74 protein-coding genes (2 of these 74 running past the window's edge) are annotated in these 53976 nt (G+C 63.5%); 73 read left to right on the forward strand and 1 reads right to left on the reverse strand.

Annotation, left to right across the window (positions count from 1 at the left end):
- From OIL77_08920 to rsfS, 66 genes are all read left to right on the forward strand, one after another.
- On the forward strand, positions 1-420 hold the 3' portion of the coding sequence (locus OIL77_08920) for a hypothetical protein (GenBank protein HJI45519.1). Its footprint begins 33 nt before the window's first position; 420 of the gene's 453 nt are visible here — the last part of the coding sequence; its start codon lies off the left edge, out of view; the stop codon is at positions 418-420.
- Positions 417-827: a hypothetical protein gene (locus tag OIL77_08925; GenBank protein ID HJI45520.1), complete on the forward strand. Its 411-nt coding sequence runs from the start codon at positions 417-419 to the stop codon at positions 825-827. The genes OIL77_08920 and OIL77_08925 overlap by 4 nt, the downstream gene beginning before the upstream one ends.
- Before the next feature lie 37 nt (positions 828-864).
- Positions 865-1275 (forward strand): YkgJ family cysteine cluster protein, encoded by a 411-nt coding sequence (locus OIL77_08930; GenBank protein HJI45521.1) that lies wholly within the window; start codon positions 865-867, stop codon positions 1273-1275.
- The gene (locus OIL77_08935) at positions 1268-1492 is read left to right on the forward strand and encodes a hypothetical protein (protein ID HJI45522.1); all 225 of its coding nucleotides are present in this window, start codon (positions 1268-1270) and stop codon (positions 1490-1492) included. Before OIL77_08930 ends, OIL77_08935 begins: the two co-directional genes overlap by 8 nt.
- On the forward strand, positions 1489-1686 hold the full coding sequence (locus OIL77_08940; GenBank protein HJI45523.1) for a hypothetical protein: 198 nt from the start codon (positions 1489-1491) through the stop codon (positions 1684-1686). Before OIL77_08935 ends, OIL77_08940 begins: the two co-directional genes overlap by 4 nt.
- A gap of 222 nt (positions 1687-1908) precedes the next feature.
- Complete coding sequence (locus OIL77_08945) at positions 1909-2436, forward strand: hypothetical protein (GenBank protein HJI45524.1); 528 nt, start codon at positions 1909-1911, stop codon at positions 2434-2436.
- A gap of 19 nt (positions 2437-2455) precedes the next feature.
- Positions 2456-2845, forward strand: coding sequence for a hypothetical protein (locus tag OIL77_08950; protein ID HJI45525.1), 390 nt, complete (start codon positions 2456-2458; stop codon positions 2843-2845).
- On the forward strand, positions 2845-3114 hold the full coding sequence (locus OIL77_08955) for a DUF3850 domain-containing protein (GenBank protein ID HJI45526.1): 270 nt from the start codon (positions 2845-2847) through the stop codon (positions 3112-3114). Before OIL77_08950 ends, OIL77_08955 begins: the two co-directional genes overlap by 1 nt.
- Positions 3115-3160: 46 nt before the next feature.
- Positions 3161-3670, forward strand: coding sequence for a hypothetical protein (locus tag OIL77_08960; protein ID HJI45527.1), 510 nt, complete (start codon positions 3161-3163; stop codon positions 3668-3670).
- Positions 3657-3857: a hypothetical protein gene (locus OIL77_08965; GenBank protein ID HJI45528.1), complete on the forward strand. Its 201-nt coding sequence runs from the start codon at positions 3657-3659 to the stop codon at positions 3855-3857. Before OIL77_08960 ends, OIL77_08965 begins: the two co-directional genes overlap by 14 nt.
- Positions 3850-4218, forward strand: a complete 369-nt coding sequence (locus OIL77_08970) for a hypothetical protein (protein HJI45529.1) — start codon at positions 3850-3852, stop codon at positions 4216-4218. The genes OIL77_08965 and OIL77_08970 overlap by 8 nt, the downstream gene beginning before the upstream one ends.
- Positions 4205-4480: a hypothetical protein gene (locus OIL77_08975; protein HJI45530.1), complete on the forward strand. Its 276-nt coding sequence runs from the start codon at positions 4205-4207 to the stop codon at positions 4478-4480. Before OIL77_08970 ends, OIL77_08975 begins: the two co-directional genes overlap by 14 nt.
- Positions 4473-4817, forward strand: a complete 345-nt coding sequence (locus OIL77_08980) for a hypothetical protein (protein HJI45531.1) — start codon at positions 4473-4475, stop codon at positions 4815-4817. The genes OIL77_08975 and OIL77_08980 overlap by 8 nt, the downstream gene beginning before the upstream one ends.
- On the forward strand, positions 4810-5076 hold the full coding sequence (locus tag OIL77_08985; GenBank protein HJI45532.1) for a hypothetical protein: 267 nt from the start codon (positions 4810-4812) through the stop codon (positions 5074-5076). Before OIL77_08980 ends, OIL77_08985 begins: the two co-directional genes overlap by 8 nt.
- Positions 5076-5297, forward strand: coding sequence for a helix-turn-helix domain-containing protein (locus OIL77_08990; GenBank protein ID HJI45533.1), 222 nt, complete (start codon positions 5076-5078; stop codon positions 5295-5297). The genes OIL77_08985 and OIL77_08990 overlap by 1 nt, the downstream gene beginning before the upstream one ends.
- Entirely contained in the window at positions 5294-5482 is a 189-nt protein-coding gene (locus OIL77_08995; protein HJI45534.1) for a hypothetical protein, read from the forward strand. Before OIL77_08990 ends, OIL77_08995 begins: the two co-directional genes overlap by 4 nt.
- Positions 5466-5750 carry a hypothetical protein gene (locus OIL77_09000; protein ID HJI45535.1) on the forward strand — a complete coding sequence of 95 codons (285 nt, stop codon included), beginning with the start codon at positions 5466-5468 and terminating at the stop codon, positions 5748-5750. Before OIL77_08995 ends, OIL77_09000 begins: the two co-directional genes overlap by 17 nt.
- 75 nt (positions 5751-5825) lie before the next feature.
- A complete protein-coding gene (locus tag OIL77_09005) occupies positions 5826-5948 on the forward strand; it encodes a hypothetical protein (protein ID HJI45536.1) in 123 nt (40 codons plus the stop codon).
- Positions 5945-6145 carry a hypothetical protein gene (locus tag OIL77_09010; protein ID HJI45537.1) on the forward strand — a complete coding sequence of 67 codons (201 nt, stop codon included), beginning with the start codon at positions 5945-5947 and terminating at the stop codon, positions 6143-6145. The genes OIL77_09005 and OIL77_09010 overlap by 4 nt, the downstream gene beginning before the upstream one ends.
- Positions 6142-6423, forward strand: coding sequence for an HNH endonuclease (locus OIL77_09015; protein ID HJI45538.1), 282 nt, complete (start codon positions 6142-6144; stop codon positions 6421-6423). Before OIL77_09010 ends, OIL77_09015 begins: the two co-directional genes overlap by 4 nt.
- A gap of 245 nt (positions 6424-6668) precedes the next feature.
- A complete protein-coding gene (locus OIL77_09020) occupies positions 6669-7100 on the forward strand; it encodes a P27 family phage terminase small subunit (GenBank protein HJI45539.1) in 432 nt (143 codons plus the stop codon).
- 65 nt (positions 7101-7165) lie between these two features.
- The gene (locus tag OIL77_09025; GenBank protein ID HJI45540.1) at positions 7166-8521 is read left to right on the forward strand and encodes a phage terminase family protein; all 1356 of its coding nucleotides are present in this window, start codon (positions 7166-7168) and stop codon (positions 8519-8521) included.
- Positions 8521-9939: a phage portal protein gene (locus OIL77_09030; GenBank protein HJI45541.1), complete on the forward strand. Its 1419-nt coding sequence runs from the start codon at positions 8521-8523 to the stop codon at positions 9937-9939. The genes OIL77_09025 and OIL77_09030 overlap by 1 nt, the downstream gene beginning before the upstream one ends.
- Positions 9920-11191 (forward strand): hypothetical protein, encoded by a 1272-nt coding sequence (locus tag OIL77_09035; protein ID HJI45542.1) that lies wholly within the window; start codon positions 9920-9922, stop codon positions 11189-11191. The genes OIL77_09030 and OIL77_09035 overlap by 20 nt, the downstream gene beginning before the upstream one ends.
- A 230-nt stretch (positions 11192-11421) precedes the next feature.
- Positions 11422-11880 (forward strand): hypothetical protein, encoded by a 459-nt coding sequence (locus OIL77_09040; protein HJI45543.1) that lies wholly within the window; start codon positions 11422-11424, stop codon positions 11878-11880.
- A 25-nt stretch (positions 11881-11905) separates the two neighbouring features.
- Positions 11906-12793, forward strand: a complete 888-nt coding sequence (locus OIL77_09045) for a phage major capsid protein (GenBank protein HJI45544.1) — start codon at positions 11906-11908, stop codon at positions 12791-12793.
- An 11-nt stretch (positions 12794-12804) separates the two neighbouring features.
- The gene (locus OIL77_09050; GenBank protein ID HJI45545.1) at positions 12805-13002 is read left to right on the forward strand and encodes a hypothetical protein; all 198 of its coding nucleotides are present in this window, start codon (positions 12805-12807) and stop codon (positions 13000-13002) included.
- Positions 13003-13004: 2 nt separating this feature from the next.
- Positions 13005-13400: a phage Gp19/Gp15/Gp42 family protein gene (locus OIL77_09055; GenBank protein ID HJI45546.1), complete on the forward strand. Its 396-nt coding sequence runs from the start codon at positions 13005-13007 to the stop codon at positions 13398-13400.
- Positions 13397-13738, forward strand: a complete 342-nt coding sequence (locus OIL77_09060; protein ID HJI45547.1) for a hypothetical protein — start codon at positions 13397-13399, stop codon at positions 13736-13738. Before OIL77_09055 ends, OIL77_09060 begins: the two co-directional genes overlap by 4 nt.
- Complete coding sequence (locus OIL77_09065; protein ID HJI45548.1) at positions 13731-14021, forward strand: hypothetical protein; 291 nt, start codon at positions 13731-13733, stop codon at positions 14019-14021. The genes OIL77_09060 and OIL77_09065 overlap by 8 nt, the downstream gene beginning before the upstream one ends.
- Entirely contained in the window at positions 14021-14362 is a 342-nt protein-coding gene (locus OIL77_09070; protein ID HJI45549.1) for a hypothetical protein, read from the forward strand. The genes OIL77_09065 and OIL77_09070 overlap by 1 nt, the downstream gene beginning before the upstream one ends.
- 9 nt (positions 14363-14371) lie before the next feature.
- Positions 14372-14974 carry a hypothetical protein gene (locus OIL77_09075; GenBank protein ID HJI45550.1) on the forward strand — a complete coding sequence of 201 codons (603 nt, stop codon included), beginning with the start codon at positions 14372-14374 and terminating at the stop codon, positions 14972-14974.
- The gene (locus tag OIL77_09080) at positions 14974-15267 is read left to right on the forward strand and encodes a hypothetical protein (GenBank protein ID HJI45551.1); all 294 of its coding nucleotides are present in this window, start codon (positions 14974-14976) and stop codon (positions 15265-15267) included. Before OIL77_09075 ends, OIL77_09080 begins: the two co-directional genes overlap by 1 nt.
- A gap of 116 nt (positions 15268-15383) precedes the next feature.
- On the forward strand, positions 15384-15617 hold the full coding sequence (locus OIL77_09085) for a hypothetical protein (protein ID HJI45552.1): 234 nt from the start codon (positions 15384-15386) through the stop codon (positions 15615-15617).
- Positions 15607-18078, forward strand: coding sequence for a hypothetical protein (locus tag OIL77_09090; GenBank protein ID HJI45553.1), 2472 nt, complete (start codon positions 15607-15609; stop codon positions 18076-18078). Before OIL77_09085 ends, OIL77_09090 begins: the two co-directional genes overlap by 11 nt.
- A complete protein-coding gene (locus OIL77_09095) occupies positions 18075-18773 on the forward strand; it encodes a phage tail family protein (GenBank protein ID HJI45554.1) in 699 nt (232 codons plus the stop codon). The genes OIL77_09090 and OIL77_09095 overlap by 4 nt, the downstream gene beginning before the upstream one ends.
- Entirely contained in the window at positions 18774-20630 is a 1857-nt protein-coding gene (locus OIL77_09100) for a phage tail protein (protein HJI45555.1), read from the forward strand.
- Between the two features lie 180 nt (positions 20631-20810).
- Positions 20811-22046, forward strand: coding sequence for a hypothetical protein (locus OIL77_09105; protein HJI45556.1), 1236 nt, complete (start codon positions 20811-20813; stop codon positions 22044-22046).
- 3 nt (positions 22047-22049) lie between these two features.
- Positions 22050-22466, forward strand: a complete 417-nt coding sequence (locus tag OIL77_09110; GenBank protein HJI45557.1) for a hypothetical protein — start codon at positions 22050-22052, stop codon at positions 22464-22466.
- Positions 22463-23200: a BppU family phage baseplate upper protein gene (locus OIL77_09115; protein HJI45558.1), complete on the forward strand. Its 738-nt coding sequence runs from the start codon at positions 22463-22465 to the stop codon at positions 23198-23200. Before OIL77_09110 ends, OIL77_09115 begins: the two co-directional genes overlap by 4 nt.
- Before the next feature lie 9 nt (positions 23201-23209).
- Complete coding sequence (locus OIL77_09120) at positions 23210-24118, forward strand: DUF6273 domain-containing protein (GenBank protein HJI45559.1); 909 nt, start codon at positions 23210-23212, stop codon at positions 24116-24118.
- 104 nt (positions 24119-24222) lie between these two features.
- Complete coding sequence (locus OIL77_09125; protein ID HJI45560.1) at positions 24223-24693, forward strand: hypothetical protein; 471 nt, start codon at positions 24223-24225, stop codon at positions 24691-24693.
- A gap of 364 nt (positions 24694-25057) precedes the next feature.
- Complete coding sequence (locus OIL77_09130) at positions 25058-26293, forward strand: RNA-directed DNA polymerase (GenBank protein ID HJI45561.1); 1236 nt, start codon at positions 25058-25060, stop codon at positions 26291-26293.
- A gap of 118 nt (positions 26294-26411) precedes the next feature.
- A complete protein-coding gene (locus OIL77_09135; GenBank protein HJI45562.1) occupies positions 26412-26738 on the forward strand; it encodes a hypothetical protein in 327 nt (108 codons plus the stop codon).
- Complete coding sequence (locus tag OIL77_09140) at positions 26738-26905, forward strand: XkdX family protein (GenBank protein ID HJI45563.1); 168 nt, start codon at positions 26738-26740, stop codon at positions 26903-26905. Before OIL77_09135 ends, OIL77_09140 begins: the two co-directional genes overlap by 1 nt.
- Positions 26906-26925: 20 nt before the next feature.
- Positions 26926-27255, forward strand: coding sequence for a hypothetical protein (locus OIL77_09145; GenBank protein HJI45564.1), 330 nt, complete (start codon positions 26926-26928; stop codon positions 27253-27255).
- A gap of 94 nt (positions 27256-27349) precedes the next feature.
- Positions 27350-27655, forward strand: a complete 306-nt coding sequence (locus tag OIL77_09150; protein HJI45565.1) for a hypothetical protein — start codon at positions 27350-27352, stop codon at positions 27653-27655.
- The gene (locus OIL77_09155; protein ID HJI45566.1) at positions 27655-28719 is read left to right on the forward strand and encodes an N-acetylmuramoyl-L-alanine amidase; all 1065 of its coding nucleotides are present in this window, start codon (positions 27655-27657) and stop codon (positions 28717-28719) included. Before OIL77_09150 ends, OIL77_09155 begins: the two co-directional genes overlap by 1 nt.
- 305 nt (positions 28720-29024) lie before the next feature.
- On the forward strand, positions 29025-31748 hold the full coding sequence (locus OIL77_09160) for an HAD-IC family P-type ATPase (GenBank protein ID HJI45567.1): 2724 nt from the start codon (positions 29025-29027) through the stop codon (positions 31746-31748).
- A gap of 103 nt (positions 31749-31851) precedes the next feature.
- Positions 31852-33000, forward strand: coding sequence for a zinc ribbon domain-containing protein (locus OIL77_09165; protein HJI45568.1), 1149 nt, complete (start codon positions 31852-31854; stop codon positions 32998-33000).
- A gap of 101 nt (positions 33001-33101) precedes the next feature.
- Positions 33102-33644: a peptidylprolyl isomerase gene (locus OIL77_09170; protein ID HJI45569.1), complete on the forward strand. Its 543-nt coding sequence runs from the start codon at positions 33102-33104 to the stop codon at positions 33642-33644.
- A gap of 11 nt (positions 33645-33655) precedes the next feature.
- Positions 33656-34963 carry a tetratricopeptide repeat protein gene (locus tag OIL77_09175; protein ID HJI45570.1) on the forward strand — a complete coding sequence of 436 codons (1308 nt, stop codon included), beginning with the start codon at positions 33656-33658 and terminating at the stop codon, positions 34961-34963.
- A 124-nt stretch (positions 34964-35087) separates the two neighbouring features.
- On the forward strand, positions 35088-36119 hold the full coding sequence (locus OIL77_09180; GenBank protein HJI45571.1) for a rod shape-determining protein: 1032 nt from the start codon (positions 35088-35090) through the stop codon (positions 36117-36119).
- Positions 36120-36197: 78 nt separating this feature from the next.
- Entirely contained in the window at positions 36198-37139 is a 942-nt protein-coding gene (gene mreC / locus OIL77_09185; GenBank protein ID HJI45572.1) for a rod shape-determining protein MreC, read from the forward strand.
- Positions 37140-37150: 11 nt separating this feature from the next.
- Positions 37151-37717 (forward strand): hypothetical protein, encoded by a 567-nt coding sequence (locus tag OIL77_09190; protein HJI45573.1) that lies wholly within the window; start codon positions 37151-37153, stop codon positions 37715-37717.
- A 13-nt stretch (positions 37718-37730) separates the two neighbouring features.
- Complete coding sequence (gene mrdA / locus OIL77_09195) at positions 37731-39800, forward strand: penicillin-binding protein 2 (GenBank protein ID HJI45574.1); 2070 nt, start codon at positions 37731-37733, stop codon at positions 39798-39800.
- A gap of 9 nt (positions 39801-39809) precedes the next feature.
- The gene (locus OIL77_09200; GenBank protein ID HJI45575.1) at positions 39810-41036 is read left to right on the forward strand and encodes a rod shape-determining protein RodA; all 1227 of its coding nucleotides are present in this window, start codon (positions 39810-39812) and stop codon (positions 41034-41036) included.
- A gap of 18 nt (positions 41037-41054) precedes the next feature.
- Entirely contained in the window at positions 41055-41984 is a 930-nt protein-coding gene (locus OIL77_09205; GenBank protein ID HJI45576.1) for a hypothetical protein, read from the forward strand.
- A gap of 10 nt (positions 41985-41994) precedes the next feature.
- Entirely contained in the window at positions 41995-43872 is a 1878-nt protein-coding gene (locus tag OIL77_09210; protein ID HJI45577.1) for a TIGR03960 family B12-binding radical SAM protein, read from the forward strand.
- Positions 43869-44681, forward strand: a complete 813-nt coding sequence (locus tag OIL77_09215) for a TIGR03936 family radical SAM-associated protein (GenBank protein HJI45578.1) — start codon at positions 43869-43871, stop codon at positions 44679-44681. Before OIL77_09210 ends, OIL77_09215 begins: the two co-directional genes overlap by 4 nt.
- Positions 44682-44748: 67 nt before the next feature.
- Positions 44749-45123: a 50S ribosomal protein L21 gene (gene rplU, locus OIL77_09220; GenBank protein ID HJI45579.1), complete on the forward strand. Its 375-nt coding sequence runs from the start codon at positions 44749-44751 to the stop codon at positions 45121-45123.
- 33 nt (positions 45124-45156) lie between these two features.
- Positions 45157-45414, forward strand: coding sequence for a 50S ribosomal protein L27 (gene rpmA / locus OIL77_09225; GenBank protein ID HJI45580.1), 258 nt, complete (start codon positions 45157-45159; stop codon positions 45412-45414).
- 85 nt (positions 45415-45499) lie between these two features.
- Positions 45500-46966, forward strand: coding sequence for a GTPase ObgE (gene obgE, locus OIL77_09230; GenBank protein ID HJI45581.1), 1467 nt, complete (start codon positions 45500-45502; stop codon positions 46964-46966).
- Between the two features lie 3 nt (positions 46967-46969).
- Entirely contained in the window at positions 46970-47647 is a 678-nt protein-coding gene (gene nadD / locus OIL77_09235) for a nicotinate-nucleotide adenylyltransferase (protein HJI45582.1), read from the forward strand.
- Positions 47648-47734: 87 nt separating this feature from the next.
- Positions 47735-48268, forward strand: a complete 534-nt coding sequence (gene yqeK, locus OIL77_09240) for a bis(5'-nucleosyl)-tetraphosphatase (symmetrical) YqeK (GenBank protein HJI45583.1) — start codon at positions 47735-47737, stop codon at positions 48266-48268.
- Between the two features lie 27 nt (positions 48269-48295).
- Positions 48296-48751, forward strand: a complete 456-nt coding sequence (gene rsfS / locus OIL77_09245; GenBank protein HJI45584.1) for a ribosome silencing factor — start codon at positions 48296-48298, stop codon at positions 48749-48751.
- Positions 48752-48845: 94 nt separating this feature from the next.
- On the opposite strand, the gene dinB is transcribed toward rsfS, so the two are convergent.
- Positions 48846-50099 carry a DNA polymerase IV gene (gene dinB, locus OIL77_09250; protein ID HJI45585.1) on the reverse strand — a complete coding sequence of 418 codons (1254 nt, stop codon included), beginning with the start codon at positions 50097-50099 and terminating at the stop codon, positions 48846-48848.
- Between the two features lie 201 nt (positions 50100-50300).
- Here dinB and rpsP point away from each other — a divergent pair, with 201 nt between their 5' ends.
- The 7 genes in view from rpsP to glyS are tightly spaced (at most 59 nt apart) and all read left to right on the forward strand, a layout consistent with a single transcriptional unit that may run on beyond the window.
- Entirely contained in the window at positions 50301-50642 is a 342-nt protein-coding gene (gene rpsP, locus OIL77_09255) for a 30S ribosomal protein S16 (GenBank protein HJI45586.1), read from the forward strand.
- 42 nt (positions 50643-50684) lie between these two features.
- A complete protein-coding gene (locus OIL77_09260; protein ID HJI45587.1) occupies positions 50685-50930 on the forward strand; it encodes a KH domain-containing protein in 246 nt (81 codons plus the stop codon).
- 34 nt (positions 50931-50964) lie between these two features.
- Positions 50965-51456, forward strand: coding sequence for a ribosome maturation factor RimM (rimM, locus tag OIL77_09265; protein ID HJI45588.1), 492 nt, complete (start codon positions 50965-50967; stop codon positions 51454-51456).
- 10 nt (positions 51457-51466) lie between these two features.
- On the forward strand, positions 51467-52225 hold the full coding sequence (gene trmD, locus OIL77_09270) for a tRNA (guanosine(37)-N1)-methyltransferase TrmD (protein HJI45589.1): 759 nt from the start codon (positions 51467-51469) through the stop codon (positions 52223-52225).
- Positions 52226-52227: 2 nt separating this feature from the next.
- Complete coding sequence (gene lepB / locus OIL77_09275; protein ID HJI45590.1) at positions 52228-52791, forward strand: signal peptidase I; 564 nt, start codon at positions 52228-52230, stop codon at positions 52789-52791.
- A gap of 59 nt (positions 52792-52850) precedes the next feature.
- Complete coding sequence (locus OIL77_09280; protein ID HJI45591.1) at positions 52851-53762, forward strand: glycine--tRNA ligase subunit alpha; 912 nt, start codon at positions 52851-52853, stop codon at positions 53760-53762.
- 3 nt (positions 53763-53765) lie between these two features.
- Positions 53766-53976, forward strand: the start of a protein-coding gene (glyS, locus tag OIL77_09285; protein HJI45592.1) for a glycine--tRNA ligase subunit beta. The gene runs 1886 nt beyond the window's last position; the window shows 211 of its 2097 coding nt (coding positions 1-211); it begins with the start codon at positions 53766-53768; the stop codon falls past the right edge of the window.

The following is a 53976-nucleotide window of genomic DNA, read 5'->3' on the forward strand; positions in this document are numbered from 1 at the left end:
CCGAAGGAGCGCGCCGAGCTGTACGGCAAGCCCCACCTCGGGGCGAGGTACACGCACGACATGGCATACGAGCCGACGCAGGCCCGGTGCGCGGTGTGCGGCAGGCGAGTCTGCAACTGCCACCACGTCGCCCGCAGGTCGTGGGGGAAGACGTTCAGGCTCGTCACGCCCAACGGGGTGTGGGAGCTGCGCAGCCCGCTGTTCGCCCTGTGCGGCTCCGGCACGACCGGGTGCCACGGGAAGTTCCATGACGGCGGACTGCACGCCGAGTGGGTGTGGCGCACCGGGGCGGCCGAGGAGGCGTGGTGGTCCGGCACGCTGCTCAGGGAGTACCCGCCGCACAGCCCCGACCTCTACGAGTTCGGCTACTGGGCCATCACCGACCGATACGGAAACGAGATCATCCGAGAGGTGAAATGACAATGGAGATCACCAACTGCGAGCAGTACGTGCTCGCCGAGCTCGACTGCGAGCAGCGCCGCAACGAGCGCCTCGTGGCCGAGAACAACATGCTGGCCAAGCGGCTCGACGCCATGACAAAGAGGGCGAACGGCTACAGCCGGATCATCAACCGCCCCAAGACGCCCATCGAGGCGCTGGCCGACAGGGTCATGCGCGAGGAGATGCTGACCCGCTTCACCTACGCCGAGGTCACGGACGTCAAGAGCGCGTTCAGCGGAAGGCTGCTCGACTTCGACGAATGGTGCCACGATGCGATGCGATATATGGCGCTGGCGGACGGCGTCGGCGAGGAGGAGTTCACCCGGTTCATGCGCCGGGACCTCAAGAAGATCTACGACGAGAAGGTGGCCGGATGTTCCAAGTAGGGGCCGCCGCCCACGGCAGGGGCGAAGGGGCGGGCCGATGAATGACGAGAAGGCCGTCGCCGCGGCCATCCACGCCGGGCTCCAGAGCGTCGAGGTGACCGACCTGTACACGGGTGACTGCAGGGGCTGCGGCGAGTGCTGCTCGCGGTTCCTGCCCGTGAGTCCGTTCGACCGGGTGCGCCTCGAGACCTACGTGCGCCGGAACGGAATCGAGCCCGCCGAGCCCAGGGCTGAGTACGACCTGCTGTGCCCGTACCTCACGGACGGGCGCGAGTGCGCGGTCTACGCCGCGCGGCCCGAGGTCTGCCGCGCCTACCGGTGCGACAGGCACAAGAGGGGCGAGCTGGGCATGTTCTTCGGCGCGGAGTGCGCCGAGGTGACCGACATGCGCGAGATCGCGGAATCAATGGCCGGCGATGTCTACAGGATGGAGCGGGGGAATGGCTAGGAACGTCTACGGCGGCTACTGCCGCGAGTGCGGCAGGTGGACGCCTCCCGGGTTCGGGCACTTCGAGCGCTACCGCGGCGGATGGCGCGTCCACTGCGTCGAGTGCGCGAGCGGGCGGAAGCTGCCGCCCGAGGGAGACCAGGCGGCGCAGGACATGCGGCGCCACGTCAGGAACATGGTGAACGACGGAAGGTACGGGAAGAGGGGATGCAGATGACGGGAGACGAGAGGCCGGACATCTACGCGGACGGGCTCCGGGAGGAGCGCTGCGAGAACTGCCTGCACTGCTGCGCGACGGTGCTGCGCACCGTTCACGGTGTGGAGCGCACCGAGTACGAGTGCGGGCGGCGCCCGGAGTTCGTGCACCGCACGCAGGGGCTCGCCAGGTGCAACTACTGGGAGGCGCGATGAGCGGATGGGATGAGCTCGGCCGCGAGCAAGACATGGCCGCGGCGAGGGCCGTCGGCTACCTCGAGGGCATGTACGACGTGGCCGTCGTCAGGAAGAGGGTGGCGTAGATGCGAGTTCTTATCGCCTGCGAGGAGTCGCAGCGCGTGGCGCTTGAGTTCCGGAAGATGGGGCACGAGGCTTACAGCTGCGACCTTGAGGAAGCGGGGGGGGGGTCACGACCTCATGCACCTCAACGTCGACGCTCTCCAGATGCTCAAGTTCAGGTGGGACCTGGTGATCGCGCACCCGCCATGCACGTATCTCACCGTCACCGGCAACCGCTGGTTCGACGAGGGGAAGTACGGCGACAGAGCGCGCGAGCGCAAGGCTAACCGTGAGGCCGCCGTCGAGTTCTTCATGGCGTTCGCCAAGTGCGATGCGCCGCACGTCGCAATCGAGAACCCCGTCGGCTGTATGAGCACAAGATGGCGCAAACCGGACCAAATCGTGCAGCCGTACATGTTCGGCGACCCGTTCGAAAAGAAGACGTGCCTGTGGCTGAAGGGGCTCGAGCCGCTCAAGCCGACTGATGAGGTCGAGCCTGAGCCGCGCAAGGTCTTCAAGTCAGGCAACTCCATGCCGGCATGGTACGCGGACGCCTGGCATCTGCCGCCACACGAACGCGCCAAGGTTCGCAGCCGCACGTTCCCGGGCATCGCAAAGGCGATGGCCAACCAGTGGTGCGAGCAGATCGGGATGGAGGGCGTATAACGCCAGATAAGGAGGAATGATGATTCAACTGCCAAAGGATGCCGACGGTCGAGAGATTCCGCTAGATACCAAGGTGCTGTACGGCAGCGGCGGCACGGCCCGAAACATCGTGTACTGGGTGTACACGGTCGATTCCGACCTCGAGAAAGAGTGGGGGAACTGCTGGCGCGCGGTCACGGACGCGGGCAGGAAACTCGACGCCGAGCTCATGTACCTCACCGAATCCGACAGCTGGGAGAAGCTGGAAGAGGACTTGGACAAATGCGTCGCAGAAGGCACCGCTTGCACGTACTTCAGCAAGGATGGAACCTGTCAAAGTTGTTCTCTCAGCAATATAACAACTGGTTGCTCTCCGAAAGTGATTGAGGACATCGTATCCCGCATCCGCAAGCTGAGGGGTGAGGCCTGATGGCGACGCACAGGCTCAAGATTCAAGAGCAATACGCCGACGCCGTCCTGAACGGCACCAAGACGTTCGAGATTCGCAAGAACGACCGGGGTTACAAGGTCGGCGATGAGATCGTATTCGACGTTGTCACGAACGAAGGCTACGCCGTCGGGGAAGCAGCCAGGCATCCGCTCAACGGTGAAGTCTACCGAATCGACTACATCCTCGACGACTTCGAGGGCCTTGCCCAGAAATACGTGGCGCTGGCCATATCCAAGGTGGACGAATGATTACCGATGAAAAGCGCCGCGAGGCGGCGGCGAAGGAGGTATAGCCATGGCATACAGCGACTACGGCGCGTTCGTGTACCTCAACGGCGAGCGCAGAACCGACAAGGAGGACGTAGGCGTATACGACACCGACGAGGGTTCCCTGCCTACTGGACTCCGCGTGCACGCGAACATCATGAAGCACCATGACGGATTCGAGTGGTTCGAGTTCTCGCACCATGGAGTCATGGGCGACGGCAATGTCCGCGTCGGGTGCTACAAGCAGGGTTGGCCGGAGGTCTACGAGTGGGAGGACGGCGAGGACAAGCCGACCATATACACGTTCGATGACCTTTCCCGCAAGTTCGGGTGGGACGGTTACAAGGAGTACGGCGACACGAGGTACGCCGCAGACGAGTACGACGAGGAGTTCGACTTCCTTGGATGGCACTTCCACTTCTGGGGCGACGATACCGGCGACACTCCGAGGTACGGGGCGACCATGAGCCGCGACGGAGAGACCTGGGAGTGCGACTACGACTATATGTTTGGAGCTGGTTTCGATGACATTCACTAGCGAAGAGCGACGCGAGATGGCTGAGAACCTGCGACACCTGACTATCGGCCACTCCATCCAGTACAAGGAGCAGTTCTTCGACGAGCTTGCCGAGGTGGTGGTCGGCTTCGAGGACTACCATGACTTCGATGTTGTCCTCGATAAGCTCGCTGATCTCATTGACCCGGAAGGGGGAGACGATGATTAACGACGAGGAGCGCAAGCGAGCGGTGGCTGAGTTGCGCGAAGCATCGACCGGGGCATACCGCCACGTTGATTCACTCGACGTGATTGCAAACTCAATCGGCGTCGAGGTGGACGGCAAGTTCATTCACGAGGTTGAGAACGAGACGTACGCGGCCCTTGCAGACCTAATCGATCGTCCGACATGTCACAACGTCGCCGACTACACCAAGGAATCATTCAAGTGCTCAGAGTGTGGGTGCCGCGTGCTGGTGCCCGGCGACAGGCCGGACGGTGTGCTCGTCGTGACCTCCGAGGCGTTCCCAGTCGACTGGTACTCATGCCCGGTCTGCGGGGCGGTGGTGGTGGAAGATGAAGCGTATTAAGTTCGCAAGGCCGGTCGATTGCCCGACGTGCGGTGCGACCCCGTCGCACCAGAAGTGGAAGCCGCGCAAGCTGGTCTACACCAACGAGATGGTCGCGATAGGGGACGTCGACCCAGTCGACGCCGTCCACTGCCCTAGGTGCGACCTCGTCTTCGGCGTCGTGCATTACGAGCATGACGACACGTACATCACGAGCTGGACCGAGTTCGAGACTGTCCCACGGTATTGCCCGTGGTGTGGGGAGGATTTGACTGATGATTAGCGACGAGCAGCGCCGCGAGGCGGCGGCGAGCCTGCGCGGGTCGAGGGGCTTCTTCAACAGCCTGCCGAGGACGGTCCTCGAGCCGTTCATATTCGACATCTTCGAGCGCGTGCTCGAGTGCGTCGGCTATACGGAGGGCAACGTATTCGACTATCTCGCCGACCTCGTCGACCGCGGCGAGTGCGAGAACGTCTACGACGGGAGCGTCCAGGACTCGTGCGACAACGGCTTCCTGTGCTCGGTCTGCGGCTGCAAGGTCGAGGACGAGGAGCACTACCGCGTGAGCGGCGTCTGGAACTATTGCCCGCAGTGCGGGAGGAAGGTGCGGCATGGCTGACGAGATGAGGCCGGCGCCGTCGCCGTCCGTCGACCTGTGGAGACCGGATGGCCCCGCCGCGAGGGCCGCGGCCGCCATCATGGCCAACGCGGTGGCGAGCTTCAACGAGGCCTTCGTGCCCGTGCTGCGCGGCGTGAGGCGCGAGGCGAGGGCGCTCTGCAAGAGGCTCGACCCGAAATGGAGGCGCGCCCGGATTCGCGCGCTCAAGAGGTCCCGCCGCAACGTGGAGACGCTCAAGCGCGAGGGGAGGTGCAGGTGATGGCGACCGAGTACGTTCTGGACGCCGACAAGATCGCCCATTGGCGCATCGACAACCACGTCCCGCTGAAGCAGCTGGCGCGCGCCGCCGGGGTGAACCTCAGCAGCCTGAGCCATGCCATCAGCAACGGCAGGGAAGTGAAGATGAACCTGCTGCTCAATCTGGCGGAGGCGATGGGCGAAGACCCGCGCGACATCGTGAGGAAGAAGGTGGAGAGATGAGATTCGAGATAATCGAGCGCCACATCATCGACGTGCCTGACAGCGAGCTCACGGACGGCGAGCGCCCCTTGGGCAAGATGGCGCTCGTTGAGGTTCTCGACGTCATCGCGGAGAACCCGCACAGGTTCATCGAACGGTACGAGATGTACCGCGAGGAGGTGATCCGCCTTGGGGGCAAGCTGTGATCCGGGCTACAACCTCCCGGACGGATGCACCGGCGCGGCAATCGACAGGCACTTCGGCGAGGGCAAGCCCACTTGCGCCGAGTGCATCAAGATGTACGAGTGCTGCTGCGACTACGGCATCTGCGAGGTGGAGTTCGACGACGCCTTCCGGGAGAAGTTCGACGGGGCGGGCGCGGAGCCGGGCGACGTCGCCCACTGGGCGCTCCCGTGGATAGCGAACCACATGAGGGACATGCAGGAGGCGGCGTGCGGCATGTTCTGCGGCTGATGCCGCTGGCTGCGCTCGCCGTGGTTCTGACCGTTCTCGTGCGCATGGCGTGCGGGTGAGATAGGAGGGAATGGAATGGAAGAGATCGGCAAGCTCATCGGCAAGCTCATCGGGTGCCTCATCATGGCCGCGCTCGTGCTGCTGTGCGTCGCCGCCGTCGTGTGGTGCTGGCGGGTGCTCGCGGGGATGGTCGCATGAGCGCCGGCGAGAGGGTTGCGCAACAGCTCCGCGACGCCGCGGCCCTGCTGGAGTCCATGGCGGAAGACGTGGCGGGGGACATCGACGAAAGGTTTGTGCTGCTGCCCATAACGCTCACCATCAAGATAGGAAGCACCGACGAGACCCCGACCCTGTCGGTGAAGAAGGACTACCTCGCGAGGAAGCGCCTGGCATGACGTGGAGCTCCAACGGCAACGCCGAGCGCAAGCTCAAGGCGAGGCTCCGCGCCGAGGGCAGGCCGTGCCACATATGCGGACAGCCCATAGACTACAGCCTGCCGCCCGGCACGCCGTGGAGCTTCGAGGCCGACCACGTGGTGCCGAGGGCGAGGGGCGGCGCGGTGCTGGACTACGCGAACCTCGACGCGGCGCACCGCATCTGCAACCAGAGGAAGGGCAAGCACATGCCGGGCGACGCGAGGCCCGTCGAGATAAGGCGCACGAGGCTGTTCTGAAGGCTCGAGACAACTGAATAGGCGGGGCTGAAAAGCCAAACTGGAGGCGCGGTCGTTTGCTCGGCTGCGCCCCACTGCTTTTTGGGGCGCTGAGCCGCCGATGGCGGGGGCATTGCCCCTCCCCGGGGGTGCACGGACACCCATCGCTGCCAGTGCCGATTTCCCCCCGCCCCATGACCCCAGGGCGGGGTAGGCCGCGAATCTCACACGCATCGCACAATGCGGGCACGAGAAAGGAGGCCGTGATGCCGGAGATGCCGGAATCGGTCGCATCCGACGACTATCAATCGCAGATCTGGGCGAGCGTCACCGCATCGGGGCGCTTCTCCGACGAGGACGCGCCGAACCTCGCGCTGCTGTGCTACTGGCACGCCGTGGCTAAGGCCGCGGAGGATGCCATGAGCAGGGGCAAGTCCGTGAAGGTGCTCGACCCCGTCGGCTACAAGCCCATCAAGGCGAAGAACGGGCGGCACGCCATCATGGAGCGCCCGCACCCCGCCGTGTCCGTGCTCAAGCAGGCGACAGCCGAGATACGCGCGCTCAACGAGCTGCTCGGGCTGTCGCGCAAGGCGGTGCCCATCCAGGTGCAGCAGGCGCGTCCGCAGAGCGACGGCGCTAGGGTGCTGAGCCTCATGTTCGCCGACCGCGAGCGCAAGGCCAAGGCGGCGGGCGCCTGATGGAGCCCAGGCAGACGCCGACATACGAGGCCAACGTCCCGGAGGACCTCAGCGGGGACGGCGGGATGGCGTGCGAGCTCGCGACCGCGTACTTCGGCGACCCGCTCCCGTGGCAGCCGCACCTGCTCGACGCGATGCTGGCCCGCGATGCGCGCGACAAGTACCTGCTGCGCACGCTGGGCATCTCCATCCCGCGCCAGAACGGAAAGAGCTGGGTCGTGCGAGCAAGGTGCTTCTACGGCGCGCTCAACGGCGAGAAGATCCTGTACACCTGCCAGCACGGCGACACATCCGACCAGATGTTCAAGGAGCTGTCCCAGCCATTCGAGGACGAGGACGAGACCGAGCTGCACGACCTCCTGCTCGCCGTGCGCAAGACGAACGGGCAGCAGGCCATCAGCCTCAAGAACGGCGGACTCATCCGCTTCACCACCCGCACCAACTCGCTGGCGCGAGGCAAGACCTACGACGTGCTCATCTACGACGAGGCGCAGGAGCTCACGGACACGCAGCAGGCGGCGTCCCTGCCTGCAATCTCGGCGAGCGCGATGCACAACCCGCAGACCATCTACCTCGGAACGCCGCCAGGCCCCGACAACGTGGGCACCGTGTTCCGCGACCTCCACGACGACGTGCACGACGGCGAGTCCGAGATGGCGTGGATCGAGTGGGGCGCGGACGAGATAGGCGACGTCCACGACGAGTCGAGATGGTACGAGTTCAACCCGTCCATGGGCACCGTGCTCAACTACGAGGCGGTCAAGGGCGAGTCCGAGCAGATGCAGCCGGACGTGTTCGCGCGCGAGCGCCTCGGGTGGTGGGCGAAGACGGGAGGCTCGCTCCTCTACGCCCTTTCCTCCAAGAAGTGGGACGGGTGCCGGTGCGACTCAGCGCCCACCGGCGGAAAGCTCGCCTTCGGCGTGAAGTTCTCCGTGGACGGCTCCCGCGCCGCGGTGTCCTGGGCGCTCGCCGACAGGGACGGACCGTCCTACGTCGAGCTATACGACGTGATGGGCGCTTCGGGCGGAACGGTCGCGATCTCGGACATGCTCCTGCGCAACCGAGACGAGATCGCGTGCGTCTGCATCGACGGCAAGTCCGGAGCGGACGCGCTCAAGCGGCGGATGCTCGACGGCGGCTTCAGCAAGTGCGCACTCGAGATGGGAACCCCGGCAATCGTGCAGGCTGCGGCGTCGATGCTCAAGGACGAGGTCGACTCGGGCACGCTGTCTCACATCGAGTCGCCGGCGCTCGACGACTCGGCGCGCAAGTCGCTCAAGCGCGACATCGGCAGGGACGGGTGGGGCTTCGCGGACGGTCCCGACTCCATCGCAGCCCCCCTCGAGTCCGCATCGCTCGCCCTCTGGGCGGCGAGAACCACGAAACGAGACCCGCGAAGGGAACAGGAGGCCAGCTTCTGATGGCAGCAGTGAACATGGAACTGGCGGGGCAGGTAGCATCCGCCGCAGGCTTGGAGCCGGGGGACGCGGCGCTCGTCCGCGAGCTCATGACCGTCTGGCGCGAGCACCGCGCCAGCAATCTCGAGCGCGAGGACTACTACCTCGGTCACGTGTCGGTGAAGGACCTCGGCATCGCCATGCCGGCGAGCCTCGCCAAGAAGATCAACCCGCGCGTGGACTGGCCCCGCAAGGCCGTGCATGCACTCGCCGACCGCTCCATCTTCAACGGTTACACGTGCGCGGACGAGCAGACGAGCAAGACGCTCCGAGCCATCTGCGAGGCGAACCAGCTGGAGCGCCTCTACCGCAAGAACCTCATCGGCGAGCTGAAGCACTGCTGCGGCTTCTGGACCGTGACGGATGGCGGCGGCTACCCGGTCATCTCGGCGTACCCCGCCACCGCGGCGGCGGCACTCTGGGACGACGCGCGCAAGGCCATCAGGGCGGGCATCGTCGTGGCGGAGTCCAAGAAGATGCCCGGCGACGCCGAGCGTGTGCCGACCGTGGTGCACCTGCTCACCGACGACAGCCTCGTTGTGCTCACGCGCGACGGCGGCTCGTGGGTCGCCGAGTACCGCGAGCACTCGATGGGGCGCTGCCTGATGGAGCCGATGGCCCACGGCGCGACGCTCGAGCGCCCCTTCGGCACCTCGCGCATCAGCCGCTCCGTGATGAGCATCACCGATGACGCCATCCGGCAGCGCGCCCGCATGGAGGTCGCCGCCGAGGCCGCGACCCTGCCGCAGACGTGGCTTCTTGGAACCTACAAGAAGATGCTCAACGACGGCAACAAGTACGACGCCTCGATGGGCACGGTCAACGAGATCACGAAAGACCCGGACGGCGACAAGCCCACGGTCTGGCAGTCCGCGCAGCTCCAGATGGCACCGCTCACGGAGTACCTGCGCCAGCTCGCCTGCCAGATGTCGGCCGTGACCAACGTGCCGGTGAGCTTCTTCGGCGTGTCCAACGACAACCCGTCCTCCTCGGACGCTATCGCCGCGTCCCTGGAGCCTTTGGTCATCGACGCCAAGAATCTCAACCGCGACAACGGCACGGCGCTGCGCAACGTGGCCTACATGGCGCTCGCCGTGGCGAACGGCACCGATTTCGCCACCGAGCGCGACGCGGGGCATGAGATCAACCCGCGATTCCTGTCCCCGGCGTACCCGTCCACGGTGAGCCTGTCCGACGCGATGCTCAAGCAGGTGCAGGCGCTCCCGAAGCTCGCCAACTCCACGGTGGCCTACGAGATGCTCGACTACACGGACGAGCAGATCCAGCGCATCGAGTCGGATGCCAAGAAGGCGCAGGCGGGCGCGGCTATCGCATCGCTGTTCGAGCCGAAGGAGGGCGAGAATGGCGGCGGTACCGACTAGCCTGCTGGACGAGCTGACCGATGAGGTGAACGCGCTGTCGGCAGACGCCCAGGCGAAGGTGAGGCCGGCGCTCGAGTCCCTGCTGTCGAGCTGGGAGCGCGGAGGTGCCGGCGATGTCGCCTCTCTCCGCGAGAGGGCCTACGAGACGATCGAGACGGTGCTCGGGTACTACGCCGACACGTGCGCCGCCGCGAGGGCCGCAGAATACTACGACGCGGTCAGGGCGTCGCAGGGCTTCCCCGGGAAGTATCGGGCGGTCGCCGAGTCCATGCGAGACCCGGACGCCACGCTCGGCGCGGTTAGATATTTCATCGGCAAGGTCGTCGAGGGCGCCCCCGAGGTCTTTGTCTCGCGGTGCGTCACGAGGGTCGACGAGGAGATCAGGCGCGCCGCCAACAGGTGCGTCGCCCACAACGCGCGCAAAGACCCGGCAAAGCCGTGGTACGCCCGCGTTCCCCGTGGCGAGACGTGCGGGTTCTGCCTCATGCTCGCGTCGTTCGGCTTCTACGCCAAGACCGAGGAGGCGGCCGAACACTCGCACGCGCACTGCGACTGCCGAATCGTTCCCGGCTTCGACGGGGTGACCACAGTCAAGGGATACGACCCTGACGGGATGTACGAGAGGTATAACGACTGCCTGGCCGCGCTCGGAGGCCGCGACGGCATCGCCTCCGACTGGTACGCAATGCCGGAGGACGAACGCAAAGCGCTCGTGAGGCGCCACGGCAACAAGGAGGGGAAGGCGTACACCGCCTACCTCAACAACCGCGTCGCATCCGAGATAGAGCTACGCGACCCGTCCTGGTACGCGGGCGGCGAGCATAAGGGCATAACGTTCACGGACGATGCGGTGAGGCGCGACAAGGTAAAGAGGTGGAGGGTAGACCCCGGAGAGAGGAGAACCGCAGAGAAGCTGGCGGCACTGGGCTACAAGACCGAGTTCTGGGAAGACGAGGTGCACCTGAAGAGCGAGAACGCGCAGGGAAAAACGACCGTAAGCCGCGCCGACCTGTCCACGGGCATCGAAATCAAGACCGTGTACACGTCGAAATCGGAGAACACGTTCAAGTCGCACATGAAGTCCGTGGCCAACAAGAGCGGGGTGCGGTTCGCCGTCTTCGACGTCAGCGAGAACAAGTCGGTCACCGACAGCCAAGCCGAAGCGTGGATACGCAAGTACATGAAGAGGTACGGAATCTCTGAGGTGCGGATGCTGGGGCACGACGGGTCGCTCCAAACGATAAAAAAATAGGCGGGAGCTGCATGTCTCAATAGGTGAGTCAAACAGCTTCCGCCTAGCCCCATCATACCGCATGGCCGCCCACGGGCGGCTTTTTTCATGCCGAAAAACGCCAAACAGGCCAAATCTCACGCCCGTAGGACACTGCCGCGCGACAGGGCCGCACGGCCCGAAACGCACATCTAAGGGGCTCGGCCGCACGGCTGGCCCGACGGGCCGCACGGTCCGGGAAAGGACGCGACATGGCAGCAGAGACCAACACGGAGCCCACGGGCGGTACGGAGCCGACCGGGGGCGAGGAGCCCGACTACAAGGCGCTCTACGAGGCCGAGAAGGCGCACTCCCGCAAGTGGGAGAAGCAGGCCAAGGCCAACAAGAGCGCGGCAAGCGCACTCGACGAGGCCAACCAGGCGAAGAAGACCGCCGACGAGAAGGTCGCGGAGCTCGAGAAGCGACTCGACGCCAAGGAGAAGGCCGAGGCGCGAGCCAAGACCGCCGCCAAGGTCGCGCAGGAGAAGGGAGTCCCCGCCGAGCTCATCGTCGGCGAGGACGAGGAGAGCATGGCCGCATGGTGCGACAAGATGCTCGCCGCATTCAAGACAAAGCCCGCACCGCGAGTGGAGAAGCCCGGCAGCTTCGACAAGGGCGGCAAGGGCGGGGACGAGGCGCTGCGAGACTTCGCCAAGCGCCTCCTGAAGTAAGCCAAACCCGAAGAAAGGCACAGAAATGGCTGCAAACGACACCCAGAAAATCAAGCTGCCGTCCAGCGTGGTCTCCACCATCATCGGCAAGGTGAAGGACACCTCCACCATCGCCACGCTGAGCCCCAGCACGCCGCAGAAGTTCGCCGACACGACCTATCTCGTGTTCAACCCGACCGCAGAGGCCGAGGTCGTCGCCGAGGGCGGCAAGAAGTCTGGCTCCGAGATCTCCACCGACCCCGTGGTCGCAAAGCGCGCCAAGATCGTCACGACCACGCGCGTCTCCGACGAGCTGAAGTGGGCCGACGAGGACAACCAGCTGGAGATCATCTCCAACATCATCGCCGACCAGACCGCCGCCGCGGGCCGCGCGCTCGACTACATCGTCTACCACGCCATCAACCCCAAGACCGGCCTCGGCCTCACGGGCTACACCGCCCTGACCGCTGACAAGGACGTCCACAGCGTCGCCAAGACCGACTCCCCGGTCGACGACATCGACTCCCTCTCCGACGCCCTGCTCGACTACGGCATCAACGGCATCGCCATGAGCCGCCAGTTCGCCTCCGAGCTGCGCAAGCTGCGCGTGCCCGCCACCGGGCAGCGCCTGTACCCCGAGGTGCCGCTTTCCCTCAACGTGGGCAACCTCGACGGCATCCCCGCCTCCGTGTCCGGCACCGTGAACGGCCGTCTCGCCAAGACCCCGACCAATGTCTCCGCGATCATGGGCGACTTCTCCGCCATCAAGTGGGGCATGGTCCGCGACATCACCGCCGAGGTCATCGAGTACGGCGACCCCGACAACACCGGTCAGGACCTGAAGGGCTACAACCAGATCGCCTACCGCACCGAGGCCGTGCTGGCCTACGCGGTACTCGACCCCAAGGCCTTCGCCGTCCTCAAGAGCGCCTAGGAGGTCCCGAGATGGCTCATCTAGTCCAGAAGTTCATCGTGGAGGACGCGGGCAAGGCGTCCAGCATCCTCCCGCAGCACGTTGCGCTCGTCTCGCCCGACGGCAAGCCGCTCGTGCTGCCCAAGAAGGTCGCCAACCCCGGCGCCAGCCCGACCGTCGCGAAGGTCGTGCAGGCCCTCGTCGACGCCGGGATCATGGAGGCCCAGTAGCCATGGCCGCGCTCGCCAGCGTGGACGACTACAAGGCCCGCTACGGCGAGCCCGCGGACGAGGCCCGCACCGGTGTGCTGCTTCAGGACGCATCCGACCTGATGCTCTCGGCGTATGAGGACCGAATCGGCGAGTACATCGAGGGGGCGTGCCCGGCATTCGACCGCGCCGCCCCCGCCGTGTGCTGCCTGCTGGTCAACCGCGTGCTCTCGGCACCGTCCGCGATGGCCGGCGCCACGCAGTACAGCCAGGGGGCGGGCGGCTACACGGCATCGGTGACCTACGGCTCGGCACTCGGCGAGATGTACCTCGGGAAGAGCGACCTCAGGCGCCTCGGGCTCACGGGCCAGGCGCTCGGGGCGCTCACCCCGTTCGAGAGGGGTGGGGTGACCGAATGACGTGCCTCATCTCCGGCGAGACCGTGACCGTGCGCAATGCGGCCCACTCGCTCGACGAGCTGGGCGAGCCGGCCGGCGAGGCGGTGACCGAGACGGCGGTCGACAACGTGGTCGTCTGCCCCGGCGCGACCGCCGACCTCGACTCGACGCGCCCGAACGGCGTGACGGTGGCCTTCACGCTGTGCTTCCCGAAGGGCGCCGACGTGTCCCTGAAGGACGCGACGGTCACGGTGCGCGGCACCGACTACAAGGTGGTCGGCGACCCCAAGCGATACACCGCGGCCAACACGCCCGGCCCCTGGGACCTCACCTGCGAGGTGACCCGAACCGATGGCTAGGGCGAAGTGCGAGGTCAAGATCAAGTGGAAGGGCTGGAACCGCGGCGGATACGCCGAGGTCATGAACGGCGGGGGCGTGCAGGCCATGCTCACCGAGAAGGCCAACGCCGCCGCGGCCGCATGCAACTCCACGTTCACGCCGAAGTACGGCGAGAACGGCTACAGCACCGCGGTCGCAGGCGGTTCGCTTGCGAGGGGCCGCGTCGTCTACACGGATAGCAAGCACGCCAACGTGAGCGAGCGCAAGCACAACCGCCTGCAATCCGTCTTCGGGGGTGACTGATGGATATCGAGAGGGTAGTGGCCCAGCGCCTTATGCACGCGACCGGCATCAAGTGCGTGCCGGACGTTCCGCGCGAGAGACCCGATGAGTTCGTCCAGGTCACCCTCGCAGCCACGAGCGCGACGCGGTTCATCCAGTCGCCGCGCGTGCTCGCCACGTCGTGGGCGAAGACCCGCAGGCGCGCACACGAGATCGCCGAGGCCGTCGAGCGGGCGTGCTCCGCCATCGAGGACGAGCCGAACGTGTTCTCCGCCGTGCCCGACGGCACCTACCGATGGGACGACCCCGACACGGGGACTCCCAGATACCAGACGAACATCAACCTGACCATCTGCGAATAAGGAGCAATCATGGCAGAAAGCAACAAAAACAACGTCGCCAACGTCTCCAGCGCCAAGGGAGTCAAGGGCGGCTACATCTTCACCGCTCCCGTCGGAACGGCGCTGCCGACCGACTACACGACCGCGCTGCCCGAGGCGTGGAAGTGCCTCGGCTACATCAGCGAGGACGGCTACGTCGAGACGCTCGACACCGACTCCGAGGACATCAAGGACATGAACGGCGACCTCATGGCGTCGCCGCAGACCTCTCGCGTCGAGAGCGCGCAGCTCACGCTCGCCGAGATCAAGGCCGCGACCCTCAAGGTCATGTACGGCTCCGGCAACGTCAAGGACGAGGCCGGCATGATCACCGTCAAGCACAACGGCGACTCCACCGAGACGTGGCCCGCCGTGCTAGAGCTCGTGCTCAAGAACGGCTGCCGCTGGCGCAAGGTCGTGCCGCTCCCCCAGTCCTCCGAGCTGGACGACCTCACCCTCGCCGTGGACGAGCTCGCCGCGCGCGCCCTCACGGTCAAGTACCTCACCGACGATGCCGGCAACACCTGCTACGACTACATCCAGTCCACCGAGACCGCGACCGCCAAGGCCGCTGAGACCGCGGAGGGCAAGTAATGACCGAGCTCACATTCATCATCCCCGGCATCGACGGCGAGTTCACCGCCGACCTCGACGAGCTGCTCAGCTACAAGACGAACAAGCAGTTCGCCAAGAGCGAGACCGAGCCCGCCGGCATGTTCGAGGCCTTCGAGCGCGTCTTCGCCGGCCGCGACGAGGAGTACATGGAGCGCCTCGGCGGCTCCGTCGAGTCCACGGGCGTGCTCATGCAGGCCGCATTCGAGGCGGCGAAGGCAAAAAACTCCCAGGATTCGTCATCGAGCTCGAAGGGCACCGCGCAGAAGTCGTAGCGGACTTCAGACAGTACTACGGCATCGACCTCCCGCTCGAGGGCGGACCGGACGACCTCCGGCGCGCCGCCCTCCTGTGGGAGCAGCTGCCGAAGGAGTCGAGGTGCGCGCGCCGCATGTACCCGGAGCTCAAGTGGAGCGAGGAGACGTACATGCTCTGGCGTATCGAGCACCAGCTCAGGAGCCTCGCGTGGGGGCTGAGCGACAAGAAGCACCGGCCGCCGCAGGAGCCGCAGCCGCTCAAGACGCCCGGTCAGCTCGCGGAGCTCAAGAGGCACCAGCGCAACGCCCTCGCGAACAGGGCGGAAATCGACGAGATTCTAGGATTAGGAGGACGGGATGGCGACTAGCGTAGGCTCGGCATGCATCACGCTCATGCCGTCCATGAAGGGCTTCGCCGGCAGCATCTGCTCGGAGTTCGGCGACACGGGCTCCAAGGCCGGAAAGTCATTTGGCGACACGATGACCTCCGGCGTGGACGGCGGGGTCAAGCGCTCCAGCGGGCTGCTGAGCGGGCTCGGCACCGTCGCAAGGGGCGTGGGCACCGTCGCCGCGGCTGGCATGGGCGCGCTCACCACGGCGGTGACCGCAATCGGCGGCGCCGCGGTATCCGCATACGCCGACTACGAGCAGCTGGTCGGCGGCGTCGATACGCTCTTCGGTTCCGCGTCCGGCAAACTGCAGGGATACGCCGCGGATGCGTACAAGACGTGCGGCATGAGCGCAAACCAATACATGACCCAGGCGACCAGCTTCGCCGCATCGCTCGTGAGCTCGTGCGGCGGCGACGTGGCGAAGGCCGCCGAGTCCGCCAACACGGCGATGGGCGACATGGCGGACAACGTCAACAAGATGGGCTCGGACATGGCCGACGTCCAGAACGCCTACCAAGGTTTTGCCAAGCAAAACTACACGATGCTGGACAACCTGAAGCTGGGTTACGGCGGCACGAAGTCCGAGATGGAGCGACTCATCGCGGACGCCAACAAGCTGCGCGCGACGCAGGGCAAGACCGCCGACCTCACCATCGACAGCTACGCCGACGTGGTCGAGGCGATCCACACCGTGCAGTCCGAGATGGGCATCACCGGCACGACCTCCAAGGAAGCCGCGACGACCATCTCCGGCTCCATCGGCATGGCCAAGGCATCGTGGGAGAACTTCCTCACCGGTCTGGGCCGAGACGACGTGGACTTCTCGCAGCTCACCGGGCAGCTGCTCACGTCCGTCGGCGCGGTCGCCAAGAACATCGCGCCGCGCGTCGCGCAGATCGGGCAGGGCATCATCAAGGCGCTCCCCGCGGCGCTCTCCGGCATCGCGTCGGTGCTCACGCCCATCGTGTCCGAGGCGCTCGCCACGGCGTGGAACATCGCCGTCGGGGCGCTCGCCGGCATCGGTATCAAGCTGCCGAAGCTGGACTCCTCGCAGATCTGCTCGGCGCTTCAGGCCATCCTTGGCGTGGCCACGTCCGTCGGTAACGGCATCAAGGCGGCAATCGGGTTCATCGCGCCGCTCATCGCGCCAATCGGCACGGCGCTGCTCAACATCGCGCAGGCCGTGCTGCCGGTGCTCTCCACCGGCATACAGGTGGTGCTCGGCATCGTGCAGGCGCTGTCGCCGGTCATCGGCTTCCTGGTCGGTGTCATCGCGGACGTGATGACGACCGTCTCGCAGCTCGTCGCCATCGCCATGCCCGCCGTGCAGTCCGTGCTGTCCGCCGTGCTGGCGGCGATGCCGCTCATCCAGGGCGCCATCCAGGTGGCGATGGGCATCATCTCCGCCGTCTGGAATGCCGTCTGGCCCGTGATCTCCGCTGTCCTGACTGGCGTGATGGATGCAATCTCCACTGCCGTCCAGGTCGCGATGGCCGTGGTGCAGACGGTTATCTCCACGGTCACCGCCGCGATAAGCGGAGACTGGGATACGGTCTGGAATACCATCAAGTCGGTAGCCGAGCTCGTCTGGTCTCAGATAGAGTTCGCCGTGCGGGCGGCCATCGGGGTCGTCGAGTCCGTGATAACGTCCACGCTCGATGGAATCAGCTCGGTTTGGTCGAGCGTGTGGGACACCGTCCGCGATTTCGCCGAGGTGGTCTGGGGACGCATCAAGTTCGCCGTCAACTCGGCGATAAATCAGGTCAGCGGCGTGATCAGCTCCGTGCTCAACAGCATCAGCTCCACGTGGTCGAGCATGTGGGGGAGCATCAAGAGCGCCTGCTCGTCCATCTGGGAGGGCATCAAGAGCGCGGCGTCCAACGGAATCAACTCCGTCTACAGGACCGTCACGAGCATCAAGGGCAAGATCACCGGATTCTTCTCGGGCGCGCGCAACTGGCTCTTCAACTCCGGCAAGTCGATACTCAACGGCCTGAAGGACGGCATCATGTCCGCTATCGGCTCGGTGACCTCGGCGGTCTCCGGTGCAGTCTCCAGAATCCGCTCCTTCTTCCCGTTCTCGCCGGCAAAGGTCGGCCCCTTCTCCGGGCACGGCTACACGACCTTCTCGGGCAAGGCCCTCATGCAGGGCTGGGCGCAGGGCATCGGCTCCGGCACCGGCACCGTGGTCTCCGCCATCAGCGGCGCCATGGACACCGCGCAGGGGATGCTCTCGACGGGCCTGACCGTCGCGCCGTCCGCTGTCTACACTCCGGCGCGTCCCGAGGAGGATTCCGACGACGCCCTCGCCGGCATCCTGTCCGTCCTCGAGCAGATCAGGGACAAGGACGGAAACCTGTACATCGACTCGGAGCGCGTCTCCTCCGCCATCGCGATGCGCGGCAGGCACACGCTCGCCGCAAGGGGGTTCGCATGATATTCGGAGGAATCGACCTCACGCCGTACCTGCTGGTGACCAAGGTCACGAGACCGGTTGTCCCCAAGGTGCGGCTCGATGAGACCGAGGTCCCCGGCATGGACGGCACGCACGTCCGCGCCACGGGCCTCGAGCCCGTCGAGATAGCGGTCGACTGCAACATCGTCGGCGGCTCCCTCGACGAGGTCGCCGAGGCAAGGGCCGTGCTCGCCTCGGCGCTGTCCGGCGGCGAGAAGGCCCTCGTGCTCGACGACGCTCCCGAGCGCTACATGCTCGCGCGCTACAGGGGAGGGGCGGAGCAGGGGCGCAACGCGCACATGCCGAATCTCACGCTCGGGTTCTACTGTGCAGACCCCGCCGCCTACGGGCAGCGGCGCTCCGAGCAGGTGTCGGCATCCCAGCGCGCCGTCGCCGCCGGGGGCAACTACAGGGCCTACCCTACGGTCACGTGTAGGCCCCCGGCAGGCTCGAGCTGGACAATCACCAACGTCTCGACCGGGCGGTTCGTCCGCGTCGAGGCGTCGTTCACGGGCGCACAGACCGTCGTGCTGGACATGCGCGCCGAGCGCTGCACCGTCAACGGCGCGGACTGGCCCGTGACCGTCGCGAGCGACTTCTTCTCGCTCGACGGCGTGCAGCAGATCAAGACGAGCGGCGGCACCGCGACGCTCGAATGGGAGGAGAGGTGGCTCTAGGTGCGAATTGACGTATACACGTGGCAGGACGCCTACGTATCGACAATCGGCCCCGAGGAGCTGCTCTCCCTCACCCATACCGACGAGCTCAACGGCGAGGACAGCGTGGACATCGTCACGACCTTCGCGCTCAAGCAGGGCTACCGCCTCGTGTGGGCCGACCGCCTCGGCAAGGTCCACGAGCACGTCTGCCAAGACCCCAAGGGCCTCCACGCCGGAGGCGATACGGTCTACACGGACACGGCGATCAACTCAATCTGCGAGACGTACGGCGACTATATCGAGGACAAGCGCCCCTACGGCTACGGCTTCTTGCAGGCGCTGAATGTCTGCCTTGGGCCGACCCGCTGGACCGCCGGAACGGTCGACCAGACCGGCACCGTCGACCAGACCGGCACCGTCGACAAGAGCCTGACCTTCTACCACACCTCGGCGCGCGAGGCTCTCCAGTCAATCTTGAAATGCGGCGGTGAGCTTGAGACTGAAATCACCGTATCCGGCGGCAGGGTGACCTCTCGCAGGGTGGGCATCCGCTCGCATCGAGGCGCGAAGGGCGGTCACCGCCGGTTCACCTACACCAAGGACCTGGCATCCGTCTCCCGCACCGAGCATTACGGGGCGATAACGGCCTGCTACGGCTACGGCAAGGGAATCGAGACGGATACCGGTGGATACGGCCGCAAGCTGACCTTCGGCGACATCAACAACGGCAAGAACTACGTGGAGGACGCGACCGCGCTCAAGCTCTACGGTCGACCCGACGGCAGGGGCGGGCGCGCGCACGTGTTCGGGCAATATGAAAATCCAAATTGCGAGGACGCGGCGACGCTGCTCGCCGAGACCCGCGCGTACCTCGACTCCCGCAAAGAGCCGGGAGTGACTTACGAGGCCGACGCCGTCGACCTCGTGCAGTTCGGACGCGAGTGGGAGGGCGTCGCCGTGGGCGACGACGTCCAGATCGTCGATACGGCATTCAGCCCGGCGCTGCGCTGCGAGGGCCGCGTGACCAAGCTCGTCACCGATGAGCTCGGCGGCACCGTCCGCGTGACGCTCGGCAACGTGACCGAGACAATTGCGGACATGTTGCTGGCGCAGCAGCAGAAAGTGTCCAGCCTGTCCAAGCGCTCGTCCAGCTGGGACGTGGCGGCATCGACGCCGCCGTCGTACCTCCAGCAGGTCGTGGACGCGATGAACACACAGTTCAACATGTCCGGCAGCAGCTACACCTTCACCAGCTTCGAGCAGGGGACAATCTACGCATCCGTACCCATGGACGCAAACGGCCGCTCGACCACGGGCAAGGGCAGCGCCATGCAGCTGTGCTCGCAGGGCTTCCGCATCGCCTCCGGCTGCAAGGCCGACGGCTCGTGGGACTGGCGCACCTTCGGCACCGGCGCGGGCTTCACCGCCGACCTCATCACGGTCGGCACGCTCATGGGCGACCTGATCAAGGCCGGAACCATCCAAGACAGGAGCGGCAAGAACTACTGGAACCTCGACGAGAGCGAGGTCCATCTAGGCCCCGGCGCGAAGCTCGGCGACAAGGACATCGCCGTCGCCGATGCCGTGATAGCGTCGGTGGACGTCGAGTACGCCCAGGGAACGTCGCGCGTCACCGAGCCGCAGGGCGGATGGCAGACCACGGCGCCGCAATGGGTGTCGGGCAAGTACATCTGGACGCGCACCAAGACCACCATGCAGTCCGGCGACATCGAGTACAGCGAGCCCGTGTGCATCAGCGGCATCGACGGCGCCAAGGGCGACAAGGGCTCGACCGGTACCGGCGTGCGCGGCATCGTCGAGCAGTACTACCTCTCCACGAGCTCCACGGCGCAGTCCGGCGGCAGCTGGTCGTAGGCCCAGCCCGCGTGGGCGAAGGGCAAGTACATCTGGACGAGGAGCAAGATCACGTGGACGGACGGCTCGGTCACGTACACCGCGCCGTGCCTCGCCAAGGCCATCAACGGATCAAACCAGATGGCCGGCAGCGCCATCGCGGCGCGCGTGAAGCTTTACGCGAGGAACCAGTCGGACAGCGTGCCGCCAATTAATGCGCAGAACCCAGAGCTGGGATGGTCCGAGGACCTCCCGCAATGGTCGAACGGATACTTCGTCTGGTCGATGGAGCGCGTCACCTACGGCGACGGCAGCGTCACCCACACGGCGCCGGTGCTGGAAGCCGCGTACAACAAGGCCTATCAGAGCGCGCACGACCTGACGGGCTCGCTCAACGGCCTCGACACGACGGTGCAGGACCTCGCCAAAGACGGTGTGGTGACCGAGGCGGAGAGGGCGGCGGTCAAGAAGGCCAAGCAGGACGTGGACAAAGAGCGCGAGGAGCTCACGAGCCAGTACAACGCGCTGAAGTCGAACAAGGCCCTCAGCGCCCAGTTCCTCTCGTCCGTCCTCGGCCCCCGCTACACCAAGGCCTTCGGCACGACCGACGAGGGCGGCACGTACGGCTCCTATGCCGACAAGGTCGACAAGGTGCTCATATGCAAGACCGCCGAGGAGCTCAAGGCTGCCATGCACGAGTACGACGCCGCATTCGGAGCCTACTCGAGCGCGGTCAAGGACTACGCCGATGCCGCGACCGGGGCGCGCCACGCCATCGAGCAGAAGAACGCGTCGGACTACGCCGACGGCATCCTGAGCGCCTACGACGAGCAGATGGACCAGAAGGCCATCTTCGACCGCCTGACCAACAACGGTGCCGACCAGGGGCTCTACATGAGCAACAACAGGGTCTACGTCAACGCGACATACATCGCAACCGGGACTCTCGCGGACGCAAAGGGGCGCAACTCGTGGAACCTCAAGGAAGGCGTGCTGACGACCAACTACATGACGGCGAAGAACATCACGGCGACCGGAAGCTTCACCGGTGGAAACCGCAGCAGCGGGTACGCCATGGAACTCGACTCGAGCGGGAAGCTGGCTGGGTTCAAGGACGGCACGCAGTACGGATACATCGAATGCTCCTCAACGTCACATGACATCGACAATCCGTCGATTATCTACCACGGACTGCAGCTGCAGGGACAGGGCGTCGTGCGAGTCTCGACCCCGAGGCTCAGTGTGAGCGGCAGCGCCGACACGAGCGTCACGACGTGGTCGGGCCTGACGACCAAGGTCGGAGCGGCATACCATCCGCTTTACACGGAGAACGGCAAGAAATATTTCAACGACCAGTCCCAGACATCGTCGGTGCTCGAGTTCAAGAACGGCCTGCTGATCGGCGTGTCGACCATGCCGTCCGGGTGGAGCGGATAAGAGATGAAAGGACAAGAAGGAATGGAAGCAAGCAAGAAAATCGTCGTGGGCTACGCCGTCCACGACATCATCGGAAACAACGAACAGTGCCTGACGGAGTACGACCCGGACGTGCTCCGGCGCGCCGAGGACGCCGGACTCATATTTGTCGCCCAGTACGACGACGGCTCGCGCGAGGTCGTCAAGGCCGCGGACGTCCGCAAGCCAGACCCCACGGTCAACGGCATCCCGCTGGCGACCGCCGGGTACGTCGACAAGCGCACGGCTGCCACCGTGGCGTGCTTCGATGCGCTCTCGGCCATCGTCGACCCGCAGCCAGCCACGGCCGACGAGACGGGGGAGGGGACTGAGGCCGTCGACCCGGTCGAGGCCTTCAGGTCCGCGCTCGCCGCCCTCAAGGCGCTGGAGGCCACGGAATGATCAACCACGCCATATCACTCGACATGCGCAAGCGCCCGGGCACCGTCCCGCAGCGCGTCACCGTGCGTCGGGGCGAGACCCAGACCCAGCGGGTGACCGCGACACTCACCACGGACGGCGCCGCCTACACGCCGACCTACCAGTCAGCGCGCCTGTGCGTGCTCCATTCCGACGGCACGTGGGCTCGCTGTGCCGCCACCGTCGGCACGGTATCGGTGAGCGCCACGCTGGCGCCGGAGGCCGTCAACGGCACCGGCAGGTGCAGGCTGGCATACTTCGAGTTCTACAGCGCCAACGGGGCCTCCGAGACGACCGAGGACTTCGCGCTCGTCATCCTGGGAAATGTGGACGGGACAACAGGGCCTGCCGTCAGCTACGACCAGGAGCTCGACGAGCTCTATAGGAAGTGGAGCACTGAGCTATCTCGGCTCGGTCAATCCGCGTTCGATGCGGCATCCGCCGCTAGCGGTGCGGCGTCGAGGGCCGATGCGGCGGCAAGCGCGGCATTGCAGATCGCGAACGCGGCGGCGCAGGGCGCCGCCGGCGAGTCCGACATCGCCGAGCTGCGCCGCCAGAACGGCAAGCTCGCGACGATGCTCGCCGACGCGACAGACAAGTTCATCTACATGGACGGCACGGTCTACTGCCCTGCCGGCAAGGCGTCGGTATCCGGGGACACGGTGACGTTCGGCAGCACGTGCTCGGTATCGGGCAGCACGGTAACCCTTTCCTAAGGAGGATAAATGGCAAATGCAAAGACGCTGGTCGTAGGCGGCCAGCCGCTCAACGTCATCGACGATACCGCGCGCAGCAACGCGCAGACGGCGCTCAACAACGCCGAGTACAACCGCCAGGGCCAAATCGGCAAGTACGGCGGGCAGAACATCGCCACCATCCTGGCGGGAGAGATCGGCAGCGGCAGCGTGTACGACGCGCTGCATAAGCGCATCGCCGCCGCGAACTTCGCAGGCCTGCGCGTGGGCGACTACCTGGACGTGCCCCTCGTGAGCGCATCCGCCGTCGCCGCCCAGCAGTCCGTGCGCTTCCTGCTGGCGCACATCGACCCGTACCTTTACTGCGGCGACAACAGCAAAGGCCACCACATCGCCTTCGTGGCCTCCGCGCCCATCGCCGTGGCCAAGACCGTGACCGGCGTTGCCAACGACAGCTTCCTGATGTGGAACACGACCAACACGAACCAGGGCACCGCCGACCAGAAATGCCCCTACCCCAACAGCAACCTCAAGGCGTGGGAGACGGCCTTCGAGGCGTGCCTGCCCGAGGGGCTGACCAAGTACCTGCTGACCCAGCGCGTCCTGCTTGAGGAGCGTTACAGCGCCAGCGGCGCGCTCAACGACTCCAACTCGTGGAGCTGGCAGGATATCGGCAAGGTGTTCTCGCTGTCCGAGATGGAGGTGTACGGCTGCCCCGTGTGGGGGACGAAGGGCTACAGCGTGGGCTTCGACTGCCAGTGGGACCTGTTCCGCGACACCGCGCACCGAATCAACGGAAGTCGGTACAATTGGTGGTTGCGTTCCGTCATGGGTGGCTCCTCGTCCAACGTGTGCTGCGTCAACAACAACGGCAATGCCAGCTACGATTCGGCGACGAACGTCTGGGTTCGCCCCCGCCCCGGCTTCCTCGTCGGCTAGCCAGCCGAGTGCTCTATACTCTGCTTTTAGGCGACCGCCTTGCGCGGTCGCCTCCTGCCCGCGAAGCGGGCCGTTTTTTCCGCCAGTTTCCCCAGGAGGTGCACGTGAGCGGCGTCTACCAGCGCAACCGCGAGGTGTCCGAGTACAAGTTCTTCACACAGGCCATCGCCATCCGCGTGGAGGTCAACAAGCTGATGGCGTCCTCCTCAGTAGTGCCCAAGGCCTACAGGCTGCTGAACGCGGTGCCGACCGTGGAGACGGCGCGCAGCATCGTGTACAACGTCAACCGCGCCGACTGCTTCTACCCCAACACCTCGTTCAACGCGCTGGAGAGGAAACGCTACCTGACGCTGGCCATAGCTGACTGCGAGCAGCTGATGCTGGACATGCAGTGCCTCATGGATATCGGCCTGCCCGTGAACGCCAACCGCTTCGAGGAGCTGGCGGGAATGGTCGAGGAGGAGATCAAGCTGCTGAAGGGCGCACGCAAGAACGTGCGCGTGACGGGCAAGAAGTCCACCGAGGAGCGCATAGCCGAGGCCGAGGCCGAGCTAGAGCGCCTGCGTTCGCTATAATGGGCAGCGGTCGCGCCTTGTTTATCGGTACAATTGGTGGTTGCGTTCCGTCATGGGTGGCTCCTCGTCCAACGTGTGCTGCGTCAACAACAACGGCAATGCCAACTACAATTCGGCGACGAACGTCTGGGTTCGCCCCCGCCCCGGATTCCCTTACTGCCAGACCGAGTAGGCCCCAGGGTCGAAAGCAGAGCGCGGAGAGGAAGGAAGGCGCGACCATCGGGCATGCGCCCGTAAATACGCACCCCGCGAGGGTGGCCGGACGCTGCTTGCATGGCGCGGCGCTCCGTGGCTTCGCCGCGTTTCATGGCCATACCTCAAGCGGCTGTCAGAGCCACATTGCAAGCCGTGCGGGGTGCTCTCTATGAACTCAGAGCAAAGAAGGGCCGCACGCCGCAAGCGCCGCGAGGAGAAGCGGGCCAAGGCAAAGGCCGAGCGCGTCAAGGCGTGCACGCTTGAGACCGTGGCCGACCTTAACAGCCTGTGCAAGGCTTCAAAGCAGGCCGCGCGGGGCGTCATGTGGAAGTCGTCCACGCAGAGGTACATGAGAAGCTACCTGCGCAACGCCGTCCTGTCCCGCCGCGACCTTTTGGAGGGCCGCGACATATGCCGGGGCTTCATACGGTTCGACCTATGGGAGCGCGGCAAGCTGAGGCATATCAGCGCCGTGCACTTCCCCGAGCGCGTGGTGCAGAAGTCGCTGTCGCAGAACGCGCTCGTGCCCGCGATCGTGCCCACCCTCATAGCCGCGAACTCCGCGAACATAAAGGGGCGCGGCACCGACTACGCCCTGAAGCTGCTCAAGCGCCACCTGGCCGACCACTGGAGGCGGCACGGCCGCGAGGGCTACATCCTCCTGGGCGACTTCTCCGACTACTTCGCGCGCATAGCGCACCAACCCGTCAAAGACCAGGTGGCCTCCGCGCTGCTAGATCCGCGCGTGGTCGCCTTGGAGCACCGCCTGATAGACGCGCAGGGCGATGTGGGCCTGGGGCTGGGCAGCGAGCCGAACCAGATATGCGCGGTGGCACACCCCAACCGCATCGACCACTACGTGACCGAGATGCTGCGCCCCGAGGCGTACGGGCGGTACATGGACGACTTCTACCTCATACACGAGAGCAAGGAGTACCTGCAGGTGTGCCTGCTGCTGATAGGGCGCAAGTGCGCCGAGCTGGGCATAGAGCTGAACCCGCGCAAGACCCGCATGGTGAAGCTGTCGCGCGGCTTCACGTGGCTGAAGAAGCGCATCTTCTACACGGAGACGGGCTGCATAGTCGTGAAGCCGTGCCGAGACTCCATAACGCGGGAGCGCCGCAAGCTCAAGAAGATGGCCCGCATGGTCGCCGATGGCGTCATGACCCCCGAGCAGGTGGAGCAGAGCTACCAGAGCTGGCGCGGCGGCATGAAACGGCTGGACGCGCACCGCAGCGTGCGGGCCATGGACGCGCTGTACCGCAGCCTGTTCGGAGATCTCGCGCAGGGGGGGGGTGCTCAATGCAGGCCAACCAGAGGGACGATTCAAGCGGAAGCAAGCCCTCGCAATAGCGGAGAACCGGCAACTCAAAGCAGCGGCCTAAGCGAAGCGGCTGCGAAATAACAGAAGCATCGAAGGCGTGCTGCGGCGCGCCTTCTTCCTTTGCGCCCATCAAAGCAGCTCGGCAATCTCACGGCGCTAATACGATGGCGGCACATTCCCCGACAAGAGAGGAGTCCGCATGGACACTGAGGAAGACACGTCGCGCCCCAACGAGCTTCAAGATGGCACCATGGCCGAGGTCAACGCTCTGCGCGATCTGCTGTCGCAGATCGGCGACCCCGACGCGGCGCACGACGCGGGCGTTATCGACGATGACGAGTACGCTGAACGGAAGGCACGAAAGCTCGCCTACACCGCGGCGCTCGCCGCCTACGACAGCGGCGAGACGCTCGACGTGTCGGCGCCGCTCGACCAGATGCGCGAGCGGGCGTCGCAGCCGACGCAGACCGAGCAGAACACGGCAAACATCGACTACCTGCTCATGACGGTCGGAGGTGACCAGTAATGCCGACGAAGAAGACCGAGGGGCACTCCAAGCACTTCGCGCTCGTCAAGAAGTACTACGACCGACCTCTTTGGAGCAAGGCGCGAGTACACAAGGCCGTCGAGTGCAAGTGGATCACCGCCGACGAGTACAAGGAGATCACCGGCGAGGAGTACACGGCCGAATAGGCGGAAGGAGGGCGCTCAGGATGGAAGTGCTCAAACTTTTTGCGCCTTACGGACCGGCTTGGCTTGGAGGCGTGCTCCTGACGCTCGTTGCGTTCTACTTCGGGAGACAGTTTCTCGAGGAGTACAAACGCCAAAACCAGCGGAAAGGCGAGCTCGACCTGAAGCGCGAGGAGCGCAAGCAGGCCGAAGTCGACGAGAGGGCGCAGCGCGACCGCGAGCGGTCCCAGATGGAGGGGCGCATCGCCGCCCAGATGGAGCGCAGCAACACCCTGATCGAAGGAATGAAAACGCTCATGGAGTCGGTCGTCGCGTCAAATGACGTCCTCCACGCGGATTTGGTCCACAGCTAGGCGAGAAGCCAGGGAATGGCGGAGAAGGTCGACCACATCTGCGACCGCGTCGACCTGATCTACAGCAAGGAATCCGACAGATAGGAGCAATCGAATGACAGAGATCCAGGCGGGCCTCACGGTATGCACGGTGCTGGTCGTGCCGTACATCGTGCAGGCCATCAAGACGAAGGCGATGACGGGCAATGTCGCCCGCTGGACGGCCATCGCCGTCTCGGCAGGATGCGGCGCCCTCACGGCCATGTCGGGCGGCGTACCGACCGAACCCTCGGCATGGGTTACGTCCATCTTCGCCGCGGTAGGCGGCGTGCAGGTGGCCTATGCGGCCTTCAAATCGGTCGGCATCACGGACAAATGGCTGGACGCCCTGCTGGCGCTCGGCGACATCAAGGAGGACTAATGGCAGACTTCGCAAACGTCCAACCGGACGAGTACAAGCTTCTGGGGCGCAACTTCTCCGCAGGCCGCCCGTTCGGCATCAAGGGCGTGACCATCCACCACATGGCCGGCGACCTCAACGCCGGCCAGTGCAACGGCATCTGGGGCGCCAACGGCTGCTCGGCGCACTACTCGGTCGACCGCAACGGCTACATCGTGCAGCACGTCAACGACACCGACCGCGCCTACGCCTGCGGCGACGGAATCGGCACCGGACGCGGCAACGACACGACCATCTCCATCGAGCACGCGAACAGCGGCAGCAACCCGTGGACGGTCCACGAGAAGGCCATCGAGAGCGGCGCGCACCTCGTGGCGGCCCTGTGCCTGTACTACGGCCTTGGTCGCCCCGAGTGGTGCAAGAACGTGTTCCCGCACCGCTACTGGAGCGCCACGGCTTGCCCCGGCGAGCTTGCGGGCTCCCAGCGCGACCATTACATGCAGCGCGCCCAGGCGTGGTACGACGCGATGAAGGGCGGCAAGGCGCCAGCCCCCTCCGCCGCCGCTAAGCCTGCCGCGGCAAAGCCCGCTCAGGCGGCATCTGGCGGCTTCACAAAGGCATCTGGCAAGCGCATCCCCGTCCACTACTCCCTCCACCTCAAGGGCGGCGGCTGGCTGGACGAGGTGACCGACTTCGGCGCCGGGGACAACGGCTTCGCGGGATACCCGTGCCGACAGCACGACCTCCTTTGCGCCCGAGTTGATCGCGGTACGCTCAAGTATCAGGTTCACACAATCGAGGACGGCTGGCTCGATTACGTTTCCAAGGGCGACCGCAACGATACCGTCAACGGCTGCGCCGGAATCGCCGGCCACACCATCGACGGCGTGCGCATGTACTACGTGACCCCGGGCGGCGAGGAGTACAAGCAGGCGTGGTATCGCTCACAGACCACCGTGCGCCCCGGATGGCTCGATACCGTGTGCGACGACGGCTCCACGTACGGCGGCGACGACTACGCCGGTTTCTACGGCGAGCCGCTCGACCGGCTCCAGGTCTGTGTCACCGACGGCAACCCGTACTAGCATGATCGCGTTGGCATTCGTGCTCGGCGCGCTCTTCGGCGGCACCGTGGCGACAATCGGGCTCTGCATCGTGAGCATCAACCGGCGCTAGCCGCGGCCCGCTCGGGTTTATACCGGGCGGGCTTTTTTCTCGAGAAAAGATGACGCTACGCCGCCCGTGGTATCCTGAGCAGCACGACGGTCCCAACGGCGCAGATCTCGGTTCTAGAATCTAGGCAGACGGGGCACCATCGAACGTAAGACCGTCCGAACCTCGCATGGTCCGGGCGGTTTTCTTATACCGACGCGACGTGATGGGACGTGGTATGGCAGCAACGGATATCGAGCGCGGACTCTCAACCGCCGAGGTCGAGGAGCGTATCGCCGCCGGTAAAATCAACCGCAACATGGAACTCAAGACCAAGTCGGTCAAAGAGCTCATCATCGAGAACCTCTGCACGCTGTTCAATTTGATCAACGTGATCTTGGCTTTCCTGGTCATTTTGACCGGTTCGTTTAAGAATCTGACGTTCCTGTTCGTGGTGTTCTTGAACACCGCTATTGGCGTCATTCAGTCCATGCGTTCCAAGAAGATGGTCGATAAGCTCACGCTGCTGACCTCCAAGAAGGCCATCGCGGTGCGCGATGGCGCCGAGGTGGAGCTCGACCTGGACCAGATCGTGCTCGACGACATCATCCGCCTGGGGCGCGGCGACCAGATTCCCGCTGACGCCGTGGTGGTTTCGGGCGAGGCGCTCGTGAACGAGAGCCTGCTGACGGGCGAGAGCGACCTTATTAAGAAACAGCCCGGTTCCGAGCTCATGAGCGGCAGCTTTATCGACTCGGGCCTGCTGCGCGCCCGCGTGATCCATGTCGGCGCCGACAACTACGTGGCCAAAATTAATAACGAGGCCAAGTACGTCAAAAAGGTCAATTCCGAGATCATGAACGCGCTTAACGCCATCGTGCGCTTTGCGAGCATCATCATGATTCCGCTTGGCCTGGCTCTGTTCGCCTCGAGTGTAAGTGGGCTGTGGGATGCCGCGGGAACCCCGGGCGATAGCGCGCTTTCGTGGTGCTTCTCCGAGCTGTTGGCTGGTCATGTGCCTTCGTCGGCGCTGCTGTCCACGGTGGGCGCCCTGCTGGGCATGATCCCGCAGGGCCTGGTGCTGCTGACCTCGTCGGTGCTCGCCATCGCCACGGTGCGCCTGGCCCGCCGCAAGGTGCTGGCGCAGCAGCTCTACTGCATCGAGACGCTCGCGCGCGTCGACGTGCTGTGCCTGGACAAGACGGGCACCATCACGTCGGGTCGTATGGAGGTCGAGGGCACCTACCCGCTGCCTGTTGAGGGTGTTGGCTTTGGCGTGGACTCGGAGGAGGCGGCTGTTCCCGTCGATACCACAGTGCTCGATTTTGCGCTGGTTAACGTCGCGCGTGCGACTTCGGCCGATGCCAACGAGACCTGCCAGGCGCTGCTCAACTATTACGCCGATCGCCCGGTCGAGGTGTCTGAGCCGCTGTCGGTCATTCCGTTCTCGTCGTCTAAAAAATGGAGTGGCGCTTCTTTTGCGCAGGGCTCCTATGTGATGGGTGCCGCGCAGTTTGTGCTCTCTGATCGTGTGTTTTCGCAGGTCGAGAACCGTGTCGCCGAGCTTGCCGATACCTGCCGCGTGCTCGTGGTGGCGCGCGTGGACGGCTTTACGCCCGATGGGGATATGGTGGGCGAGGCCGAGCCCGTGGGCTTTGTGACCATCCGCGACGAGATTCGTACCTCGGCGGCCGAGACCATCGGCTACTTTAACGAGCAGGGCGTGACCCTCAACGTGATCAGTGGCGACGACCCGCGTACGGTGTCGTCGATCGCGCGCGTGGTGGGCGTGCCGGGGGCGGACGCTTATGTGGACGCCACGACGCTCGATACACCGGCCAAGCTTGATGCCGCAGTGGACCGCTACCATGTCTTTGGTCGTGTGACCCCGCAGCAGAAGCGCGAGCTCGTGCAGGCGCTCAAGCGCCGCGAGCACACCGTGGCCATGACGGGCGACGGCGTCAACGACGTGCTGGCGCTCAAGGAGGCCGACTGCTCCGTGGCCATGGCGGCCGGCTCCGATGCCGCGCGTAACGTGGCCGAGATCGTACTCGTCGACAACGACTTTGCCTCGATGCCCGCCGTGGTGGCCGAGGGCCGTCGCTCCATCAACAACCTGCAGCGTTCGGCCTCACTGTTCCTGACCAAGACGCTGTTCTCGATGGGCCTGGCGGCGCTGTGTATCGCGCTGCCGCCGTACCCCTTCGAGCCCATCCAGATGACGCTCATTAACTTCTTCTGCATCGGCGCGCCGGGCTTTGTGTTGGGCCTGGAGCCCAACAATGCTCGTGTGAAGGGTGCGTTTTTGAGCAACGTACTCAAGCGTGCACTGCCGGCGTCGATTGCGGTCATTTTGGCTGCGGCGCTCGATATCTTTGTGGCGCGCGTGTTTGGCTTTAGCCAGCTCGCGCTGTCTACGATGTGCCTGCTTACGTCGTGCGCGGCGAGCGTCAGCCTAATCTGGCGCATCTCGCAGCCTCTCACGCCCTTACGTGTGGTGCTCTTTGTGTTTGTAGTCGCCGGCATCCTGGTGGGCGTTATCGGATTCCCGGAGCTGCTGTCTATTGCCAACCTGTCGATGGGCCAGATGGTTATCTTGGCTGTTATCGTGGTCTTTACCTGCTCGGTGTTCTTTAAGCTCGCCACGATGATGGATTCGCTCAAGCCGCGTCGTCGTCATGCCGCAACTGGTTTTGGCCGCGGTGTGCGCGTCCGCCTGGGTCGCGGTGGCGGCAAGGTGAGCTCGACGGGCTCGACGGCCGAACGTTTTGCCAAGCGCGTCGCCGCCGACATGGCGCAGCGCCGCGAAGATCGCACCGCTCGCGAGGCCGAGGCCCGCGCACTCGAGGGCGTGGCCCAGGCCCAGCCCAAGAAAAAGAAGAGTACCGGAGCTAAGCGCTCTCGTGTGACCAAGTCCGCCCAAGGCATCAAAGTCTCGATGCCAAGCAAAAAGAAGAAGTAGCTACGCGCCCTGGCGATGTTGAATTGGTGCCTTGTTCCTGTGGGGCCGTGGCGATGTTATGCTCTAACCTCGATTGTTTGAATTGCTTCGAAAAGAGGATGCCGTGATCTGCCCGCATTGCCTTAAGACTATCGAGGACGGCGCCTCGTTCTGCCCCTACTGCAACGCCTATGTGGGTCCGGGCGATGGTCCCGAGCACACCGAGTTCGTGTTCTGTGAGGGCTGCGGTGCCCGTCTTTCTCCGCATGATCGCACGTGCCCAAAATGCGGACGCCCTGCTCCGGGTATCCTCTCCGAGGACGCGGCCGCATCCGACCTGGCAGCGGGCCGCACGGCGGGCTTTCCGCGCCTAACGCAAGAGCAGATCGATACCGAGGTGCCTCATGCGCCCGCCTCGGCTGCCGCGGTTCTTTCGGACGCCGCCGATCCTAACGAGACCTGCGTGCTGCCGGCTTTCGATAAGGATTTCGGTATCCCCAAGGTCGATATTCCCACGCCCGTTTCCCTGCATGACGATGCTCAAAAACCCAAGCGCAAGGTGCATCCCGACGAGGACGCCTATCACAAGCACAAGCGTCATATCCCCAAGCCGCTCATCGTCATCGCGGTCCTTGCCGTCGTTTGCGGCGGTGCCTATTGGTTCGTGACGGCCGATCCCATGGGTGTCATGCCTGCCTTCTACGACCAGTTTGGCCAGGCTGCGCAGACGACCTTCCCCACGCGCCAAAAGGGCGAGGCGACTGAGGACGATACCAAGCAGGACGATTCTGCCGAGGTGGTCCAGGAAGAAACCGTGCTCACCGATGATCAGCTCTATACCAGACTCGACGGTCTGTATCAGACCATCGTGTCCTACGGTGATGAGGACCAGATCGGCGAGGTCATCGATTCCTTTAACAACGGCTATCTCCGAACGCCGCTGTCCACCCGCCAGGAGCTGTCGCAGAGTGCCTACGCCCTGCGCGACCAGATCAAAAAGACGCAAGATGAGCTTAACAACCTTAAGTATCAGGACGATACGGTCTATGCGGACGACATCGCCCACTTAAAGCAGCTTGCCGAGTGGATGTACGAGCGTGTCGACGTGATCTGCCAGAGCTGGGATATCTCGCTGGCCATTCCCGATGGCGAGTCGATGAGTTCCCACCAAAGCGAGATCCTGGCGCCCATCGCACAGGGCGGCAACAGCGCGCTGAACCAGTACGACGCCAATGTGGGCTCCTGGAAGCCGCAGCAGCGTTCCCAAAATTAGTTCGCCATAGTCGGCATAACCTACGTGCGCAATTGATGTAAGCGCATGCTTATTGCTACAATTCGTACAAATATGCTTTAAACGCACGAGGAAGGAACCACATGTTTGGTTTTAAGAAAGAGCTCTACACGCCCGAGTATCAGCTTGCCGGCGACGAGTGCGCCGTTATCGAGACGTCGAAGGGTACCATCAAGGTCAAGTTTGACGGCGAGGGCGCTCCCATTCATGTCGCGAACTTCTGCGAGCTTTCCACGATGGGCTTCTATGATGGCCTTAAGTTCCATCGCTATGTGCCCGGTTTTGTCATCCAGGGCGGCGACCCCAATACCCGCGATATGTCCGGCGCCGACGTCGCCGCTGGTCTTGAGGGCCCCGACGGCATGCCCGGTACCGGTGGCCCCGGCTACTGCATCAAGGGCGAGTTTGCCACCAATCCGCGCAACAGCCATGTCGATGGTGCCCTTGCCATGGCACGCTCCATGGACCCCGATTCCGCGGGTTCGCAGTTCTACTTCTGCCTGGGCGCCCAGCATAACCTCGATTCCGGTTACACCGTCTTTGGTACCACGGTCGAGGGTCTCGATGTGATTTCGCAGCTGCGTGCCGGCGACGAGATCGTCCATGTCGAGATCGTTCACGAGTAAAGGGGACTTCCTTGAATAGCCAGCTGATCCAACAGGGCCGCGCCGCTTACCGCGCGGGTGATTTTTCCGCTGCAGCCCAGATGCTTGGGGCGGCAAAGACTCCCGATGAGATTATGGGCGAGGCCGATCACCTTCGTGGCAACGCCTTGATGCACCTGGGCATGTATGCCGAGGCCGCCGAGGCTTATGCTGCCGCCCTCAACGACGGCACCTACGGCAAGCGCGGCGCGCTGCTCACCAACCGCGGCAAGGCGCTCGCCGCCGTGGGCGACTACACGACGGCCGCCCAGGCGTTCTCTGGTGCTACGCAGGATGCTTCCTATGCCACGCCGTTCAAGGCCTATCTGGGCCTGGGCAATGCGCTGTTCCAGTCGGGCGATTATGCCAACGCGGGTACTGCCTTCCGTCAGGCTGCCATCGACGGCGCCAATCCGGCTCCTGCCGCCGCACTGGGCGAGCTTGGTCGTTGCTTCATTAAGCTCGGCCGTCCGGCGGATGCCGTGGAGACCTACCGCACGGCTATCGACTTTGCCGGCCCCCGCGACGACACGCGTGCGCTCAACGCCGGCATGGGTCAGGCGCTTTCTGCCGCCGGCCGCCCCTCCGACGCACTCGACGCCTTTAACGCCGCTACTGCCGATGGCATCTACCAGCTCACCTCCGAGCAGGCCGATGAGCTTGCCCGCGTGCACGATTCGCTTGCCGCGCTGTCTGCCCAGACGGCTATGGCCGCGGCTCCGGCGCCCGCGATGGACGCTCCTGCCGTCGATCCGCTCGATCCTACGGGCGCGACCGGTCAGTTTATGCCCGATCCCTCGGACACCGGCTTCTTTACGCTGTCCGAGTCCGAGATGGTCCAGCAGGACCGTCAGGATCGTAAGCAGGCCAAGGTCCGTCGTCGCCATCGCCACACGGGTCTCAAAGTCTTCATCGTGCTGCTTCTGCTCATTTTGATCGCCGCGGGCGGTCTGGGCTTTGCCTACACGCGCGGCTTTGGCTTCCCGTCCCAGGAGTCTGTCGTTACTGATCTGTTCCAGGCTGCCGGCGACGGTGACACCGCAAAGGCCGAGTCTTGCCTGGCCTCGAGCCTGCCCGAGGACGCCAAGTCGATGATCATCTCCTCGATTCCGCAGGGTGCCACCGTGTCCGTCGAGGGCATGGATCAGTCCATGACCGAGACGACCGCTAAGGTGAAGGCATCGCTGTCCAAGGGCGGCGAGCAGGAGTACACCGTCAAATTCGTGCGCTCCGACAACCATATCGGCTGGGCCGTTTCCTCGCTCGATATGGATTTCTCGGCTGCTGACAACCAGCAGTGACCTTATGGGATTTAGCTTTGCCCGGTGCTTCACCGCAAGTGAGGTGCCGGGCTTGCGCTAGTATGATGAGCTAGTAGTTTTCCAGCAATCATCCAACACATCAGGAGTTGCGTTGTTTTCTTTGATGGATATGTTCTTCGGTAGCTATGCGGGCGATCTTGCCATCGACCTCGGCACCGCAAATACGCTTGTCTCCGTGCGCGGCAAGGGCATCGTTATTCGCGAGCCCTCTGTTGTCGCCATCGACAAGAACGACGAGCGCATCCTGGCGGTCGGTATCGAGGCAAAGCGCATGCTCGGCCGTACGCCCGGCAACATCGTGGCCGTTCGTCCCCTGAAGGACGGCGTCATCGCCGACTTCGATGTTACCGAGGCCATGCTCCGCTACTTTATCGACAAGGCTTCCGAGAAGCGCTATCCGTGGACCCCGCGTCCGCGCGTTGTCGTCTGCGTTCCCTCCGGTGTCACGTCGGTCGAGAAGCGCGCTGTCTTTGAGGCCACGATCCAGGCCGGCGCTCGCCAGGCCTACCTGATCGAGGAGCCCATGGCCGCCGCTATCGGCGCCGACCTGCCCGTCGAGGAACCCACCGGCTCCATGGTCATCGACATCGGTGGCGGTACCACCGAGGTTGCCGTTATCGCTATGGGCGGCATCGTCGTCTCGCAGTCCATCCGTATTGCCGGCGACGAGTTCGATCAGGCCATCCTCACGCACGTTCGTGATGCCTACAACCTGGCCATCGGCGAGCGTACGGCAGAGGACATCAAGATCAAGGTCGGTTCCGCTGTGCCGCTCAAGGACGAGCTCGACGTCGAGGTCAACGGCCGTGATGTGATCACCGGTCTGCCCAAAACCGTGCGCATCGAAAGCGAGGAGATTCGTCGCGCACTCAACAAGCCGCTCGACGAGATGGCCAAGGCCGTCAAGGACGCACTCGACGCTACGCCTCCCGATCTTGCCTCGGACCTTATGTACTACGGCATTTTGCTGACCGGTGGCGGTGCGCTGCTGCGCGGTCTCGACGTTCGCCTGCGCGATGAGACCGGCGTTTCGGTCAACGTCAGCCCCACGGCGCTCGATAACGTTGTTAACGGCTGTGCCCGCGTGCTCGAGGCCAATGCGTTTGATGGCGGCTTCGTCCAGACCAATGCTTAATTTCCAAAAGGTGGATTCCATTTGGCACGATCTTCGGGTTTCTCCACAAATCTGAATACCAAGCGACAATCAACGGGTATGCGCCCGTTGATTGTTTTCAGCCTGATTTCGGTGTTGCTGCTCACGTTTTACATCCGCGAGGGCGAGGCAGGGCCGATTCATGCCGTGCGTTCGGGCGTAACGACGATTACCTCTCCGGTGCGCTTTGTGGGCTCGGCTGTGGCGGCTCCCTTCAATGCGATCGGCAACGTGTTCTCTAACCTTACGGCGTCGCAGGACACGCTTGACGAGCTCAAGAAGCAAAACGAGGAGTTGACCTCTAAGGTTGCCGAGCTCTCCGAGGCTCAAAAGACCGCTGAGCGTCTGGAGGGGCTGGTCGGCCTGCAGTCGACCTACAACCTTAAATCGACCGCAGCTCGTATCGTCGGCGCTTCGGGCGATGCCTGGACCTCGACCGTCACGATCGATAAGGGTTCTGCCGACGGGCTTACCATCAACATGCCTGTGACGAGTTCTGCCGGTGTTATCGGCCAGATCATCGAAGTTTCGGCCAAGACATCGACCGTGCGCCTGATTGGCGACGAGAACTCGGGCGTGTCCGCCATGGTGCAGGATACGCGCGCCCAGGGCATGCTGCAGGGTCAGGCTGACGGCACGCTGCGTCTTGAGTACGTGAGCGTCGATTCCGACGTTAAGGTTGGCGACATCATCGTGACCTCGGGCATTGGCGGTGTGTTCCCCAAGGGTCTTCCGCTCGGCACCGTCTCGTCGGTTGAGAAATCGGCAAACGACGTGTACTACACCATTGTGGTACGCGCCCAGACGACGGCCGAGAACAACGAGGAAGTGCTGGTCATCACCTCGCTGACCGACGAACAGTCGGCGTCGGATGAGGACGTGAACACGGCCAACAGCACGCCGCAGGGAACGTCGCGCGATGCTGCGACCAAGACGAAGGACGAGAGCTCGGATGACGGTTCCGACACGTCCGAGACGACCGATTCCGGCTCGAGCGAATAGGGGGCATGTCCATGGATCTACACGAGCAGGGGATGAGCTCCCGCACGTTTGTAATCGCTGCCATCGTGTGCGTGCTGCTGCAGGCAGGCCTGGCACCGCAGATCTCCATTGCGGGCGGTCGCGTCAACTTTATGATTATCCTGGTGTGCCTAAGCGTGTTCTCGGGCGACCCGACCCGTGCCGTCGTGTGCGGTTTTTGCAGCGGCTTGTTCTATGACCTTTCCGCTGCCGTGCCGGTGGGCGTTATGTCGCTCCTGCTGACCGTGGGTTCTTTTGCCCTGGTGCATAGCGCTGCCGGTCAGACGGGCGGTACCCCGAGTGCGCGCGGCATCACTGTGGGCGCCTTCGCGTTCGTCATTAATGTGATCTACAGCATCATCTTGCTGTTTATGGGTTTGGAGACGAGCTTTGTCGTGGCGATCTTCGGCCATGCGCTGCCGTCTTCGATCCTGACGGGTCTGGTTGCCATTCCGTTTTTGATGTCCGGCGTCGTGCCGCAGTCCGGTTATGGATTCTCCGCACGTGGCGGACGCCAGACGGGCATGCGCTTTAAGCCCAAGACCCGTAAGCTCAAATAGGGGAGGCCTGTAGATGTCTTCCCAGATGACGGTTATTATCGCCGGTATCGTGCTGGTAGTGGCCATCGTGGTCGCGCTGGTCATCATGCGTCGCGGCGATTCCCGTTTTACCTACGATACGCAGCATGGAACGGCCCCGCGCGCCACCGAGGGCGAGGGCAATACCGCGGCGACCGCCTTTAAGGGCCGCTTCTCCATCCTCACCACGGGTGTGGGCGCGATGTTCGCGGCGCTTGCCGTCAAGCTGTGGGGCATGCAGATGGTCTCGTCGGACTATTACGAAAAGCAGGCTAATAGCAATCAGACGCGCACCGTTACCACACCCGCTGTGCGCGGCCGCATCCTCGACCGCAACGGCGTGGCACTTGTCCAGAACCGTCCCTCACTTGCTGTCGTGGCCTACCGCGACCTTGCCGAGGATGAGGTTCTGGTTCGCCATCTTGCCAACGTGCTCGGTATGCCCTACGTGGCGGTTCTGCGCAATATCCAGGACAATTCCGAGGGCGCCCAGAGCCTGCATACCATCGCGACGGACGTCCGTCGCTCCACGGTTGCCTATATTCAGGAGCACGCCGGCGAGTTCCCGGGCGTCAAGATTGCCGAGCGTACCGAGCGCCAGTATCCATATGGCGAGACGGCATGCCATATCTTGGGCTATACCGGCACCATTACCTCCGAGCAGCTCGAGGCCCAGAATAAGAAAACCTCTGGCGATGATGATGCTTCTGCTGGCCGGATTACGTACCAGTCGGGCGATATCGTGGGCCAGGCGGGTGTTGAGAGCTACTACGAAAATCTGCTGCAGGGTATTCGTGGCGAGCAGACCGTCAAGGTCGATGCCTCGGGCAATGTGACCGGTCAGGCCGGCGCCGTGCCCGCCAAGGCCGGCTCCGACATTAAGCTCACGCTCGACCTTAAGATCCAACAGGCCTGTGAGTCGGCGCTGGCGAGCGCCATCGAGCTTGCCAAGACCACTGGCTACAGCAATGCCGGCAACGGCGCTGTGGTGTGTCTCGATCCCAACAATGGCGAGATCCTGGGCATGGCGAGCGAGCCCAAGTTCGATCCTTCCGTCTTTATCGGCGGCGTCTCAAATGACGTGTGGACCGAGCTCAATGATGACAAGGGTTCGCACCCGCTGCTCAACCGCGCCATTAGCGGACAGTACATGTCGGCCTCGACCATCAAGCCGCTCTCGGCACTGGCCGGTCTTGAGTTTGGAACCTACACTTCAACGCAGACAACCAACTGCACGGGCTATTGGACTGGCCTGGGCAAGGCTTGGGGCAAGCGCTGCTGGTTGACGTCTGGCCACGGCACCATGACGCTGCAGTCGGGTATCGCCAACTCGTGCGACCCCGTCTTCTACGACATGGGCAAGGCGTTCTTTTATGACGAGCAACATTCCGAGGGGCTGCAGGAGGTCTTTCGTCGCTGGGGCCTAGGCAAGACCTGCGGCATCGATCTGCCGAGTGAGGGCGCGGGCCGTATTCCCGATGCCGAGTGGAAAGAGTCGTACTTCACCGACGCCTCTGCCGAGGACCGCAAGTGGAATGCCGGCGATATGACCAACATTGCCATCGGCCAGGGCGACATCCTGGTGACGCCCCTGCAGATGGCGTGCGCCTATATGGGTCTTGCCAACGGCGGCAAACAGTACGTGCCTCACGTGTTTTTGTCTGCCGTGTCGCGCGATGGCGACGGCGATGCCTATAAGTACAACGGCAAGGGCAAGAAGAAGCGCCTGGAGGCCAAGATCAACAGCGATTCGGATTTGGCTCTTGTTCGCAACGGCATGCACGACGTGATTTACACGGCATCGACGTCCCTGGCGGCTCACTTTGGCACCCTGACGCCGCAGGTATACGGCAAGTCGGGCACGGGCGAGAAAAGCGGCGAGGACGAATACGCGTGGTTCTGCGCCTATGCACCGGCCGATGATCCCAAGTATGTCATCGCTACTGTCCTGGAGCAGGGCGGCGGTGGCTCAGATACCGCGATGCATGTCGTGCGCGATGTGCTCGGCGTGATTTATGACGAGCCCGATACCTCTTCGGCCTCGGGCGATTCTTCGGTTCGATAGGAGGTTGCGATGGATTTTTCTCCGGCGGATCTGTTCCGTTCAACCAAGACCGGCTCTCGCAGCAGCCTGGACCGCGTCAACAAGCAACTTTCGGCCTCGCGCGGCACGTTTCGCCAAAAGGTGCATATCGGTGTGCTCGTGGCCACTGTGGCGCTCGTCGCCTACGGTGCCATCATCATCTGGTCGGCTTCGCAGTTTAAGGCCGATGCCTCGTTCTCACGCCATCTGCTGGGAATCGGCATCGGAGCGGTGCTGGCGGTGTTGGTCTGGCGTACCGACCTGCGCGGTATTTCCAATTTCTCGACGGCGTTGCTCGTCATCGACCTGATCGTGATCCTCTCGCCCAAGATTCCGGGTCTGTCCTATACGGGCGGTCTGGGCATGACGGGCTGGATCAAGATTCCCGGTATCGGCTTGACATTCCAGCCGGTTGAGCTTGCCAAGCTCATCACCATCTTCTTTATTGCTACGCTTGGCTCGCAGTATAACGGTCGCATCGATACCGTTCGCGACTACGTCAAGCTCTGCGGCATGCTGTCCATTCCGTTTTTGGCCGTCGTTGCCATGGGCGACCTGGGATCGGGCCTGGTCGTGCTTGTTTCGGGCGCCATCGTCATCTGTATGAGCGGTGCACGCCGCGAATGGGTGCTGTCGACTCTTGCCCTGCTCGTGGGCCTGGTGGCCCTCGTCCTGGCGCTCGATTCGGTCTTTGATTCGTTGCTCGGCCACGATGTGCTCATCAAGCAGTATCAGATGAACCGTCTGACGGTCTTTATCGACCCCGATAATGCCGATTCGGACGATGCCTACAACCTTCAGCAGTCGCTTATCGCCGTTGGCTCGGGCGGCTTCTTTGGTAAGGGTTTGGGCCATGCGACGCAGTCGGCCGGCGGCTTTCTGCCTGAGTTCCACACCGACTTCGTCTTCGCCTTTCTGTCCGAGACCTTTGGCTTTTGTGGTTCCTTTTTGCTCCTGTGCCTCTACGTGCTGCTGATCTTTTCGACGATTCGCGTCGCCTTTAAGTGCGAGTCGCTGTTTTTGCGTCTTTCGTGTGTGGGCATCGTTGGCATGTGGGCGTTCCAGACTTTCGAAAACATCGGCATGTGCATCGGTATGATGCCGATTACCGGTATTCCGCTCCCGTTTATTAGCTTCGGTTCGTCTTCGATGATGATTCAGCTGCTGACGGTGGGTATCGTACAATCCATATGGCGGCATCGTTCGGGCGCCGCGTAACCGCTGGAGGGGTTTGCCATGAAAATTCCCGTAGATAAGCTGACCCGCGCTTTTAAGATGGGCGCGTCCGTTAAGAAGGATTCCGATACGCCGGTACGCGTCTCGGTCTATCTGGATTCGTCCGCTTCGCGCTTTCTGGCCGAGACGGTGCGTGACGCCTTTGTGCCGCAGATGACCTCGGGCATTGTGCGCGTCGAGCGCCTGGGGGAGGAGCGAATTGCTCCAAAGACCGATACCGATGTGGTACTGGTACTCTCGTGTGGTTCCGACCGTTTGGAGAGTGCCGTGCAGGAGCTCGTGATCGCCGGTGCGCCCGTGTGCGTGCTTGCCGAGTCTGCTGTGGAGGTGCCGTTTATCGAGGAGTCCACGCCCATGCTCGGCGTGGTAGCGGCAACCGATAAGACGTATCTGCTCGAGACGCTTGCCCGCTGGATTCTCGATCGCACCGACAAGGAAACGGCTTTTGCGGCGAACTTTGCCTTCATGCGCATCGCGGCGGCCAATCGTATCATCACCTCGTGCGCGCTCACCAATATGGCGACCGGTGCGCTGGTGTTTTTGCCGGGCGCCGATTATCCCGTTATGGCGCTGGCGCAGGTGGGCATGCTCTTTGAGCTCGCTGCCGTCTTTGGACGCGGCATTAAGCCTGAGCGCGGCTACGAGGTCGCGGGCGTGCTTGCCGGCGGTCTTGTGATCCGCGCGGTCACCCGCGCACTCGTCAAGCAGACGCCGCATATTGGGTTTGTCGTCAAGGCGCTCACTGCTGCCGCGGGCACCTACGGCATGGGCCGTGCGCTCGTTTCGCTCTACGAGCGCGATGTCGACTACAGCCGTGCCAACGAGGTGGTCACTGCCACGTTCTCCCGCGTTCGCGATCTGGTGACTACGGTCGCGGGCACTACCCGTCCTATGGCGTCCTATCAGGACGCATCAGATCTCGCTGCTTAGGGGTTTTCCGTTGCGCGTTGCATACCAAGACTGTTTTCATTTAATTGAGCCGTTGCTCGCCAAGGTCGAGAAGCCGAGTCGCTATATCGATCACGAGTGGGGCACGCTTTCCAAGGCCGATGCCGACTACCGTTGCTGCCTGATCTATCCGGATGTGTACGAGGTCGGTCTGCCCAACCAGGGTATCGCCATTCTCTACAACATCCTTAACCAGGCCGAGGGCATCTCCTGCGAGCGTGGCTATGTGCCGTGGCCCGATATGGGTGACGCTATGCGCGAGGCGGGCATTCCGCTGCTCTCGCTCGAGGGTGCAGCGCCGGTCGCTTCGTTTGATATCGTCGGTCTGCATGTGCCGCACGAGATGGCGGTGACGAACTTCCTCGAGGCACTCGACCTCGCTGGCATTCCGCTGTTGGCGGCCGACCGAGGTGAAGACGACCCCATTATCATCGCCGGCGGTCCCTCGGTGTACAACCCCGAGCCGTACGCGGCCTTTTTCGATGCCATCCTCATCGGTGAGGGCGAGGAATCGCTGCTCGAGACCTGCCAGCTGCATCGCCGCCTGCGTGACGAAGGGGTCCCGCGCGCGCAGATTGTCGAGCAGCTTGCATCCATTGCCGGCAACTACGTGCCGTCGCTCTATGAGGTTCGTCACGACGAGCCCTGCTCGCCGCATGGCTACACCGTGCCGTGTGAGGGCAAGGATGCGCCGACCGTGGTCTACAAGCGCGTCGTCGAGGATTTCGGCGCCACGAATCCGCTGTCGCAGTCGTGCGTGCCCTATGCGCAGCTGGTTCACGACCGCCTGTCTATCGAGATCCTGCGCGGCTGCGCCCGCGGCTGTCGTTTTTGTCAGGCCGGCATGACGTATCGCCCGGTGCGCGAGCGCTCGGCCGACCAGATCGTCTCGTCGGTGATTCAGGGTCTGGAAAAGACCGGCTATGACGAGGTGTCGCTGACCTCGCTCTCCACGACCGACCACTCCTGCATTCGCGACGTGCTCGGCAGGCTCAACCGTCGCCTGGAGGATACGGGTATTCGCGTGTCTATTCCGTCGCAGCGCCTGGATTCGTTTGGCGTGGATATGGCCGAGTCGGTCGCCGGCGAAAAGAAGGGCGGCCTGACGTTCGCGCCCGAGGCCGGCAGCCAGCGCATGCGCGACATCATTAACAAGAACGTGACCGAGGAGGACCTGGACCGTGCGGCCAAGGCGGCCTTCGAGGCCGGCTGGAACCGCATGAAGCTTTATTTCATGATGGGTCTTCCCGGTGAGCGTGACGAGGACATCGTGGCCATCGCCAACTTGGCCGATCACGTGCTGGAACTTGGTCGTTCCGTGGTGCCCAAGGCGCGCCGCGGCTCCATCTCGGTGTCCATCTCGGTTTCGGTGTTTATCCCCAAGGCAGCAACGCCGTTCCAGTGGTGCCCGCAGCTCGACTACGACGACGTCAAGCGTCGCCAAAAGCTGCTCATCACGAGCGTGCGCAACCGCGCCGTACGCGTGCATTACCACGATGCCGAGACCTCGCTCGTCGAGGCCGCGCTGTCCCGCGCCGGTCGCGACATGACGCCCGTCATCATCGATGCTTGGCGCGCTGGCTCTCGCTTTGACGCCTGGGTAGAGCATTTCTCGCTCGATTACTGGAAGGAGGCTGCTGCCAAAAACGGCATCGACCTCAATGAGCTTGTGCACCTGCCCTACGAGTTGGACTGGCGCCTGCCGTGGGAGCATGTGAGTCCCGGCTGCACGCGCGGCTTCCTCGAGCGCGAGTACCGTCGCTCGCTCGAGGGTGTCACGACTCCCGACTGCACCCGCACGTCGTGCACCGGCTGCGGGATCTGCCCCACGCTCCACGCCAAGAATGTATTGATGGGTGATCGCGCATGAGTGAGCGCCTGACCGACAACCCCTCGCTCTTTAGACTTCGTGTTCGCTATGGCAAGCGCGATCGCCTTAAGTACCTGGGCCATCTCGAAGTGATCCATACCATTGAGCGCATCGTGCGCCGTGCGGGACTTCCCTATGCCGTCACGCAGGGCTTTTCTCCGCACATGCGCGTGGGCTTCTCTTCGGCGCTACCGGTGGGTACGTCGTCGACCTGCGAGTGGTATGACCTGTTTATGACCGAGTTCGTGGCGCTCGACGAGGCGTTTGGGCGCCTGGCTGCGGCGTCCCCGGCCGATCTGGCGCCCATCGAGGCGGCGTACATCGACGTGCGCACGCCGGCGTTGACGGCGCAGCTCACGCGCCTGTCGTATCGCATCGACCTGCACTTGGATCCCGAGGCGCCCGTAAGCGCCGACGAGGTGCGTCGTGCGCTCGACACGCTGCGCGCGGGCAATGGCATCGACTACGCGCGCGGAAAAAAGAGCAAGCGCTTGGATTTGGATCACACGCTCGTGGGCTATGAGCTCACGGCGGGGGAGCGCCCGGACCATTTGGTGCTCATGCTCGACACCCATGCCGACAACGAGGGCTCCATGCGTCCGGAAATTTTGCTTTCCGCTGCTGATGTTTTGTTGCAGGGCTTGACCCCGGGCGTGGATGCACCTATTGTTTCCACCGGTATGCAAGACCTCGTGACCATCTGCTCCTACGATGTCGAGCGTCAGAATCAAGCATGCGAGGACGACGAGGGCCGACTCGTCAGCCCCATACCTGTGCGAACTTGTGGATTTGCTCCACATACTCGTTGACGGGGGTATTTTCGCCTGCTACTATATTCGGCTGTTGCACTAACTGATGCATGAAGGGCAAGTAAACATGTACGCAATCGTTAACACGGGCGGCAAGCAGTACAAGGTCGCCACCGACGATGTCATCACCGTCGAGAAGATCGAGGGCAATGAGGGCGACAAGGTCACCCTGCCGGTTATCTTCCTCAACGATGGTAAGAAGATCGTCACCGATCCCGACAAGCTGGCCAAGGCCAAGGTTACCGCTCAGATCGTTGAGCAGTTCAAGGGCGAGAAGCAGCTGGTCTTCAAGTTCCACAAGCGCAAGCGCTATCGTCGTCTGAAGGGTCACCGTCAGCAGCTCACCAAGCTGAAGATCGTGAAGGTTCAGGCTACCTCCCGCGCCAAGAAGGCTGTCAAGGCAGAGGCTGAGGCTGTTGCCGAGGCTCCCGTCGCCGAGTAGATTACACTCGTAACGAAAGAGTAGGTATACACAATGGCACACAAAAAAGGACTCGGTTCCTCCCGTAATGGCCGTGACTCCCGCGGTCAGCGCCTTGGCACGAAGCGCTATGCCGGCCAGACGGTAACCACGGGCACGATTCTCGTCCGTCAGCACGGCACGCACATCCACCCGGGTGAGAACGTTGGCCGTGGTAAGGACGACACGCTGTTCGCGCTGGTCGACGGTACCGTTGAGTTCCACAAGGGTATCAAGCACAGGGTCAGCGTACGCCCGCTCGCGAACGCGTAATTCACCCTTCATAGAGCACATATGTGGGAGGCACTTGAGTTTTAGGATTCAAGGGTCTCCCTCTTTTTTGTAGGAGGCGATTCTGTTGTCACAGTTCACCGATATCAGCCGCATTAACGTGTGCGGCGGCGACGGCGGAGCCGGATGCATGTCGTTTAGGCGCGAGGCATTTGTCCCCAAGGGCGGCCCCGATGGCGGCGACGGCGGTCGTGGCGGCAATGTCGTCATCCAGGCCGATGCTCAGCTGTCTTCGCTGATCGATTACCGCTTTAAGCATCACTTCCGCGCCGAGCGCGGCACGCACGGGCAGGGTGCCCGTCGTAACGGTAAGAGCGGCGAGGACCTGATTCTCAAGGTCCCTATGGGTACCGTGGTGCGCGAGCTCGACCCCGAGACGCAGACCCCGATGTTCGAGATTGCCGACCTGGTGCACGACGGCGAGCGCGTTGTCGTGGCCCCCGGTGGTGCCGGCGGTCTGGGCAACACGCACTTTGTGACGTCCGTGCGTCGCGCGCCCGCGTTTGCCCAGCTCGGCGAGCCTGCCGAGGAACACTGGATCGAGCTCGAGATGAAGCTTATGGCCGATGCCGCGCTTGTGGGCTTTCCCTCTGTCGGCAAGTCCTCGCTCATCGCGCGCATGAGTGCCGCCCGTCCCAAGATTGCCGACTACCCGTTTACCACGCTCGTGCCGAACCTCGGCATGGTGCGTGCCGGCGAATATTCTTACGTCGTTGCCGACGTCCCCGGTCTCATCGAGGGCGCGAGCGAGGGCAAGGGCCTGGGTCACCAGTTCCTGCGCCACATTGAGCGTACGGCCCTGATCATGCATGTCGTCGACATGACGGGCGGTTTTGAGGATCGCGATCCGGTCGAGGACTATCGCATCATCAACCGCGAGCTCGAGCAGTATGGCGCCGAGCTTTCGGAGCGCCCGCAGATCGTTGTCGCCAACAAGTGCGATGCGCCGGGCACGGCCGACAAGATTTCCGACCTTAAGCGTGCGGCGCTCGACGATGGCCATATGTTCTTTGCCGTGTCTGCTGTGACGGGTGCCGGTCTCAATACTTTGATGCTTGCCGTGGGCGAGCAGGTGGCCAAGCTCCGCGCCGAGTTGGCTGTCTCTGATGAGCTGGTCGTTCTGCGCGATGATGAGTGGGAGCGCCGTCGCCTGCAGCGTGAGAAGCGTTTCCGCATTGTCCAGGAAGAGCCCGGTGCCTTCCGCGTGGTCGGTCGTGCCATCGAGCGCATGGTCATTCAGACCGACTGGGAAAATGAGGAGGCCGTCATTTACCTGCAGCATAAGTTTGCGCGTATGGGTGTTGACGACGCGCTCGAGAAGGCCGGTTGCCGTGCGGGCGACGAGGTCCGCATTTGCCAGCGCGCCTTTGACTTTGAGGGCGCTGAGGACTTCTCGGAGTACGAGGAGCTCGAGGATGCTGGCGAGGACGTTGCCGTTGAGGCCATTGACGTGACCGATGCTGCGGATGAGGGCGTCGAGGTTGTCGATGCGGTGGATGCCGCGGACGATGCCGAGACCTCGGAGGGCGAGTAAGCCATGTCGCTGCGCGGTGGAATCGGTCTGCCCGAGCTTCCTCTAGAGGACGGGCAGGAGTTTAGGCTCGGCATTATGGGTGGCACCTTTGATCCCATCCATTACGGGCACCTGGTGACCGCCGAGCAGGCGCGCGAGTCGCTCGACTTGGACGCTGTGCTCTTTATGCCGGCAGGGTCTCCCGCCTTTAAGCTTGACAAGCCGGTGACGCCTGCCGAGGACCGTTATGCCATGACGGTCCTCGCCACCGCCGCGAACCCGGCCTTTTTGGCGAGCCGGTTCGAGATCGACCGCCCGGGCGTAACCTATACGGCCGATACGCTTCATGCCCTTCGCGACTTTTACCCGCCGCAGGTAAAGCTCTACTTTATTACGGGCGCCGACGCGATTATCGATATCGTGACCTGGCATGATGCCGAACGAATCGCTGAGCTTGCTACCTTTATTGCGGCGACGCGACCGGGCTTTGATATCGATACGGCGCGTGCCCGAATCAAAGAGTCGGGGCTGCCGTTCGACGTGCGCTATATTCAGATTCCGGCGCTGGCGATCAGCTCGACGAACATTCGTAAGCGAGTTGCCCGCGGCATGAGCGTGCGCTATCTTACGAGCGAGTCCGTGCTTGGCTACATTCGCAAACGCAGGCTATATGCCGATTTGGGCCAAGAAGATTTTGAGTGATGGGGGTCTACGTTGTCGGTAGAGGATCAGTTTGAGGGCGATGAGCGCGCACTGCTCAAGCGCATTCAAGAACTGCTCGATGTTCGCATGAAGGATAAGCGCAAGCGCTATGTGCATTCGCTGGGTGTTGCCGAGACCGCACTTCATCTGGCCGAGGTATACGGTGTCGACCGCTTTGATGCCGCCGCCGCCGGCCTGATTCACGACTGGGACAAGGTACTCTCCGACGACGAGCTGGTCACGCGCGCTCTGCATTACGGCATTAAGATTGCCGGCTCTCCGTCTGCCGCGACGCCGCTTTTGCATGGCCCGGTCGCCGCCTATGAGCTTCCGCAGCTATTTCCCGAGCTGTCGCCGGCGGTCTTTCAGGCTGTCGACCGTCACACCGTGGGCGCCTGCGACATGACGCCGCTCGATATGGTGGTCTTTGTGGCCGATGCCATCGAGCCCAACCGCCATGGTGATTATGCCCACGCGCTGCGCAAGATGGTTGGGGAGTCGACACTTGACGAGTTGTTCTTCTCCTGTTTTGCGCAGGGTCTGGTCTACGTGATCCAGTCCGGGCGCTATCTTTATCCCACGGCTATTACGATTTACAACCATTACGCCCAGCTGCGCTAGCTCGGGCTGTCTAGAAAGAGGTATTCCATGGCCGACGAGACCATGACCGACGAGCAGATTCTTGAAGGTGTGGAGCACAAGAGCTTCGTTGCCACGTCCGACCGTACCGCCGCTTCGCTGTCCGCGAGCGGTGTCGCAGCCGAGGATGTCGCCCGCGCCGCCGCGCAGGCCGCCTACGACAAGAAGGGCGAGGACGTGCAGGTGCTCGATCTGACCGAGCTCTCCGACGTGTGCGACTACTTTGTGCTCGCCACCGGTACCAATAACCGTCAGGTCGATTCTATCGTTGATGAGATCGAGGAGAAGGTCGCCGAGGCTTGCGGTGAGCACCCGTTCTCCATCGAGGGTCGCGAGCAGAAGACCTGGATGCTCGTGGACTACGGCTCGGTCGTCGTCCACGTCTTCACCCCCGAGGCACGCGACTTCTATCGTCTCGAGAAGCTCTGGGGCGACGCTCCCCAGCTCCCCCTCAACCTCCTCTAGAGCTTTGCTTAGGCTGGGGCTTTTTTAACTACCCTTTACCGTTCGCCGGGCAGTTGCGGTTTTCCGCAGCTGCCCGGCTTTTTTGCCTTAGGGACTAATCGTTGAAGCGGGATTGGCGGCCGAAGGATAGGGCGGTGTCGCCGAATTTGTCTCGGACGGCGTCGATGGCGACGGAGAGGTCGCGTCGGTCGCTGGATTGGGCCCCGCGGTCATCGATCTCGCAGAACAGGTCGGTTTGGATGCCGCCTTGGTGGTCGAAGTCGCTCATGCCGATGCCCGCTAAGCGAACATGCATGCCTTCCTGCCAGATATTGTCGAGCAGCTCGAGCGCAACCGCCACGAAGATATTCTCATCGTCGGTCGGATGAGGCAGCCGGCGCTGTGCCGTACGCCCGCTGCCATACGAATACTTGAGCTTGAGCGTTACCGTGGCACCCGTCAGCCCCTGACGGCGCAGACGGCGTCCCACTGACTCTCCCAACAGCGCAATCGCCGCCTCAATATCCCCACGCTCAGTCAAATCTTTCGCAAAGGTGCGTTCATTGCTGACCGATTTGACCTCGCGCCCTTCATCGAGACTCGTGACTTCGGAGATTTCGAGTCCTAGCGCACGCTGGCGCATGCGTTTGCCGTTGACGCCAAAAATAGAGGCCAGTGTGGACTCGGGCGCGCGCGAAAGCTCGCCGAGGGTGTAGATGCGCATGCGGCGCAGTCGCTCCTCGGCCGAGCGTCCGATGCCGCTCATGGCAGATACCGGCAGCGCGGCCAAAAAGCGCTGCTCGGTTCCGGGGCGCACGATGGTCAGCCCAAACGGCTTATCCCGCTCGCTTGCGATCTTTGCGACCGTCTTGTTGCAGCCCACGCCAATGGAGCAGGTCACTCCCAGCCCTGCCACGCGGTCGCTTATACGCCGCGCAACCAGCAGCGGGTCTTCGGGCGCAAAGCGACCCGGTGTGATATCGATAAAGGCTTCGTCGATGGATACGCGCTCGACGCGCGGGGTCTCGTCGGCGAGAATCGCCATGACCTGCGCGCTCACCTCGCGGTAGCGATCAAAGTGCCCGTGCGTCCAAATGGCTTTCGGGCACAAGCGCCGCGCTTCGGCCGAGGCCATGGCAGAGTGCACGCCAAAGCGACGTGCCTCATACGAACACGTGGACACGACGCCACGCGAATCGGCGTCTCCGCCCACGATGAGCGGCTTGCCGCGCCATTCGGGATGATCGAGCATCTCCACGCTCGCAAAAAACGCATCGAGGTCCATCAGGCCCACCGCTGGACCCGTCCAGGGAGGCGGCGTGACGCCCGTGGCATCCTCATAACCGTATGTATGTTCGCGTCTTTCCATGTCATGAGTATACCGCGCAGCTCATGTGGGGTGCGTGTATGTGCTTGCAAATCCCGAATTCTTGTCTAAGATATGGATTTGCCCTCGACTACACCGAAGAAGTTGGTCTCACGGACTTCACCTGCCCGCGTCGATGGCGTATTATGTTCAACTGTTTGTTTGTAGTTGCAGCCTAAAGCTGCTTGGTTGGAGGAGTTTCCTTTGGCAGTCAAGATTCGCCTTGCTCGTCACGGCGCTAAGAAGCGTCCGTACTACCGTGTCGTCGTCGCCGATTCCCGCGCCCCGCGTGACGGTCGTATCATCGAGGAGGTTGGCCGCTACAACCCGATGACCGCCCCCAAGACCATCAACCTCGACCTCGAGAAGATCGCCGACTGGCAGTCCAAGGGCGCTCAGCTCACCGACGCCGTCGCTGCTCTGGTCAAGGCCGCCAACGAGGGCGAGAAGACCGAGACCGTCGTCAAGAAGTCCAAGAAGCAGCTCGCCAAAGAGGCCGAGGCCGCTAAGGCTGCCGCTGAGGCCGCTGAGGGCGCCGAGGAGTAAATCGTGCCTGAGGTTGACGCTGCACAGCTCGAGGGTGAGGCAATGCTCTCAGATCGCATCGCCGATCTCGTCGAATATCTCGTTGTTCAGATCGTCGACGACCCGGATTCCGTGAGCCTCGAGGTCATCGATGGTGACGACGCCTCCACGATTGAGGTTTCGGTTGCCGAGGATGACGTCGCTAAGGTCATCGGCCGTCGTGGCCGTACCATCAAGGCCATTCGCACGCTCGCCCGTGCACTGGCCGCTCGCCTCGACACTGCTGTCGAGGTAGAGGTTCTGGGCTAGGACCTTGAGGTCCCAGTACAAAAACATCGCCCGTGTGGTCAAGCCGCACGGAAGGAAGGGGGAGGTCCTCGCGCAGCCGCTGCGGGGGCTTCCTTCTGTATTGGAGCCGGGTATGCGTGTCGCCTTGACGCCGCCGGCGCTCAAGCGCGACCGTTTTTGCACGGTCGTGTCCGTCACCGATACGGGCGATGGCGATCTGGTCTCATTTGAGGGCATAGACGACTTGACGGCCGCCGAGGGCATCACCGGATGCTATGTGCTGGCCAATCGTGACGACTTCGAGCTCGATTCGCTCGACGCCGCCTATACCGACCTCATGGGTCGCGAGGTGGTCGACGAGCGCTTTGGCTCGCTCGGCACGATTGTCGAGATCATGTCGACGCCCGCCAACGATGTTTGGGTTGTCGAGGGCGATCGGTACGGCGAGGTGCTGATTCCCGTGATCGAGCAGGTTGTGCTCGATCTTCCCGACACAGGAACAATTTCCGTTCACGTTATGGACGGCTTGATCGATATGGACAAGTAGGGAGGACAGCATGCTGATCGAGACCCTTTCGGTCTTTCCCGAGATGTTTGAGCTCGTCATGTCCACGTCGATTTTGGGCCGCGCCCGCAAGGCCGGCCTTTTTGATTTTAAGGCGTATAACCTGCGCGATTGGACGCACGACCGCCATCGCACCGTCGATGACGAGCCGTATGGCGGCGGGCAGGGCATGCTCATGAAGGTCGAGCCCATTGCCGAGGCAATTGAGGCCATCAGCTCCGAGGGTCCCAAGCCCACCGTGGTGTTCTTCACCCCCTGCGGCGAGCCCTTTACGCAGCATGTGGCCGAGCGCCTGCTCAAAAGCGAGCGCCTGCTGTTTGTGTGCAGCCGTTACGAGGGCGTCGATGAGCGTGCATATGCGTATGCCGATGAGCGTCTGTCGATCGGCGACTACGTGCTCACGGGCGGCGAGCTGCCCGCTATGGTCGTAGCCGATGCCGTCGTACGGCTCATTCCCGGAGCCTTGGGCGACGAGATGAGCAACGTGGACGAGTCCTTCTCGACCGCCGAGGACGGTGGCCTGCTCGAGTACGCGCAGTACACCCGCCCCGCCGAGTTTAATGGCGAGGGCGTGCCTCCAGTGCTCGTAAGCGGCGACCACGCCAAGGTCGATGCCTGGCGTCGCAAAAACGCCATCGAGCGTACCTGTCGTTGGCGTCCCGATCTTATCGAGACGGCGCGGCTCACGCCCGAGGAGCGCGCGTACGCGCAGGAGATCCTGGACGCTTCGTATTCGCAGAGCGAGGAGTGAGAATGGTTCCATCGCAGCATTCTGCCCTGAGGGGCGCCTTTGAGTGGATCGTAATCGTTGCGATTGCACTCATCGCCACCTTCGTGATTCGCTCGTTTGTGGTCGAACCCTTTGTGGTGCCTACCGGTTCCATGGAGTCCACGATCGAGATCGGAGACCAGATCCTGGCGCAGAAGGTGAGCCTTGAGCTCGGCCAGCCTGTCAAACAGGGCGATATCGTGGTGTTCCACAACCCCGATGCCACGTCCGAGCATGACGTGCTGGTAAAGCGCGTCATCGCCACGGCCGGTCAGACGGTCGATCTGCAGGACGGCAAGGTCGTCGTTGACGGCCAGGCGCTCGATGAGGACTATACGACTGGCATGAGCTGGCCGCTTTCGGTCCAAGCCCCCGGCGCTCAGGTGAGCTATCCCTACACCGTCCCTGACGACTGTGTGTGGGTGATGGGCGACAACCGCGAGAACTCTGCTGACTCCCGCTACTTTGGTCCGGTCGACCGCTCCGACTTGATCGCCGTTGCGCTTGTGCGCTACTGGCCGCTCAACCGTATCGGCGCTATCGATTAAAAACCGCTATAGTACAGTACCTAACCGTGTAATCGTTTCGACGAGGGGATATTAGAGGCATGAACGCTTCATCGCTTTCCTTCCAAGACATCATCCTGCGCCTCCAGCAGTACTGGGGCGAGCAGGGCTGCGTCATTATGCAGCCCTATGACTCCGAGGTCGGTGCCGGTACCTTCCATACCGCGACCACGCTGCGCTCGCTCGGTCCCGCCGAGTGGCGCACCTGCTATGCGCAGCCCTGCCGCCGTCCCGCCGACGGCCGCTATGGCGAGAACCCCAACCGCATGCAGCACTACTATCAGTTCCAGGTGCTCATCAAGCCCTCGCCGGTCAACGCCCAGGAGCTTTACCTGGGTTCGCTGGCCGCCATTGGCCTGGACCCCAACGACCATGACGTCCGCTTTGTCGAGGACGACTGGGAGAGCCCGACGCTCGGCGCCTGGGGCCTTGGCTGGGAGGTCTGGCTCAACGGCATGGAGGTCACGCAGTTTACGTACTTCCAGCAGGTGGGCGGCATCGAAGTCGACCCCGTGCCCGTCGAGATCACCTATGGCCTGGAGCGTATCGCCATGTACGCCCAGGGCGTCAACTCGGTCTATGACCTGGTGTGGAGCTACCTGCCCGACGGCACGCCCATGACCTACGGCGACGTGTTCCTGGAGAACGAGCGCGAGTTTAGTGCTTACAATTTTGAGGTCGCCAACGTCGAGATGATGCGTCAGAAGTTTGACGACTACGAGGCCGAGTGCCACTCCTGCCTGGAGCGCAAGCTGCCGCTGCCGGCATATGACTGCGTCATGAAGTGCAGCCATGCCTTCAACCTGCTCGATGCCCGCGGTGCGCTGTCCGCAGTCGAGCGTGCCAACTACATCCTGCGCGTCCGCGCCGTCGCCAAGGCGTGCTGCGAGGCCTATATGGCCGAGGTCGCCGGAATCAACGAGAATGCCGATCAGGAAGGCGAGGTGGCGTAAGCCATGGCAGACGCTAAGGATTTCCTGTTTGAGATCGGTACGGAGGAAATGCCCTCTGCACCGCTGAACAATGCCGTCAAGCAGCTTGGCACTATGATTGCCAAGGGTCTCGATGAGGCCGGTCTGGCCCACGGCGAGGTCCGCGTGATCTCGAGCCCGCGTCGCCTGGCTGCGCTCGTTGCCGACGTCGCCACCGCGACCGATGAGGTTCACG

The sequence above is a fragment of the Coriobacteriaceae bacterium genome (assembly GCA_025993015.1).
In the GTDB taxonomy this organism is placed as follows: domain Bacteria; phylum Actinomycetota; class Coriobacteriia; order Coriobacteriales; family Coriobacteriaceae; genus Collinsella.

Excerpts from the sequence above, each read along its gene's own strand:
- OIL77_08925 (HJI45520.1), top strand. The coding sequence starts at position 417 with ATGACAATGGAGATCACCAACTGCGAGCAGTACGTGCTCGCCGAGCTC.
- OIL77_08930 (HJI45521.1), top strand. The coding sequence starts at position 865 with ATGAATGACGAGAAGGCCGTCGCCGCGGCCATCCACGCCGGGCTCCAG.
- OIL77_08935 (HJI45522.1), top strand. The coding sequence starts at position 1,268 with ATGGCTAGGAACGTCTACGGCGGCTACTGCCGCGAGTGCGGCAGGTGG.
- OIL77_08940 (HJI45523.1), top strand. The coding sequence starts at position 1,489 with ATGACGGGAGACGAGAGGCCGGACATCTACGCGGACGGGCTCCGGGAG.
- OIL77_08945 (HJI45524.1), top strand. The coding sequence starts at position 1,909 with ATGCACCTCAACGTCGACGCTCTCCAGATGCTCAAGTTCAGGTGGGAC.
- OIL77_08950 (HJI45525.1), top strand. The coding sequence starts at position 2,456 with ATGATTCAACTGCCAAAGGATGCCGACGGTCGAGAGATTCCGCTAGAT.
- OIL77_08955 (HJI45526.1), top strand. The coding sequence starts at position 2,845 with ATGGCGACGCACAGGCTCAAGATTCAAGAGCAATACGCCGACGCCGTC.
- OIL77_08960 (HJI45527.1), top strand. The coding sequence starts at position 3,161 with ATGGCATACAGCGACTACGGCGCGTTCGTGTACCTCAACGGCGAGCGC.
- OIL77_08965 (HJI45528.1), top strand. The coding sequence starts at position 3,657 with ATGACATTCACTAGCGAAGAGCGACGCGAGATGGCTGAGAACCTGCGA.
- OIL77_08970 (HJI45529.1), top strand. The coding sequence starts at position 3,850 with ATGATTAACGACGAGGAGCGCAAGCGAGCGGTGGCTGAGTTGCGCGAA.
- OIL77_08975 (HJI45530.1), top strand. The coding sequence starts at position 4,205 with ATGAAGCGTATTAAGTTCGCAAGGCCGGTCGATTGCCCGACGTGCGGT.
- OIL77_08980 (HJI45531.1), top strand. The coding sequence starts at position 4,473 with ATGATTAGCGACGAGCAGCGCCGCGAGGCGGCGGCGAGCCTGCGCGGG.
- OIL77_08985 (HJI45532.1), top strand. The coding sequence starts at position 4,810 with ATGGCTGACGAGATGAGGCCGGCGCCGTCGCCGTCCGTCGACCTGTGG.
- OIL77_08990 (HJI45533.1), top strand. The coding sequence starts at position 5,076 with ATGGCGACCGAGTACGTTCTGGACGCCGACAAGATCGCCCATTGGCGC.
- OIL77_08995 (HJI45534.1), top strand. The coding sequence starts at position 5,294 with ATGAGATTCGAGATAATCGAGCGCCACATCATCGACGTGCCTGACAGC.
- OIL77_09005 (HJI45536.1), top strand. The coding sequence starts at position 5,826 with ATGGAAGAGATCGGCAAGCTCATCGGCAAGCTCATCGGGTGCCTCATC.
- OIL77_09010 (HJI45537.1), top strand. The coding sequence starts at position 5,945 with ATGAGCGCCGGCGAGAGGGTTGCGCAACAGCTCCGCGACGCCGCGGCC.
- OIL77_09015 (HJI45538.1), top strand. The coding sequence starts at position 6,142 with ATGACGTGGAGCTCCAACGGCAACGCCGAGCGCAAGCTCAAGGCGAGG.
- OIL77_09020 (HJI45539.1), top strand. The coding sequence starts at position 6,669 with ATGCCGGAGATGCCGGAATCGGTCGCATCCGACGACTATCAATCGCAG.
- OIL77_09025 (HJI45540.1), top strand. The coding sequence starts at position 7,166 with ATGGCGTGCGAGCTCGCGACCGCGTACTTCGGCGACCCGCTCCCGTGG.
- OIL77_09030 (HJI45541.1), top strand. The coding sequence starts at position 8,521 with ATGGCAGCAGTGAACATGGAACTGGCGGGGCAGGTAGCATCCGCCGCA.
- OIL77_09035 (HJI45542.1), top strand. The coding sequence starts at position 9,920 with ATGGCGGCGGTACCGACTAGCCTGCTGGACGAGCTGACCGATGAGGTG.
- OIL77_09040 (HJI45543.1), top strand. The coding sequence starts at position 11,422 with ATGGCAGCAGAGACCAACACGGAGCCCACGGGCGGTACGGAGCCGACC.
- OIL77_09045 (HJI45544.1), top strand. The coding sequence starts at position 11,906 with ATGGCTGCAAACGACACCCAGAAAATCAAGCTGCCGTCCAGCGTGGTC.
- OIL77_09050 (HJI45545.1), top strand. The coding sequence starts at position 12,805 with ATGGCTCATCTAGTCCAGAAGTTCATCGTGGAGGACGCGGGCAAGGCG.
- OIL77_09055 (HJI45546.1), top strand. The coding sequence starts at position 13,005 with ATGGCCGCGCTCGCCAGCGTGGACGACTACAAGGCCCGCTACGGCGAG.
- OIL77_09060 (HJI45547.1), top strand. The coding sequence starts at position 13,397 with ATGACGTGCCTCATCTCCGGCGAGACCGTGACCGTGCGCAATGCGGCC.
- OIL77_09065 (HJI45548.1), top strand. The coding sequence starts at position 13,731 with ATGGCTAGGGCGAAGTGCGAGGTCAAGATCAAGTGGAAGGGCTGGAAC.
- OIL77_09070 (HJI45549.1), top strand. The coding sequence starts at position 14,021 with ATGGATATCGAGAGGGTAGTGGCCCAGCGCCTTATGCACGCGACCGGC.
- OIL77_09075 (HJI45550.1), top strand. The coding sequence starts at position 14,372 with ATGGCAGAAAGCAACAAAAACAACGTCGCCAACGTCTCCAGCGCCAAG.
- OIL77_09080 (HJI45551.1), top strand. The coding sequence starts at position 14,974 with ATGACCGAGCTCACATTCATCATCCCCGGCATCGACGGCGAGTTCACC.
- OIL77_09085 (HJI45552.1), top strand. The coding sequence starts at position 15,384 with ATGTACCCGGAGCTCAAGTGGAGCGAGGAGACGTACATGCTCTGGCGT.
- OIL77_09090 (HJI45553.1), top strand. The coding sequence starts at position 15,607 with ATGGCGACTAGCGTAGGCTCGGCATGCATCACGCTCATGCCGTCCATG.
- OIL77_09095 (HJI45554.1), top strand. The coding sequence starts at position 18,075 with ATGATATTCGGAGGAATCGACCTCACGCCGTACCTGCTGGTGACCAAG.
- OIL77_09110 (HJI45557.1), top strand. The coding sequence starts at position 22,050 with ATGAAAGGACAAGAAGGAATGGAAGCAAGCAAGAAAATCGTCGTGGGC.
- OIL77_09115 (HJI45558.1), top strand. The coding sequence starts at position 22,463 with ATGATCAACCACGCCATATCACTCGACATGCGCAAGCGCCCGGGCACC.
- OIL77_09120 (HJI45559.1), top strand. The coding sequence starts at position 23,210 with ATGGCAAATGCAAAGACGCTGGTCGTAGGCGGCCAGCCGCTCAACGTC.
- OIL77_09130 (HJI45561.1), top strand. The coding sequence starts at position 25,058 with ATGAACTCAGAGCAAAGAAGGGCCGCACGCCGCAAGCGCCGCGAGGAG.
- OIL77_09135 (HJI45562.1), top strand. The coding sequence starts at position 26,412 with ATGGACACTGAGGAAGACACGTCGCGCCCCAACGAGCTTCAAGATGGC.
- OIL77_09140 (HJI45563.1), top strand. The coding sequence starts at position 26,738 with ATGCCGACGAAGAAGACCGAGGGGCACTCCAAGCACTTCGCGCTCGTC.
- OIL77_09145 (HJI45564.1), top strand. The coding sequence starts at position 26,926 with ATGGAAGTGCTCAAACTTTTTGCGCCTTACGGACCGGCTTGGCTTGGA.
- OIL77_09150 (HJI45565.1), top strand. The coding sequence starts at position 27,350 with ATGACAGAGATCCAGGCGGGCCTCACGGTATGCACGGTGCTGGTCGTG.
- OIL77_09155 (HJI45566.1), top strand. The coding sequence starts at position 27,655 with ATGGCAGACTTCGCAAACGTCCAACCGGACGAGTACAAGCTTCTGGGG.
- OIL77_09160 (HJI45567.1), top strand. The coding sequence starts at position 29,025 with ATGGCAGCAACGGATATCGAGCGCGGACTCTCAACCGCCGAGGTCGAG.
- OIL77_09170 (HJI45569.1), top strand. The coding sequence starts at position 33,102 with ATGTTTGGTTTTAAGAAAGAGCTCTACACGCCCGAGTATCAGCTTGCC.
- OIL77_09180 (HJI45571.1), top strand. The coding sequence starts at position 35,088 with ATGGATATGTTCTTCGGTAGCTATGCGGGCGATCTTGCCATCGACCTC.
- mreC (HJI45572.1), top strand. The coding sequence starts at position 36,198 with ATGCGCCCGTTGATTGTTTTCAGCCTGATTTCGGTGTTGCTGCTCACG.
- OIL77_09190 (HJI45573.1), top strand. The coding sequence starts at position 37,151 with ATGGATCTACACGAGCAGGGGATGAGCTCCCGCACGTTTGTAATCGCT.
- mrdA (HJI45574.1), top strand. The coding sequence starts at position 37,731 with ATGTCTTCCCAGATGACGGTTATTATCGCCGGTATCGTGCTGGTAGTG.
- OIL77_09200 (HJI45575.1), top strand. The coding sequence starts at position 39,810 with ATGGATTTTTCTCCGGCGGATCTGTTCCGTTCAACCAAGACCGGCTCT.
- OIL77_09205 (HJI45576.1), top strand. The coding sequence starts at position 41,055 with ATGAAAATTCCCGTAGATAAGCTGACCCGCGCTTTTAAGATGGGCGCG.
- OIL77_09215 (HJI45578.1), top strand. The coding sequence starts at position 43,869 with ATGAGTGAGCGCCTGACCGACAACCCCTCGCTCTTTAGACTTCGTGTT.
- rplU (HJI45579.1), top strand. The coding sequence starts at position 44,749 with ATGTACGCAATCGTTAACACGGGCGGCAAGCAGTACAAGGTCGCCACC.
- rpmA (HJI45580.1), top strand. The coding sequence starts at position 45,157 with ATGGCACACAAAAAAGGACTCGGTTCCTCCCGTAATGGCCGTGACTCC.
- nadD (HJI45582.1), top strand. The coding sequence starts at position 46,970 with ATGTCGCTGCGCGGTGGAATCGGTCTGCCCGAGCTTCCTCTAGAGGAC.
- yqeK (HJI45583.1), top strand. The coding sequence starts at position 47,735 with ATGAAGGATAAGCGCAAGCGCTATGTGCATTCGCTGGGTGTTGCCGAG.
- rsfS (HJI45584.1), top strand. The coding sequence starts at position 48,296 with ATGGCCGACGAGACCATGACCGACGAGCAGATTCTTGAAGGTGTGGAG.
- dinB (HJI45585.1), bottom strand. The coding sequence starts at position 50,099 with ATGGAAAGACGCGAACATACATACGGTTATGAGGATGCCACGGGCGTC.
- OIL77_09260 (HJI45587.1), top strand. The coding sequence starts at position 50,685 with ATGCTCTCAGATCGCATCGCCGATCTCGTCGAATATCTCGTTGTTCAG.
- trmD (HJI45589.1), top strand. The coding sequence starts at position 51,467 with ATGCTGATCGAGACCCTTTCGGTCTTTCCCGAGATGTTTGAGCTCGTC.
- lepB (HJI45590.1), top strand. The coding sequence starts at position 52,228 with ATGGTTCCATCGCAGCATTCTGCCCTGAGGGGCGCCTTTGAGTGGATC.
- OIL77_09280 (HJI45591.1), top strand. The coding sequence starts at position 52,851 with ATGAACGCTTCATCGCTTTCCTTCCAAGACATCATCCTGCGCCTCCAG.